Origin of the sequence: Bifidobacterium olomucense (assembly GCF_012932375.1) — a bacterium.
Lineage (GTDB): Bacteria > Actinomycetota > Actinomycetes > Actinomycetales > Bifidobacteriaceae > Bifidobacterium > Bifidobacterium olomucense.
Genome location: NZ_JAAIIG010000006.1, coordinates 1 through 57,671, shown reverse-complemented (window position 1 = coordinate 57,671; position 57,671 = coordinate 1). Strand labels below are relative to the sequence as shown.

44 protein-coding genes and 5 tRNA genes (1 of these 49 running past the window's edge) are annotated in these 57,671 nt (G+C 60.4%); 29 read left to right on the top strand and 20 right to left on the bottom strand.

The genetic code is table 11. The features are described from left to right. The 3 genes from topA to G1C97_RS07575 all read left to right on the top strand — a co-directional run. A protein-coding gene (gene topA / locus G1C97_RS07585) for a type I DNA topoisomerase (RefSeq protein WP_169241250.1) crosses the window boundary here: on the top strand, window positions 1–857 show its 3' end. Its footprint begins 2,179 nt before the window's first position; the window shows 857 of its 3,036 coding nt (coding positions 2,180–3,036); its start codon lies beyond the left edge, outside the window; the stop codon is at window positions 855–857. 405 nt (window positions 858–1,262) lie between these two features. Then, the gene (gene tmk, locus G1C97_RS07580) at window positions 1,263–1,895 is read left to right on the top strand and encodes a dTMP kinase (RefSeq protein WP_169241249.1); all 633 of its coding nucleotides are present in this window, start codon (window positions 1,263–1,265) and stop codon (window positions 1,893–1,895) included. Then, the gene (locus G1C97_RS07575) at window positions 1,892–3,043 is read left to right on the top strand and encodes a DNA polymerase III subunit delta' (protein WP_169241248.1); all 1,152 of its coding nucleotides are present in this window, start codon (window positions 1,892–1,894) and stop codon (window positions 3,041–3,043) included. The genes tmk and G1C97_RS07575 overlap by 4 nt, the downstream gene beginning before the upstream one ends. A gap of 133 nt (window positions 3,044–3,176) precedes the next feature. On the opposite strand, the gene G1C97_RS07570 is transcribed toward G1C97_RS07575, so the two are convergent. Then, the gene (locus G1C97_RS07570; RefSeq protein WP_100496613.1) at window positions 3,177–3,443 is read right to left on the bottom strand and encodes an HPr family phosphocarrier protein; all 267 of its coding nucleotides are present in this window, start codon (window positions 3,441–3,443) and stop codon (window positions 3,177–3,179) included. Between the two features lie 200 nt (window positions 3,444–3,643). Between G1C97_RS07570 and G1C97_RS07565 the strand changes: the two genes are divergently transcribed. The 3 genes from G1C97_RS07565 (at window position 3,644) to G1C97_RS07555 (ending at window position 7,488) form a co-directional block, all read left to right on the top strand. Continuing rightward, a complete protein-coding gene (locus tag G1C97_RS07565) occupies window positions 3,644–4,198 on the top strand; it encodes a YbhB/YbcL family Raf kinase inhibitor-like protein (protein ID WP_100496582.1) in 555 nt (184 codons plus the stop codon). Between the two features lie 140 nt (window positions 4,199–4,338). Continuing rightward, window positions 4,339–5,940: a C69 family dipeptidase gene (locus G1C97_RS07560; RefSeq protein ID WP_100496581.1), complete on the top strand. Its 1,602-nt coding sequence runs from the start codon at window positions 4,339–4,341 to the stop codon at window positions 5,938–5,940. Between the two features lie 30 nt (window positions 5,941–5,970). Next, complete coding sequence (locus G1C97_RS07555; RefSeq protein ID WP_100496580.1) at window positions 5,971–7,488, top strand: formate--tetrahydrofolate ligase; 1,518 nt, start codon at window positions 5,971–5,973, stop codon at window positions 7,486–7,488. Between the two features lie 474 nt (window positions 7,489–7,962). On the opposite strand, the gene G1C97_RS07550 is transcribed toward G1C97_RS07555, so the two are convergent. Next, window positions 7,963–8,310, bottom strand: coding sequence for a tautomerase family protein (locus G1C97_RS07550; protein WP_100496579.1), 348 nt, complete (start codon window positions 8,308–8,310; stop codon window positions 7,963–7,965). A gap of 388 nt (window positions 8,311–8,698) precedes the next feature. On the opposite strand from G1C97_RS07550, the gene G1C97_RS07545 reads away from it, so the two are divergent. Both G1C97_RS07545 and G1C97_RS07540 read left to right on the top strand, forming a co-directional pair. Next, complete coding sequence (locus G1C97_RS07545) at window positions 8,699–9,235, top strand: GtrA family protein (RefSeq protein WP_169241313.1); 537 nt, start codon at window positions 8,699–8,701, stop codon at window positions 9,233–9,235. Window positions 9,236–9,269: 34 nt separating this feature from the next. Then, window positions 9,270–11,450: an acyltransferase family protein gene (locus G1C97_RS07540; protein WP_169241247.1), complete on the top strand. Its 2,181-nt coding sequence runs from the start codon at window positions 9,270–9,272 to the stop codon at window positions 11,448–11,450. 362 nt (window positions 11,451–11,812) lie between these two features. Here G1C97_RS07540 and G1C97_RS07535 read toward each other — a convergent pair whose 3' ends face one another. Next, window positions 11,813–13,264: an MFS transporter gene (locus G1C97_RS07535; protein WP_169241246.1), complete on the bottom strand. Its 1,452-nt coding sequence runs from the start codon at window positions 13,262–13,264 to the stop codon at window positions 11,813–11,815. A gap of 400 nt (window positions 13,265–13,664) precedes the next feature. On the opposite strand from G1C97_RS07535, the gene G1C97_RS07530 reads away from it, so the two are divergent. Both G1C97_RS07530 and G1C97_RS07525 read left to right on the top strand, forming a co-directional pair. Continuing rightward, window positions 13,665–14,324: a histidine phosphatase family protein gene (locus G1C97_RS07530; protein ID WP_100496575.1), complete on the top strand. Its 660-nt coding sequence runs from the start codon at window positions 13,665–13,667 to the stop codon at window positions 14,322–14,324. A 201-nt stretch (window positions 14,325–14,525) separates the two neighbouring features. Further along, window positions 14,526–15,554, top strand: coding sequence for a hypothetical protein (locus G1C97_RS07525; RefSeq protein ID WP_100496574.1), 1,029 nt, complete (start codon window positions 14,526–14,528; stop codon window positions 15,552–15,554). A 239-nt stretch (window positions 15,555–15,793) separates the two neighbouring features. Here the strand turns inward: G1C97_RS07525 and G1C97_RS12405 are convergent, their stop codons facing one another. Then, complete coding sequence (locus tag G1C97_RS12405) at window positions 15,794–17,065, bottom strand: DUF805 domain-containing protein (protein ID WP_169241245.1); 1,272 nt, start codon at window positions 17,063–17,065, stop codon at window positions 15,794–15,796. Window positions 17,066–17,316: 251 nt separating this feature from the next. Between G1C97_RS12405 and G1C97_RS07515 the strand changes: the two genes are divergently transcribed. From G1C97_RS07515 to G1C97_RS07490, 6 genes are all read left to right on the top strand, one after another. After that, entirely contained in the window at window positions 17,317–17,526 is a 210-nt protein-coding gene (locus G1C97_RS07515) for a hypothetical protein (protein ID WP_169241226.1), read from the top strand. 233 nt (window positions 17,527–17,759) lie between these two features. Then, window positions 17,760–19,280 (top strand): glutamate--tRNA ligase, encoded by a 1,521-nt coding sequence (gene gltX / locus G1C97_RS07510; protein ID WP_169241244.1) that lies wholly within the window; start codon window positions 17,760–17,762, stop codon window positions 19,278–19,280. Between the two features lie 377 nt (window positions 19,281–19,657). Continuing rightward, window positions 19,658–19,730 (top strand) — tRNA-Glu (locus G1C97_RS07505). A gap of 874 nt (window positions 19,731–20,604) precedes the next feature. Beyond that, a tRNA-Glu gene (locus G1C97_RS07500) sits at window positions 20,605–20,677 on the top strand. 38 nt (window positions 20,678–20,715) lie between these two features. Continuing rightward, a tRNA-Gln gene (locus G1C97_RS07495) sits at window positions 20,716–20,790 on the top strand. 171 nt (window positions 20,791–20,961) lie between these two features. Next, the gene (locus G1C97_RS07490; protein WP_169241243.1) at window positions 20,962–21,447 is read left to right on the top strand and encodes a hypothetical protein; all 486 of its coding nucleotides are present in this window, start codon (window positions 20,962–20,964) and stop codon (window positions 21,445–21,447) included. 91 nt (window positions 21,448–21,538) lie between these two features. Here the strand turns inward: G1C97_RS07490 and G1C97_RS07485 are convergent, their stop codons facing one another. After that, window positions 21,539–22,360: a YoaK family protein gene (locus G1C97_RS07485; protein ID WP_100496568.1), complete on the bottom strand. Its 822-nt coding sequence runs from the start codon at window positions 22,358–22,360 to the stop codon at window positions 21,539–21,541. Window positions 22,361–22,602: 242 nt separating this feature from the next. Here G1C97_RS07485 and G1C97_RS07480 point away from each other — a divergent pair, with 242 nt between their 5' ends. Beyond that, window positions 22,603–23,871 carry an OFA family MFS transporter gene (locus G1C97_RS07480; RefSeq protein ID WP_100496567.1) on the top strand — a complete coding sequence of 423 codons (1,269 nt, stop codon included), beginning with the start codon at window positions 22,603–22,605 and terminating at the stop codon, window positions 23,869–23,871. 486 nt (window positions 23,872–24,357) lie between these two features. On the opposite strand, the gene G1C97_RS07475 is transcribed toward G1C97_RS07480, so the two are convergent. From G1C97_RS07475 to G1C97_RS07465, 3 genes are all read right to left on the bottom strand, one after another. Beyond that, window positions 24,358–24,432: transfer RNA gene (locus G1C97_RS07475), tRNA-Thr, on the bottom strand. A 698-nt stretch (window positions 24,433–25,130) separates the two neighbouring features. Next, window positions 25,131–25,706: an NAD(P)H-dependent oxidoreductase gene (locus tag G1C97_RS07470; RefSeq protein ID WP_169241242.1), complete on the bottom strand. Its 576-nt coding sequence runs from the start codon at window positions 25,704–25,706 to the stop codon at window positions 25,131–25,133. Continuing rightward, window positions 25,703–26,374, bottom strand: coding sequence for a transmembrane-type terpene cyclase (locus G1C97_RS07465; protein ID WP_205832565.1), 672 nt, complete (start codon window positions 26,372–26,374; stop codon window positions 25,703–25,705). Before G1C97_RS07465 ends, G1C97_RS07470 begins: the two co-directional genes overlap by 4 nt. Before the next feature lie 155 nt (window positions 26,375–26,529). Between G1C97_RS07465 and G1C97_RS07460 the strand changes: the two genes are divergently transcribed. Continuing rightward, window positions 26,530–27,195: a TetR/AcrR family transcriptional regulator gene (locus tag G1C97_RS07460; RefSeq protein WP_169241241.1), complete on the top strand. Its 666-nt coding sequence runs from the start codon at window positions 26,530–26,532 to the stop codon at window positions 27,193–27,195. A gap of 247 nt (window positions 27,196–27,442) precedes the next feature. Then, window positions 27,443–27,676 (top strand): hypothetical protein, encoded by a 234-nt coding sequence (locus tag G1C97_RS12275; RefSeq protein WP_240951061.1) that lies wholly within the window; start codon window positions 27,443–27,445, stop codon window positions 27,674–27,676. Here the strand turns inward: G1C97_RS12275 and G1C97_RS07455 are convergent. From G1C97_RS07455 to G1C97_RS07445, 3 genes are all read right to left on the bottom strand, one after another. Beyond that, window positions 27,645–28,106, bottom strand: a complete 462-nt coding sequence (locus G1C97_RS07455; RefSeq protein ID WP_240951060.1) for a hypothetical protein — start codon at window positions 28,104–28,106, stop codon at window positions 27,645–27,647. The two genes, G1C97_RS12275 and G1C97_RS07455, sit on opposite strands and share 32 nt — an antisense overlap. A gap of 280 nt (window positions 28,107–28,386) precedes the next feature. Then, window positions 28,387–29,112: a DeoR family transcriptional regulator gene (locus tag G1C97_RS07450; protein WP_169241240.1), complete on the bottom strand. Its 726-nt coding sequence runs from the start codon at window positions 29,110–29,112 to the stop codon at window positions 28,387–28,389. A gap of 272 nt (window positions 29,113–29,384) precedes the next feature. Beyond that, window positions 29,385–29,472: transfer RNA gene (locus G1C97_RS07445), tRNA-Ser, on the bottom strand. A 217-nt stretch (window positions 29,473–29,689) separates the two neighbouring features. Between G1C97_RS07445 and G1C97_RS07440 the strand changes: the two genes are divergently transcribed. The 8 genes from G1C97_RS07440 to G1C97_RS07405 all read left to right on the top strand — a co-directional run bounded on the left by G1C97_RS07440 (window position 29,690) and on the right by G1C97_RS07405 (window position 40,082). After that, window positions 29,690–31,786: a DUF6020 family protein gene (locus G1C97_RS07440; RefSeq protein ID WP_169241239.1), complete on the top strand. Its 2,097-nt coding sequence runs from the start codon at window positions 29,690–29,692 to the stop codon at window positions 31,784–31,786. Window positions 31,787–32,012: 226 nt separating this feature from the next. Continuing rightward, a complete protein-coding gene (locus G1C97_RS07435; protein ID WP_169241238.1) occupies window positions 32,013–33,842 on the top strand; it encodes an FTR1 family iron permease in 1,830 nt (609 codons plus the stop codon). Between the two features lie 72 nt (window positions 33,843–33,914). Further along, the gene (locus G1C97_RS07430) at window positions 33,915–34,574 is read left to right on the top strand and encodes an iron transporter (RefSeq protein ID WP_100496553.1); all 660 of its coding nucleotides are present in this window, start codon (window positions 33,915–33,917) and stop codon (window positions 34,572–34,574) included. Between the two features lie 138 nt (window positions 34,575–34,712). Next, entirely contained in the window at window positions 34,713–35,984 is a 1,272-nt protein-coding gene (locus G1C97_RS07425) for a Fe-S-containing protein (RefSeq protein ID WP_100496552.1), read from the top strand. A gap of 12 nt (window positions 35,985–35,996) precedes the next feature. Then, window positions 35,997–37,370, top strand: coding sequence for an ABC transporter permease (locus tag G1C97_RS07420; RefSeq protein ID WP_169241237.1), 1,374 nt, complete (start codon window positions 35,997–35,999; stop codon window positions 37,368–37,370). Between the two features lies 1 nt (window position 37,371). Further along, window positions 37,372–38,676, top strand: a complete 1,305-nt coding sequence (locus G1C97_RS07415) for an ABC transporter permease (protein ID WP_100496612.1) — start codon at window positions 37,372–37,374, stop codon at window positions 38,674–38,676. Between the two features lie 3 nt (window positions 38,677–38,679). After that, on the top strand, window positions 38,680–39,477 hold the full coding sequence (locus G1C97_RS07410) for an ABC transporter ATP-binding protein (RefSeq protein WP_169241236.1): 798 nt from the start codon (window positions 38,680–38,682) through the stop codon (window positions 39,475–39,477). Window positions 39,478–39,530: 53 nt separating this feature from the next. Beyond that, complete coding sequence (locus G1C97_RS07405) at window positions 39,531–40,082, top strand: FMN-binding protein (protein WP_100496549.1); 552 nt, start codon at window positions 39,531–39,533, stop codon at window positions 40,080–40,082. Between the two features lie 253 nt (window positions 40,083–40,335). On the opposite strand, the gene G1C97_RS07400 is transcribed toward G1C97_RS07405, so the two are convergent. From G1C97_RS07400 to G1C97_RS07380, 5 genes are all read right to left on the bottom strand, one after another. Then, window positions 40,336–40,863: a TetR/AcrR family transcriptional regulator gene (locus G1C97_RS07400; RefSeq protein ID WP_169241311.1), complete on the bottom strand. Its 528-nt coding sequence runs from the start codon at window positions 40,861–40,863 to the stop codon at window positions 40,336–40,338. Window positions 40,864–41,025: 162 nt separating this feature from the next. Beyond that, window positions 41,026–43,188, bottom strand: a complete 2,163-nt coding sequence (locus G1C97_RS07395; protein ID WP_169241235.1) for a YhgE/Pip domain-containing protein — start codon at window positions 43,186–43,188, stop codon at window positions 41,026–41,028. Beyond that, a complete protein-coding gene (locus tag G1C97_RS07390; RefSeq protein ID WP_169241234.1) occupies window positions 43,185–45,899 on the bottom strand; it encodes a YhgE/Pip domain-containing protein in 2,715 nt (904 codons plus the stop codon). The genes G1C97_RS07395 and G1C97_RS07390 overlap by 4 nt, the downstream gene beginning before the upstream one ends. A 159-nt stretch (window positions 45,900–46,058) precedes the next feature. Continuing rightward, entirely contained in the window at window positions 46,059–46,649 is a 591-nt protein-coding gene (locus tag G1C97_RS07385; RefSeq protein ID WP_169241233.1) for a hypothetical protein, read from the bottom strand. Between the two features lie 91 nt (window positions 46,650–46,740). Next, on the bottom strand, window positions 46,741–48,417 hold the full coding sequence (locus G1C97_RS07380; protein ID WP_240951058.1) for a beta strand repeat-containing protein: 1,677 nt from the start codon (window positions 48,415–48,417) through the stop codon (window positions 46,741–46,743). A 254-nt stretch (window positions 48,418–48,671) separates the two neighbouring features. On the opposite strand from G1C97_RS07380, the gene G1C97_RS07375 reads away from it, so the two are divergent. Continuing rightward, the gene (locus G1C97_RS07375) at window positions 48,672–49,913 is read left to right on the top strand and encodes a putative ABC transporter permease (RefSeq protein WP_169241232.1); all 1,242 of its coding nucleotides are present in this window, start codon (window positions 48,672–48,674) and stop codon (window positions 49,911–49,913) included. 241 nt (window positions 49,914–50,154) lie between these two features. On the opposite strand, the gene G1C97_RS07370 is transcribed toward G1C97_RS07375, so the two are convergent. Then, window positions 50,155–51,345, bottom strand: a complete 1,191-nt coding sequence (locus tag G1C97_RS07370) for a pyridoxal phosphate-dependent aminotransferase (RefSeq protein ID WP_169241231.1) — start codon at window positions 51,343–51,345, stop codon at window positions 50,155–50,157. Window positions 51,346–51,554: 209 nt separating this feature from the next. Here G1C97_RS07370 and gndA point away from each other — a divergent pair, with 209 nt between their 5' ends. Further along, window positions 51,555–53,009 carry an NADP-dependent phosphogluconate dehydrogenase gene (gene gndA / locus G1C97_RS07365; protein ID WP_169241230.1) on the top strand — a complete coding sequence of 485 codons (1,455 nt, stop codon included), beginning with the start codon at window positions 51,555–51,557 and terminating at the stop codon, window positions 53,007–53,009. Between the two features lie 579 nt (window positions 53,010–53,588). Here the strand turns inward: gndA and G1C97_RS07360 are convergent. The 3 genes from G1C97_RS07360 to zwf all read right to left on the bottom strand — a co-directional run bounded on the left by G1C97_RS07360 (window position 53,589) and on the right by zwf (window position 57,325). Continuing rightward, on the bottom strand, window positions 53,589–54,461 hold the full coding sequence (locus G1C97_RS07360; protein WP_169241229.1) for a 6-phosphogluconolactonase: 873 nt from the start codon (window positions 54,459–54,461) through the stop codon (window positions 53,589–53,591). 288 nt (window positions 54,462–54,749) lie between these two features. Then, entirely contained in the window at window positions 54,750–55,790 is a 1,041-nt protein-coding gene (locus G1C97_RS07355; RefSeq protein WP_169241228.1) for a glucose-6-phosphate dehydrogenase assembly protein OpcA, read from the bottom strand. Further along, window positions 55,787–57,325, bottom strand: a complete 1,539-nt coding sequence (gene zwf / locus G1C97_RS07350; protein WP_169241227.1) for a glucose-6-phosphate dehydrogenase — start codon at window positions 57,323–57,325, stop codon at window positions 55,787–55,789. Before zwf ends, G1C97_RS07355 begins: the two co-directional genes overlap by 4 nt. Window positions 57,326–57,671: the final 346 nt, after the last annotated feature.

Sequence of the window (57,671 nt, the reverse complement as noted above, 5' to 3'; positions counted from 1 at the left end):
GTCGGTTCGGGCCGTATGTGGCGTTGGTGTTGCCCACGCCGGAAGGCGCCAAAGGCACCAAGGGTGCCAAGGAGGCGCCTCGTCCCAAGATGGCTTCGCTGTTCAAGACCATGAATCCGGAGTCGCTGTCGCTGCAGGACGCATTGCGGTTGCTGGGCTTGCCGCGCGAGGTGGGCCGTTACGAGGAGACCAACACCGAAACGGGTGAAGTCGCCGAGTACACGGTTGCCGCCAATAACGGTCGTTATGGCCCGTATCTGACCCGAACTGGAGCGGATGGCAAGTCCGAAACCCGTTCTCTGGGCTCGGAAGACGAGATTTTCACTGTGGATCTCGCTAAGGCGCAGGAGCTGTTCGCTCAGCCCAAGTACGGTCGTGGCCGTGGGCGAGGTGCCGCCAAGCCGCCGCTGCGTGAACTGGGTGCTGATCCGGCCACCGGCAAGAACGTGACCATCAAGGATGGACGCTTTGGTGCATATATTACTGACGGCGAGACGAATCGCACTGTGCCCCGTCAGTACACGCCGGAGACCATTACGCCGGATGACGCATTCCGGCTGTTGGCCGAAAAGCGTGCCGCCGGTCCTTCTACGCGTGGGCGCGGCCGCGGGGCGAAAAGCGGCGCTAAGGCGTCGGCTGCGGCGAAAGCGGCGCCCAAGGTGAGTGCCGTGGAAGCCAAGCGCGCCGAACGCCGTGCCGAGGTCAAGAAGTTGGCCGGCAAGGGATGGGCGAATACGCGTATCGCCGAGAAGCTCGGTTCCACCGCCGCCACCGTGAAGGCCGATATCGATTGGCTCACCGCCAATGAAGGCTTCACCCGTCCGCCGGTTGTGGCCGCCAAACCCAAGAAGAAGTAGCTTTTTTGGAGGGGGCGGAGCGGCACGTCGTGGTGCATTCGCCCCCCGTCGAGTCCTTTTTGCCCCCGTCGAGTCCTTTTCGCGCGAATCGGGTGCGCGCGTGGCGGGTACGCTTCTTTTCGCACGAATCGAGTGTTTGAGGCGGTTGATTCGGCTCCTTCGCGTATTGTTCGCGCGAATTGGGTGTTTGGGCTGGTTAATTCGTTCCCCTTGCAGTCTTTTCGCGCGAATCGGGTGCGCGCGTGGTGGGTGTGCCTCTTTTCGTGCGAATCGGGTGTTTGGAGTGGCTGTTTTGCCTCCGTTGCGTCCTTTTCGTGCGAAATGGGTGTTTGATGGGGGCAAAGGGGAGACAAGGGCAGGAAAGGGAATCCGTTTAGCTCGGTGCCTCACGCTAAGGTCGAAGGCATGACCGGTCTGTTTATTTCCTTCGAAGGCGTTGACGGCGTGGGCAAAACCACGCAGGTCGAGCGGTTGCGCGCATATCTGGAAGCTCAGGGACGCACGGTTGTGGTGACCCGCGAGCCCGGCGGCACTGCGCTCGGCCGAGCGATTCGCCAGATGCTGCTGCACGGCGTTGACGGTGGCGCAGCGGATATCGCCCCGCGCACGGAGGCACTGCTGTTTGCCGCGGACCGCGCGCAGCATGTGGCCGAAACGATTCGGCCGGCACTGGAGCGCGGCGAGGTGGTTATTACAGACCGCTACCTCGATTCCTCGTTGGCCTATCAGGCCGGTGGCCGTGAGCTTACGCTAAGGGAAATCAAGGATTTAAGCCTCTGGGCCACGAATAACCTGTTGCCCGCCCGAACCTATCTGCTGGATATGGATCCGGCGCTTTCACATAGCCGTCTCCAGCATGCGGAGGATCGTATGGAATCGGCCGGCGACGACTTCCAAAGCCGCACCCGTCAGGCGTTCCTCGATCTGGCAGCCGCTGAACCGACCCGATTCCGCGTGATCGACGCCAGTCAGAGGATTGAACAGGTCTGGGCCGCCATCGAAGCGGATGTCGAGACACTGCTGAAGGAGCTCGCATGAGCGTGTGGGATTCGCTGGTGGGGCAGAAGCCCATCGTGGATATGCTGAGCCGCATCGCGCAAGGCGACCCCAGCCAGCTTACGCAATCATGGCTGATCTGCGGCCCTCCCGGCTCCGGCCGTTCCAATATGGCCCGCGCTTTCGCGGCCGCCCTCGAAAGCCCGGACCATGGCATGAGCGACGAGCCTACGCGCATCACGCAGCAGGTGCTCGCCGGCACGCATCCGGATGTCACAGTCCTGGCCACCAATAAGGTGACCATCGGCATCGACCAGGTGCGTGACATCATCACGACTTCCGAGCAAATGCCGTCCACCGCTCCGTGGCGCATCATCATTATTGAAGATGTGGACCGCATGCTGGAGCGCACCACCAATGTGCTGCTGAAAGAGATCGAGGAGCCGGCCGAACGCTGCATCTGGCTGCTATGCGCTCCCAGCGCGCAGGACGTGCTCCCCACCATTCGCTCGCGATGCCGCGTGGTGAACCTCGCTGTGCCATCTCCGACCGCTGTGGCCGAATTCCTTACAGCGAACACTGGCGTCGAGTTGAAGATCGCCCAGCGCGCGGCCCGTCTCTCGGAGGGGCATATCGGTATCGCGCGTCTGTACGCCACGAACGAGCGCGTGATGTCCGACCGCGACGAGCTCGTGGTTGGCGTGCTCAATCTTGCCCGTGCCTCGGACGCGGTGCTTTTGGCCGGCAACCTGATCGATAATGCCAAGGGACAGGCCGAGACGGATGCCAACGAGTGGTCCTCCAGGCAGGAAGCGGAGTTCCGCCGAATCAACGGTCTTCAAGAAGGGGAGCGGATTCCGCCGAAACTGCGCGGCGCGTTCAATCAGGTGGCCAAGAAGGACGACGTCAAGCGATTCGCCACCCGCCGCACCCGTGACGTACTCGACCGTGCGTTGAACTCGGTGGCCTCCATCTACCGTGATGTTGCCGTGCTTCAGAACAATGCCGAAGACTCGGTCGGACTCATCAACCTTGAGAACCGTACGGCCATCACTGAGCTGTCCGTACGGCTGGACCGTGCCGGTGCGGTGGCACGCTTGGATGAAGTGGCGCGCGCTCGCAAGCGTCTGGCGGGCAACGGCAATCCGCTGCTTACGTTCGAGGCTTTGTTCTGCGCGCTGATTCCGTGAATCGAACTAGCCGATGGACTGCAGATGCAAGCCGTTCACACTCAAGCCGTTCGCATAGGACGTTTCGCATAAGACGTTTCACATAGGGCGCATAGGGCACAGCCATACGTTTCCTGGGCGGAAGGTGTTGAGTTTATGCATCGGCGTGCAGTATTGCCGCCAGAGACTCGGCCGCTGATTCGGCATCGTCGCCTGTTGCGGTGATCGTCACGACATCGCCTTGAGCAAGGCCTAAGCCCATGATTGACAGTATGGATTCGGCGGATACCGGTGCGGCTCCCGGTAAGGCAATCGTGACGGTGCAGCCAGAGGCTTGTGCCGCTTGCACAAGCCGGGCTGCCGGACGAGCATGGATGCCAAGGGGATTGCGGATCGTGACCGTACGGGTGATTGTCGTCATGAGAACGCTCCCTTGAGTGCCGGCGTATGGCTGCTCATTGCCGCTGATAGGTTCGTCAGCGGCAATACGCGCCTGTTTGGCGACGAGTATAGTGCCCAAGCCGGTGCTCTTGCCAATTCCTGCCAATGGAAGGTCGTTGACGCGGAAATCATGGATTCGGCGACCTCGGCGGTAACAGGGGCCGCGATACACTGGAGCGTATGAAGATTTCCGCTGATTTCACGGTGGTGCCTGACGATTTCGCCAAGGCGGCCGCGCCCGAATATCGGGCGGGCGGCGTTCCGGTCATCTCCTTCCCGTTCTATGTGGACGAGGTGAATCCGGAAGCCCGCTATCTGCACTGGACGTTCACTGATCCCGATTCCATTCCGGTGTGCGGTTTCGAATGGATTCACTGGACCGTGGCGAACCTGCCCATCGACGCACTGATGTTCGATTTCAATGACTCGCATGCGCTCGCCATTCCGCCGGACTTCTCCCGTCAGATGCCGGCCATGATTCCTGAAGCTGTGCAGGGCCGCAACTCTTCAGCCTCCAAGTTCGTAGGGCGCGACAACGACCCGGCTGTGATCATGCGATACAACGGCCCGCAGCCGCCGGACAAGGATCATGACTATTACCTGCATGTCTGGGCCACTCGCGAGCCGTTGCCTGGGCTGAATCAGGGATTCTGGATGAACGAACTGCTGCACAAGCTGCGTGAATGCGGCGAAAACCCGGATCAGGGTGGCATGTTCGTCACCGGCAAGGCGTGAGCCCCGGCGTTTACGGATATCCCGGGCATTCCGCCGTACGGACATCCCGGGCATTCCCCGTGTGGGCATCCCACCGGATGCTGAATAGATTTTTGAGTGCCACGAGCGCTTAACAGACAAGAAAGGACATGCACCTAACTATGGCCTGCACCACCATTCTGGTAGGCAAGGATGCGAGCTATGACGGCTCCACCATCATCGCCCGCAACGAGGATTCCGCGAACGGCGAGTTCAACCCAAAGCGTTTCATCGTCGTGAAGCCTGAGGAGCAGCCGCGCGAATACAAGTCGGTAATCTCCCACGTCACCATTCAATTGCCGGACAATCCGCTGCAGTACACCGCAGTGCCGAACGCCGATCTCAAGGAAGGCATTTGGGGCGAAGCCGGCGTGAACGAGGCGAACGTGGCCATGAGTGCCACCGAAACCCTGACCACCAACGAGCGTGTGCTCGGTGCCGATCCGTTCGTGGAATACACCCCGGCCAAGGGCGACGAGCCCGAAGTGGCCGGCGGCATCGGTGAGGAAGACTTCCTGACCATCGTGCTGCCTTACGTGAAGACCGCGCGCGAAGGCGTGCAGCGTCTCGGCGCGCTGCTGGAGGAATACGGCACCTACGAGATGAACGGCGTCGCCTTCTCCGACGCGGATGAGATCTGGTGGCTGGAAACCGTGGGCGGTCACCACTGGATCGCCAAGCGTGTGCCGGACGAGGCGTACGTGACCATGCCGAACCAGCTTGGCATCGACGAGTTCGACCTGACCGACGCGCTGGGCGATCAGGAAGATCACATGTGCTCCGCCGATCTGGCCGAGTTCATCGAAGCCAACCATCTCGATCTTTCTGTGGAATCGACCACGCCGTTCAACCCGCGCGACGCCTTCGGCTCCCACTCCGATTCCGACCACGTGTACAACACCCCGCGCGCATGGTCCATGCAGCGTTTCCTCAACCCGTACGACGAAGTCTGGGATGGTCCGGACGCCGATCACAAGCCGGAATCCAACGACATTCCGTGGGCTCGTCAGCCTGAGCGCAAGGTGACCATCGAAGACATCAAGTATGTACTGAGCTCCCACTATCAGGGCACGCCGTACGATCCGTACGGGCAGCTCGGCGACGAGCGCACCCGTCACATGTACCGTCCGATCGGCATCAACCGTCAGAGCCAGCTCGCCGTGATGCAGATTCGCCCGTACCGCCCGCAGGCCTCTCGCGCGATTCAGTGGATGGCATACGGTTCCAACCCGTTCAACACGCTGGTGCCGTTCTTCCCGAACGTGAACACCACGCCCGCCTACCTTGAAGACACCACCACGCGCGTGACCTCCGAGAACTTCTACTGGGCCAACCGCATCATCGCCGCTCTGTGCGACGGCGCGTTCCGCTCCACCTCCAATGCCGTGGAACGTTACCAGGAGAAGACCGGTGCGATGGGCCATCGTCTGGTGGCCGCCACCGACGAGCAGGTGGCCCGTCTGGGACTGACCTCAGCCGAGGCCGCAGCCGAATCGGCCGCCGAAGCCGAATTCGAGGCAGACAACGCCGATGGCGACGTGCAGCCGATGACTCCGGACGAGATCATCGCCGCTGTGCGCAATGACGAAGTCCGCTCGATTCTCGCTGCCGCCAACCAGACCATGGCCGACCAGCTCAAGGAAGAAACTGAGAAGCTGCTTGACTCCGTGCTCTACACTCGCAGCATGGAGATGAAGAACGGCTTCCATATGTCCGATTTTTAATCCGAACGGATCCGAATAGAAAGGCCTGAAATGACCACTATCGAAGACTTCACCAGCCAGTACGGTCTGGTCAAGAAGATCGACGCCTTCGGCTATATGAAGTATCTGGCCGAAAACCCGGACGCCCCGCGCAAGCATGGCAAGGTTGTGCTGGTCACCGCCGATACGCCGCTCAAGGCGTCCCGCGGTGAAGGCAAGACCACCACCACCATTGCGCTGATCGATGCGCTGAACAAGCGTGGCATCGATGCCACCGCCGTGCTGCGTCAGCCGAGCATGGGCATCACCGCAGCCGGTTCCAAGGGCGGTGCCTCCGGTGGCGGCAAGGCGTCCCTGACCCACCCGGAGCTCATCGACTGGGGTCTGTGTGGCGAGATGGGCTCCATTGAAGCCGCTCAGAACCTGCTCGTTTCCTTCGCGGAGAAGGCTGTGGACGAAGGCAAGCTGGACGAGATCCTCGTGCCGCGCGTCTCCGAGGTGCCGAGCCGTTCCCTGCGTTCCATCGCCGTGGATTACGGCAAGGGCAATGTGGCGGAGAAAATGGTGCTCACCCCGACCTGCGAGCTCATGCAGATCGTGGTGCTCTCCCGCTCCATGGATGAGATCGCCGAGCGCGTCTCCAAGATGATCGCCGGCACCAAGGACGGCAAGGCCGTGACCTTCGGCGAGTTCGTGGACCTGTGGCGCATCACCGGCATTCTGGCCGACGCCGTCAAGCCGGCCCTGACTGAAACCGTGAACGGCTCCCCGGTGTACGTGCATGGCGGTCCGTTCGCCAATGTGTCCATCGGCATCCCGACCCTGATCGCCGTGGAAATGGCGTGCGCCCTGCACGATGTGGTGATCGTCGAGGCCGGTTACGGCACCGACGCCGGTGCCCAGAAGTGGCTGGATATCGCCTGCCGCGAGTACGGTGCACAGTGGCCGTCCGCCGCCATCGTGGTGACCCGCGCCTCCACGTGGCGCGATGACGCGGATCTGGCTTGGCGCTACCCGTTCCATGTGGACCGTTTGGAGAAGCTGGACATCCCGGCCTTCCCGCTCATCAACCTGTGGGACGGCGAGGACGATCAGATTCCTGAGCTGCGCGAAACCGCAGCCAAGCTGGAGTTCCGTGACCCGATCATCGGCAACCTGTACCGCGATGGCGGCGACGGCCTTGCCGACCAGATCGATGCTTTCGTGGACGTGCTGGTCAACGGCTCCATGCCTCCGGCGCAGCACAGCCACAAGGGCATGCCGCTGATCGAGAACGTGAAGTGGGTTGCCGAGCATGCCTACGGCGTGCCGGCCGAGCGCGTGCTGCTCAAGGACGGCTTCTTGGATTCATTGGCTGAGGCCAACAAGCTGTGCCAGTCCGCCGGCATCTCGCTGGATGATCTGGCGCTGGTGGCGGTCAAGTCCCCGGCTACGATGACCGACAACGATCGTGCCCCTGAAGAGGAGCGCACCGTGACCTTGAAGAAGGTCGAAGTGCATGCCGGCGCTGGCCTGGCTCATGTCAACTTGACCACCAGCCTGACCACCCCGATGCCGAAGATCGTCTGATTCTGTCGAAAAGTGGGGTAACTCGGTTACAAGGGGTTGATTTCGGCATTCTGAAACATCTATCTCGCTTACGAGGGGTGCTTCAATGAGAAAACCCGGAGTACAAACGCTGCAATTTCAGCGGTTGTACTCCGGGGTACCCCATTAAGGAGCCCCTTGTAACGCAGATAGATGTTTCGAAAAGTTGCGATCAGCCCCTTGTAACGCAGAAAGCCTGCCAGCATGACGCTGACAGGCTTTTCTTGCACTTGCAGGCGAACTAACGGGGCCGCCAGCCGTTCAGGCTGTTCAGGCCGTTCGAGCGGAAACCCGAACGGGCTTTCCGCGGGGCAAATCCGAGCGGCTACGGCTGCCGCAAAACCGCGGGGCCCCAAGCGACGACTCGAAGCTCCCACCCTGAGCCGTTAAACGGAAAGCCTAGTGGGCTTTCCGTAGGCGATGCGAGCAACCGTGCTGCGAAGGGAATGGTGGCAATCAGAAATTGCCGCCATTCCAACCCCAATCGGTGGTAGCGGTGTAGCGGATGTATGTGCGATCCTCGGGGATGCCAAGCGTGGTGCTCAGCGCAGACATGATGGATTCGGTGAGTTGCTCCCATGCGGAGCTCGGCACGGAACGGCCGAACACATTCACCTCCACGTAGGCGGCGGGACGGGAGTCGTCGCCGCCGAAATAAATCGGCATATTGTCTTCAAACGGGCACATCAGCCAGCCCTCGGACTTGCCGGGCACGGCGGAGATGGCCTTGCCATAGGCGGACTTGAGGGCTTCGCGCTGCTCGTAGGTGGTGGCGATGGATACATGGGTGTGAATAACGGGCATGATGCCTCCTTGGCATTACAGAAAATACGACAATTACCGTATTCCAGTCTATCGTCTCTCGCCGCGGCTTTCGGTGGCTTCCCCGAAAAGCAACGGAGAGTTAAGGCATATGTAGGTCTGTACAGCAATACACGACAGGCGTGCAGGATGCCGAAGAGCAGTGGCACGTAGCAGTGGCACGTGCGCGCACGGGTGCAAAGCGGCGCACATGCGGAACATACTATGCATGACGCGGCATGACGCGTCATGCCGCGGCAACAGCATGACAAGATGCAACAGGGGGCGCATGAGAGGCCGGCCCGACCGGCAATGCATCAACGGCAGCGCAGGGCGTCGGTCAGGCCGATAGTGTTGAATACCCTGTGTGAGAAAACTGATTGAACAGCTGATGAAATTCGGCATCGTAGGCGTTATCGCTTTTATCATCGACTGGGGCATTCTGAACCTCTTGGTCGGCGTATTCCACATGCACAATGTGCTGGCCGCCACCATCTCCTTCATCATTTCGCTGATTTTCAACTATCTGGCGAGTATGAAGTTCGTTTTCAAGCATCGACCCGATATGGCCCGTTGGATGGAGATGCTGATTTTCGTGGCGGGTGCCATCGTCGGTCTGTTCATGAATGACGCGATCATCTGGATCTCCACCTATGGCATGAACCGCGATGCATTCGTCTCGCAGCATGCCGAGTATCTGCTGCGCACGAATATCGGCAAGCTGGTGGCCACCGCAGTGGTGATGGTGTGGAACTTCCTGATCCGCAAATGGTTGCTGGACGATACGCATACCAATGCGATGAACCGTCTGAAGTCCGCAGAGAACCGTCTGACCGCCGAGGAGCTGGAAGCCAAGTGGCAGCGCAGCTTCTCCCACAAGCTCGGCGTCTGGTCCTTGGAGCACACGCCTAAGGGCTGGCCGAAGTAGGAGCTTGTTAACACTGGGAAATACCATACGAGCTATGGCATTTCCCAGCAGTGAACAGCATGCCGGACGCATTGCGTCATCCAGCCCCTATCGGCAGAGCCGGGTCAACGTCGCCCCAGCAGCCGATGCCCCCGGCATCCCTCAAACACCCAGTACCCCCAATACACCCAGTACACCCAGTACCCGAAATACCTCCAAGACACCCACGAAGAAGCCCAACGGCCGTCGCCATATCGCGGCCATCGACGGCCTGCGCGCCCTCGCCATCATCGGCGTCGTCGCCTACCATACCCGTCCTTCACTGTTGCAGGGCGGTTTCTTGGGCGTCACCGTGTTCTTCGTCATCAGCGGTTTTCTGATGACCCGAAGCCTTATCGCACAATTCGCGCGTACCGGCACCATCTCGTACGGCGCATACCTGCTCAAGCGCGTGCGACGGCTCCTGCCGCCAGTCGTAGTGATTATCGCGTTTACCGCAGTGGGCTGTCTTCTGGTCGCGCCGAGCCTGCTGCCCAAAGCTCAGTCCGACGTGTTGCCATCGCTGTTCTTCGTAAGCAACTGGGCCTATATCTTCAGGCATGTCTCCTATTTCGCCGCCGCCGGTCTGCCTTCGCCGCTCACCCATCTGTGGTTCCTCGGCCTGCTGATGCAGTTCTCCGTACTGTGGCCAATTCTGCTGCTCGCGCTATGCCGCAGTTGCGCGTCGCGGAAACTTCGTGCTGCGGTTATCGCCGTACTGATCGTGGCCTCCACCGTGCTGATGGCGGTGCTGTTTGATCCGAACGCCACCGGCAGCCGCGTTTACTATGGTTTGGATACGCGCGCCGCGGAACTGTTGACCGGCGCCCTGCTGGCGGTGGTGTTGCCCAATGGTCTCGCGTATCGCTACCGTGACGCCGATCGTGGCGATGGCACTGATGCACAGGGTAGGAACGATTGGCACCGTCTGCTGAACAGCAATGTATTCGGCGGCGTGGCTTTGGCGTTGCTGATTATAGGATTCCTCGCCGTACGTTCGAATATGGTGTTCCTGTACCGTGGCGGCTATCTGGTTACCGCGCTGCTGACCGCTGTGTTGCTTGCGGTGGCGATTGCGCCCGGCAGCGTCATCGGCCGTGTACTCGCGGTGCGTCCGTTGCGATATCTCGGTTCGCGATCGTTTTCGTTGTATCTGGTGCACTACCCGTTGCTGGAGATGATGAATCCGGCGACAAGAACCACGCGTCTGGCTTGGTGGGAGTGGATCGTGCAGGCGTTGGTGTTGTGGCTCGCCGCTGAAGCGTTGTATCGGTTGGTCGAGCATGCGCCGCGCGCGATCGCCAGAGCAAGCAAGCCGGCGACGGGTGAGACGGCTGCGGCATCCGCGAAGTCTGTGCTGGAATGGCGTCGCTTGGCCGACATATTGCAATTCAGGACGGGACGGTCCGCCGGCATCGAGAAGGCTCGCGTCATTTGCCGTCGCGTTATCGTGGTGATTGTACTGCTGTGTCTGCTGCCGCTTGACTGGAACGGAATCGCTCAGGCGCGCTCCGCTCAGTTGCGTCCGGCAGTGGCGCGGTCCAGCGCGGTCAAGTCAAAGTCCAAGTCAAAGTCCGGCGACCAATCGAAACAGTCGAGCGATTCGGCCGATCACAAGCAGCACAAGAATGCGGCCAAGCTGGTTCCGGTGGCGGAGAAAGTCCCGGATAATCTCGATACGTCCGACTGGACGTACGATGCCTCCACCGGCGTGTGCAGCGCCGATCCGTTGCTGATCACTGATTCGGTGGCGATGGGTGCCACGGGTGTGCTGAACGTCACTTTGCCCAACGCCGTTGAGGACAATAAGATCGGCCGCCCGCTCACTGATTTCCCGGCCCTCTACCAACAGCATGTGGCGGACGGCGACGATAAAAGCGTGGTGATCGCGGCGCTGGGGGCGAACAACGCGAGTATCAGTACCCCCGAAGCGTTCGAGGACGCGGTAAAGGCGGTTGACGGCAAGCCCATATACTTCGTCACGGTTCGAGATCCGGCGATCAGTCAGGACTGGGTGAATCAGAACCTGCGTTCAGTGGCAGCTGAACACAAGAACGTCGGTGTCATCGACTGGTACGGGACCAGCGAAGGCCATAGCGAGTATTTCTATGACGACGGCACGCACTTGACCCGCGGCAGTGGGATGGGTGACGAAGCCTACGCCACAATGGTGGTCAGCGCCCTGTGCGGGCAGTGACGTGCGGGGTCGCGCGGGCAGTGGCGAAAAGCGCCCAAGGTAATTGGACCGGAGCTGTGGTACGTAACTGCAAAATAACGATTCTCGGGATTACGTACCGGGCCTAGTTGGTACGCAGCCGCATAGACCCCGGATTCTCCACTTACGTACCAAACCGCGACATGGAGAAACCTTGGAATTCCGCCAATATGAATATTCGGCAGATGAAGCCGTTCGTTGTGGCTGTGGTACGTAACTGTAAAAAACGATTCTTGCGGTTTCGTACCAGACCTAATCGGTACGCAACCGCAAGGAGCCCGTACTTCTCACGCGGGCAGGCCGACCCAGAGGCTCAGCGCCCAAGCGGCCCAGCCCCCTCTCTCTCACACCGCGACTTCGGTAAGCGTCGGCTGCTCGGTGGAGCTTTTGATCTGCTTGAAGCCCACCAGCGCGATTACCAGCGAGGTGATGGCCAGGGTGGTCACCACCATAAAGCCGCCATGCGAGCCCATGCGGTCGATGAACTGACCGGCGACCGCAGAACCGGCCGAGGCGCCGATCGAGTTCATCGCACCCATCCACGCCATACCTTCCGTCAGACGCGAGGGCGGCACCAGATGCAGCATCAGCTGGTTGCCGTTGATCCACGTAGGGGCCTGGCACACGCCGATCAGCAGATAGATGATCATGATGACCCACAGGTGCTTGGCGAACATGAACGTGCCGATGCCGATGTTCACCACCGCCAAGCAGAAGTAGAAGCGCTTCCACAGCGGAATGGCCCAGTTTTTCGCACCGTACACCAGCGCGCCCATCAGCGAGCTGAACGAGAAGCACGCGAACACGAAGCCCGTGTACTGCTTCATATTCGATTCGGTGGCGAATGCGATGATCGAAATGCCGGCGGCCGACTGGAACGCGCCCAGTCCGAACCAGGTCACGCACACGGCGACCAGACCCGGCCCCCAGATCGATGCCTTCTTGCCGGAGCGGACATCGGCCACGGCGGCTTCAATGGCGGCCTGGATGGCGGCCTGATCGGTCACTCCCTCGCGCTCCATGCGGTGCCGGGCCTCCTCGGCCGCGGTCTCCACCTTCAGTGCCTCGGCCCGTGCGGCCTCGCGCTCGCGGTATTCCTTGCGCGAAATGCCCTCGGCGCGGGCCAGCGCGGTCTGCGACGGCGGCTCGGTGGTCAGTTCCGTGAGGAACATCAGCGCGCCGACGATCACGCATACGCCGGTGAACGAGAACGCCAGCAAGCCGGAAATCACCGCCAAGGTGGAGGCCAGCGGATTGCCGATCACCCACATGCATTCATCCAGCACGCCGCACAGCGAAAGCGCACGATTCGTACCTTCGCGGTCGCCCTTCAGAATCTTGGTCCAACGGGCGCGGCTCATCGCGCCCCACGGCGGAATCGCGGCCAGGAATGGGGTCAGGCAGTACAGCACCCATTCAGGCGCGCGGTTGGTGATCGACGTCGTCAACGCGATCGCAGCCGCGATCCACACGATAATCGTCGGAATCGAAACCTGACGCTGGCCGAACTTATCGGTGAGTTTGCCCAGCAGCGGGGTGGCCACGGCAAGTGCAATAGCTTGAATCGCAGTCAGCATGCCGGCCAGCGAGTAGTTGCCGTAGTAATGCTGCACGGAAATGGTGATGGTCATGCCCACCATCGGGAATGGCATGCACGCGATCACCGAACCGATCGAATAGCGTGCGGTGTGCGGAATACGCAGCAGCTCGGCGTATCCGCCAAAAACCTTATGTCCGACTTCCCTGATGGCGGCCGTGACGGTGGTCTTGTTGTCAGTGGACGAGTTATTGGACATAACAGCACTACGCTCCTTTCCGCTCCCGATTGGATGTCCCTCGCCGCCCGTGGCGTTGGTTGGCGAAGCCCTCATCGAATGATGTGTCTGTCCATGGTCGCGCAAAGTTTGCGTGGATTGAACTGGCTTGCACGAGTGATAGTCGCGGTTGCGTGCCCTGATCCGCAGTTTGACCTGCAGCCTGCCGCGCAACCGATCGTGGACCGAACCCCAGCCCGCATATTTGCGTCACGGCTACTCTATGCGGTGGCTCATGGTGACACGCGGTAATTACGCTATTCGAGGACCTCGTTTTTCGGAGGATTGTGTTCCGGTTTGAGGCGATGCAATGTGTTTCGGAGCCTGACCGTCCGCGTATAGTGGCCGTAGCCGTTCCGTTCGCATGTAAGGAGAGCCAACGATGACCGCCACCACCATTCATTTCGTCCGCCACGGCAAGGTCTACAACCCCGACCATCTGCTCTACGAGCGGCTTCCCGACTTCCATCTTTCGGACGTCGGCCGCCGCATGGCTCAGGCCACCGCCGCCTACTTGGCCAAGAACCCCCAGACCAACACCATCGCCGCCGTGTATTCATCGCCGCTTGACCGCACGCGCGAGACGGCCGGCGCGATCCTCGACGCGCTCAATGCGGTACGCAAGTCCCGTGGCGAGGCTCCGCTCACCCTCACCACCGACGAGCGGGTGATCGAAGCCGGCAACGAATTCCGTGGGCTTCGCATCGGCCACGGCGAAGGCGCACTGTGGAAGAACGGCAACTGGAAGCTGGTGCTGAACCTTTACAAGCCCAGCTGGGGCGAATCGTACCAGCATATCGCCGCCCGTATGGATGCCTTCGCGCGTGAGAAGGTCGCGCAGCACCCCGGCCAGCAGATCGTGGTGGTCAGTCACGAGTCGCCGATCTTCAGCTACCGTCATTATCTGGAGACCGGCCACCCGGAACACTGGATGTTCCTGCGCCAGACCGCGCTCGCGTCCGTCACGTCGGTGACGTACGACAACGAGACCGGCCGTGTGATGTCCATCACGTACGTCGATCCCGCGGCAAACGTCAAGTAACGACAAAACGCTGTGATTGCGGGCTTCTTGCGTTGCTGGTCCGCTGGGCCGTTGATTGAAGGCTGCTTGGCCGACGGTCGATTGTTGGCTGAGAGGCGCGTGAGCGAAGCCGGCCGCGCCGCATCACACTAAAATCATGTGGTGGATATGGCCGGCCGACCCGGTGAAGGGTGCGAGGGGCTCGAAGCAAAGGAGCATGTGATGACCATTGAACTCAATCGTGAAGCGATCGCTCGCGTGGCGGCATCGCCGGCGGTACATGAGGCCGCCGAAGCTGGGGCGCGGCTGATCGCCCTGTGGCCGTTGACCCAGGCCATGCAGATGGACAATGACGCCAAGTACGCCGAGAATCTGCAGGTGCGCGTCACTCGCGCGTTCGCCCGCATCCTTACCGGCGAGGACGTGACCGTGCCGGACGCCGAGTTCGTCTACGAGGGTGCCGACGAGATTCCCGGCCGTCCGCAGCCGATCGTTGACGCGCTGCTCGCCGCCAACGACGCCTACGATACGATGCTCGACTATGCCGAAACCGGTAACGCCGCGCTCGTGTTCGCGGCGGCCGAATCGTTGGGTATTGATTGGGACGCACGTACCGAGGCCGAGATACGTGGGGCGATCGATGCCGTTGAGGCGCATCTGAAGGCTGATGTTGAGGCTGATGTTGATGTTGAGGCTGAGGCTGATGGTGCTGGTGCTGGTGCTGATGCCGCTGATAGTGTCGAGTCCGATGCCGAGGAGCGTTTGGCTTCCTCTGCCGACGTTGCTCAGGTGGCCGGTCGATTCGCCACGGCGCTCGCCGTATGCGATGCGCTGTTGAGGGTGGTGGCCGGTGCCGAGGCCGTTGGCGCAGCAACGTCGGGTTCCGGTGAGTTGGATGATGCCGACGCCCGCGCCCTCGCTACCAAATCCTTGCCGATTCTGCTGTATGTCAACGAGTTGCGCGAGCAGTGCTCGGTTCCGCGCATCTGCCTGACCGATGATCGCATGCTTGCGCTGGTCAAGGCCCGTGCCGCCGCAGCTGCCTCGGGCGCGAGCACGCTGGAGGCCACTGTGGAACTCATCGCCCCACTTGCCGCCGCCGAGTGGACCAAGCATCGTGAAGACGTGCTGTGGGATCCCGCCGAAGCCAAGAAGAAGGCCAAGGAAGAGGACGAAAAGCGCAACAAGGAAGCCCTCGCCGCCAAGTTCGCCCACGTCAAGAACGACAACAAGGAGACTGTGGAGCTCTAGCAGCAGAACCCCCTCCTCCTCTCGCGAAAATGTACCGTTGAGCGCCGATCAGCGGTACATTTTCGCGAGATGAAACCATGTCCCGTGAAACGATGCTGATGAGTGTGCGAGGTGCAATAACACTATAAAAATTGGCCTCCGTTCGTGGATGAACGGAGACCAATTTGTTGTATCGGATCGGTTTGCGTCGAGCAGATCAGCTGATTGCGTTGGGTTTGCCGGCGCAGCGTTTTATTGCTTTACTGACCCTGCCAAGGTTGCTGTGCGGCGTTGTTGCCGGCGGGCGTGGCGTGAGGCGAGAGCACGGTGGCGCCGTCTTCCAGATCATCGTCATGAGTTGCGGCCGGGGCCGGGACAGTACTGGCCGGAGCGGCGGGTGTCGAAGCGGTTGGTGCCGGGGCTGCATATGCCGAGGAGAGCACGGTGGCGTCGTTGAGATCGTCGGACGGTGCCGCGGCGTTATTGGCAGTGGGGGCGGGTGCGGCCGGCGCGGGTGCGGCGAACTGGTTGAAATCAGGTGCCGGTGCGCTGGGAGCCGGGGCTGCTGCGCCGGGAACCGGTGCCGGTGCGCCGGGAGCGAATCCCGGAGCGGCCGGGCTTGCCGGAGCCGGACCCGAAGGGGTGCCAAACGGGAACTGCTGCGCACCGGGCTGGGCATCGAACCGTGCGCCTTCCGGCTTGCTGGGCAACGCCATGAACACGATATATACGATGCCGCCGGCGAGCATCAGCAGCCAGCCGAAGAACATCGCACCGACGCCGCCGGCCGCCATCGCGCCGTATCCGGACGAACCGGTCAGGCTGCCGATGCCGCCATATACAGCGGCACCGCCTCCGGCGAGCATAATGATGATGCCGAGCGCGGACGCACCATAGAAGATGGCCACCAGCCAGCCGGGCCGGTTCGTGTCGTGCAGACGGCGAACAGCCAGAGCGATGCCGGGGATAATTGTGGCCAGCAGCCACAGGTTGCTGATGAAAGCGAGATCTCCATCAGTGGCTGAGCTCAGTCCGCTGAGCACAAGGCTGATGCCGGCATTGGCCAAAGTCCACCACCAGAACTCGCTACGAGAGGCGCGTCCGGAGAACACCACGAACTTCTTCCAGAAACGAAGGAACGCCTCCGGGAAGGGGCAGTCATAATACGGCTGGTCGAGCGGCACTCCGGCACCCGGTGCGGGAGACGGAGAGGCGTTCGGCGCGGCGTACTGGTTGTAGGCCGGCGGCGTCTGATTGAACGCGGCGTTCGGAGCCGGCTGTGTGTACCCGGGCGCGGGTGCCGAGACGAACGGCTGCTGATTGGCGGGCTGTGCGTACGGATTGGCCGGCGTCTGCTGGTACGCCGGTTGTCCGGCGGGTGCAACGGGCTGCTGCTGTCCGTAGGCCGGCGGAACGGATTGCGCTGGAGCGGGCGTGCCATACTGTGGCACGGGTGGTACTGCGGTGTTCTGCGGGTTTGCGCCGTTTGGCGTGGGCACCTGAGGGATAGGTGCGTGGTTGGGATCGGTCATCGATTCCCCTTTCATAACAGACAGGTATCGTCCATGCCTATTCTTCCAGTCTTTGGGGCAAAGACCAACAATCATGGTGAATAATGTCTGAATTGCGGCGGGCCGTGTTGCGCGATCAATCATGAATCGCAATTGTTATCGAATCGATATCAAACATTATTGTTCGCTTTTGATCGTTTTTGGTATTCTTGCTTGCAGAATAGCGCATGCGGTCGCGGTGACGGGACTGAGGAAGCCAACGAAGCTTTCTGATGCGCGAACCGACAACAGAACATGCCAACGCAACCGACAATCTAAGCCGCATGCTCGCACTGCACAGTGTGCAATACCGGCGATTTGGGGGAATCATGAACTACGACTACAACTGCGATGCGGCGGTCGCCGACGGTCGAGACACCCGCGAGCCCCGCGAGGGCGAGATTCAGGACTGGGCCCTGCTGTTCGCCGGACTCGCCTGCTGAGCTTCTGCTCTCACAGAGTTTTCGCGCGAATCGAGCGCAAATCCAGCTTTTTGAGGCTGTTCTGCACACTTTTCGCGCGAAAGCGATACGCATATACGCGTGCACTCGTCATCTGGATTATTTTCGTGCGAATCGAGCGCAAAGGCGGTCTGGAATAGCCTGCTTTGCGCCCGATTCGCGCGAAAAGTGCAGTTGGAAATGGGCGTCCGGCGCGCGCGGCAGAATAGGGGATTATGACTGAAGCTGCAAACACCAAACCCGAACTTCCTGAGAACATTCGTGTTCGTTTCTGCCCGTCGCCGACCGGCACCCCGCATGTGGGCATGGTCCGCACCGCCCTGTTCAACTGGGCTGAGGCCCGCGCCACCGGCGGCAAACTGATCTTCCGCATCGAAGACACCGACGCCGCCCGTGACTCCGAGGAAAGCTACAACCAGATTCTCGACGCCCTGCGCTGGCTCGGCATCGACTGGGACGAAGGCATCGATGTGGGCGGTCCCCACGGCCCGTACCGTCAGTCCGAGCGCACCGCCATCTACAAGGACGTCGCCGCCAAACTGCTTGAGGCGGGTTACGCCTACGAATCCTTCTCCACTCCGGAGGAAATCGAGGCCCGCAACGTGGCAGCCGGCCGTCCGAAGGCTTTCGGCTATGACGGATACGACCGCAACCTCACCGAGGAGCAGAAGGCCGCTTTCCGTGCTGAAGGTCGCAAGCCCGCCCTGCGTATCCGCATGCCCGACGAAGACATCGCTTTCGACGATCTGATTCGCGGCACCATCGAATTCAAGGCCGGTTCGGTGCCGGACTACGTGATCGTGCGCCCGAACGGCGATCCGCTGTACACGCTCACCAACCCGGTGGACGACGCCATGATGGAGATCAACGTGGTGCTGCGCGGCGAGGATCTCTTGAGCTCCACCCCGCGTCAGATCGTGCTCTACCGTTACCTCGAAGAGCTCGGCATCGCCAAGACCACTCCGCTGTTCGGTCACATGCCATACGTGATGGGCCAAGGCAATAAGAAGCTTTCCAAGCGCGATCCGGAGTCCAACCTGTTCAACCATCGTGATGCCGGCTTCATCCGCGAGGGTCTGCTCAACTATCTGGCGCTGCTCGGCTGGTCCATCGCCCCGGACCGCGACGTGTTCTCGATGGACGAGATGATCGCCAAGTTCGACGTGCGTGACGTCAAGGCCAACCCGGCCCGCTTCGATCTGGACAAGGCCATCTCCATCAACGCCGAGCACATCCGTATGCTTTCCGCTGATGATTTCCTGCGTCGTTCCGTGCCGTACCTGCACCGTGACGGTGTGGTCTCCGCCGACTCTTGGGATGCGCTGACCTCCCGTGAGCAGGAGATTCTGACTGCCGCCGCTCCGCTGGTCCAGCCGCGCGTGCGTCTGCTGGGCGAGGTGGCCGGCATGGTAGGCTCCCTGCTTTCGACCGAAGGCTACATCGAGCCCGATGATGACGCCCGCAAGACGCTGAAGGATTCCGCTGGCGCTGTGCTCGATCTCGCGATCGCCGCGCTGGAGGGCGCTTCCGAGGACGGTTGGAAGGCTGAGCCGCTGCACGAGCTGCTCAACAAGGTGCTGATCGAGGAGGGTGGTTACAAGCCTCGTCTGGCCTTCGGCCCGGTGCGCGTGGCCGTTTCCGGCCGTCGCGTCTCCCCGCCGCTGTTCGAGTCCATGGAGATTCTCGGCAAGGATGTAACCGTGGCCCGTCTCAAGGGTTTGCGCGAGCACCTGTGAGTTTGACTGTAAGAGGCTTGTCGCTGGTGGTTTTTAGACAGGCCAGTCGATGAGTTATTCGTGAGAAGGTGGGTGTCCGTCATGCGACGGATGCCCACCTTCTTGTATATGCGGTCCTGTGCCGACGGGGGGTGGAATGCCGGGAGCTGCGTTGGAGGGCCATGTCTGATGACTTTGGCAGGGAAGGCGGGCTTGGAGATGTCTGTTCCGGGCGACACGGGAAGCTTGCCTAGGGCATTCCTTTCATAGTGCAGAAAGACGAGCTGTCAACTCAAGAGTCACAATGTGACACGCCGTAGTTGACGTTGGTGAGACGTTCCCGTATATTAATCATTCGTTGCGGTTCGCCGCAGCGGGCGGAAACGCCGATAACTTAAGCCCCCATCGTCTAGCGGTCTAGGACTACGCCCTCTCACGGCGCCAACACCGGTTCAAATCCGGTTGGGGGTACTTCTTCAAAAGCCTCGGCAGTATGCCGGGGCTTTTTGCTTTCTCGCCGAAACCGGGCAAGCGCACCGCCCGCGTTAATCGCATCCCGACACGCAAGGCAGGAGAACACCCCACCCCGGATTTAAGACCCACGTTTTGTCTATTAACCCATGGCTTGCGCGGGATATAAGACCCACGTTTCTTTACATAACCCGGATTTAAGACCAACGTTTTGACCCTTAATCTGACCCTTGATTCGACAAGAGAATTTTTCATCCAGAATGTAAGGCCCATCTTTTACCTATTCGACTCGGTTTACCCTGCTTCGTCCCGCTTCGCCTAGTTCTGGGCATGTACGTATCCCCTTCGATAACCGTTGCGCCGATTCTGGGCATATTCCGCCAGTTATTCTGGGCATACACGTGTCATACAGGGGATTCTGGGCATATCCATACCGTGAAAGTGGGCAAAGCGGGACTTTTGTGGTACGCGGATGCCCCGAACCAGTTGGGGCGGCTGCTTTGTGGTAGGTGAATGCCCAGAATAGAGGGCTGATTGATGGGACTGATGGAAGGGGACGATGAAGAGGGTCGATTGATAGGGTCGATGGAAGGGGATGATGGAAGGGGATGATGGAAGGGGATGATGGAAGGGGATGATGGAAGAGGTTGATTGATGGGGTTGACGGAGAGGGGGACGAGGGGAGGATGGGGAACCGGGAAGGACAGTGGGAGGACAGTGGAAGGACAGTGGAAGGACAGTGGAAGGGAAGGGTGCGTTGGTGGCTGAATCCATGAACAACCTTGCGACACGCCGAGGTTTGCGATCTCTGACTCGGTGTGTAATATATACACCTGTTGCGCGGTTCGCCGAGCAGCCAGTGAAAACTGAATATGCCCCCATCGTCTAGCGGTCTAGGACTACGCCCTCTCACGGCGCCAACACCGGTTCAAATCCGGTTGGGGGTACGACGAACAACTCTTCGGAGTTGCTACGCCAGCCAAATTGGGGTGTGGTGTAATTGGCAACACAGCTGATTCTGGTTCAGCCATTCTTGGTTCGAGTCCAGGCACCCCAGCCAATGAGCCCTCGCGAAATGCGAGGGTTTTTTGTTGCCTGAGAGGCTCTGCGAACGCCTCCATGCCGGAACGACATCGGGACTATAAACCCGGGAGGCGGTGTTACCGCGATGCCGCAACAGCATCAGCCTGATGTCTGAACGAGACCAAAACGAGAACAAAGGAGATCGAGTATGTCCGAGAATCAGCAGTCTGCTGTCCAGTCCAACGCACAGGACACTGCACAGGACACTGCGAAGAAGCACATGCCGAAGTGGGCTATCGCCCTCATCGTGGTGGTTGTCGTCGCCGTGATTGCCGTGGCTGGTGTATTCGGTTTCCGCGCCTATTCGGACGCTCAGTACAACAATGCCGTGGCTGCCTGTGCCACCGCCTCTGAAGAAGTGCGCAACGCTACCAACGACTACAACAATCTCGTTAACGGCGACGCCTCCGAAGCTGCTTCCCTCACCGAGAAGGACGTGAAGGACTCTTCCACGCTTGACGCGCTCAACAAGGAGCTGAGCGCCGAACTGCCTGAGTATGAAGGCTGCCTTGCCGACGACACCAAGGGCTACCAGGCCGCTACCGATAAGCTCAATGAGCAGACCGATTGGTATAAGTCGCACACTGCCTCTCTCCAGAAGGCCGTGGATGCAGTCAACGCTTCCAAGAAGTGAGCGATACTGACTGAGCAAGCGCTTCAACAATCGCGAAAGGCCGTCTCCCGATATTGCGGAGGCGGCCTTTCGCGATTATCAACAAAGTCGTTTACCGTTTCCCGGTCACCCAGCGGGCATCAGAATGCACATGCGGAATCATCATTACGATTACTGCAATCAAGCAGCCGATCATCACCATCAAAATAACGTCTTCATGACCGTGCGTCTGCAGCGTGGCCCCGGTCAAAGCGCCGAGTGCCAAAGCCAGCATCACGATGGCTCGACGGCCAAGTTTGGACTGTTCATGACCATGAGCGGACGTATCGGCAATGATGCCGGTCAGCGTCATCGTGAGTACTGTGGTGGGCAAATCCGGTACCGAGAGTTTGCGGGCGGTGGAATTCTGGATGCCCATAGCCGGGGCGAGCAGCACGATCAACAGAATAATATGCAGATCAATGTGCCGGGCGGTGGGGAAGTTCAGGCTGGGTTGCGAGGCGCGTACGATAGCCGAAGCGTCGGTGCCGCCCATCGATGGTTCTGGCGCGAAACGGTTGAGCAAGTAGATGCCAATCAGCGCGGCAACCACGAACGCCAGCTGAATTGAAGTCGAAACCAGCAGATGACGTGCGCGGTTGTCTCCAAAGTAATGAATAATGCGTCCGCCGATGAACGCGCCGATCATGAACGTGGCTAACGTGAGTGCGGAAGTCCACCAGACGAAGCCTTGCGCGTGCGCGAACGCGAAACCGAGAAATACGATGTTGCCGGTCACGTTGGCCACAAACACGTGCCCGAGCGCCAGATAACTTAAGGCGTCCACCAGTCCGGCGACGAACGTGAGAATCACCAGCGCCGGGGAAAGCAAGCCGTAGCGATCATTCTTGCGGGGAACCAGCGTACGTCCTGCTTCGGCAAGGTGTGAGGTCATGATGTTGGGGGCTTTCTTTCTATGTTGCGATTCTTCTCGACAATCCGAATGTGAACAATATCATGCCGTGTTCTCTAGTGACACGTGCGTGCTGCCGGTGAAGTGGCGGTACAGTGCTGTTTGTCGGCGTCGACGGAAACAGCGACGCCGAAGAAACGCACATGAATAATGTGGTGTTTGTGGGTGTTGGCGATTCCGTACGGCTGACGAGAACTGTACGAGAGTCGAAAGGATTCACCTGCATGGCCACCGTCAAGCAGTCTTCCGGAAACCGCTGGACCAGCGCAATCATTCCCGCACTGTTGATTCATATTCCGATCGGCACCGTCTACTGCTGGAGTGTGTTCAAACAGCTCATCGCCGATCAGTTGCATGTCAACGCCTCGGCGGTGGAGTGGGGCTTCTCGCTCGCGATTTTCTTCCTCGGTATGTCTGCGGCGTTCGCCGGACCGATGGTGGAGAAGGATATTAAGAAATCCGCATTGGTTTCGATGATCTGCTTTGTGGTTGGCTTTGCAGGTACCGGTGTGAGCATCGCCTTGGGATTCCTGCCGGGCGTGTTCATCTGTTATGGCGCGATTATGGGCGTGGGCCTCGGCGTCGGCTACTTGACTCCGGTCAAGAATCTGATGCTGTGGTTCGCGGACAATAAAGGACTGGCCACAGGCGTTGCCGTCGCGGGATTCGGCCTGTCCAAAGCCCTGGCGAGCCCGGTGATGGAATGGCTGATCGGTGCCGTGGGTCTTGTGAACATGTTCTATGTGCTCGCCGCGGTGTATGTGGTGATGATGTTCGTTGGATTCCTGCTGATTCAACGTCCAGCTGGTTGGACATACGATCCGGTCGCCTCGCATGTCAGCCGCGCATCGATTCTGAAGAAGCCGGTGTTCTGGGGTATTTGGATCGCGTTCTATATCAATATCACCTGCGGTTTGGCGCTGATCAGTCAGGAGAAGGACATTCTCCACGATGTGCTGCAGTCCTTGCCGCAGTATGCGTCGTTGGATGCTGCGGATTTTGCTGCTGCGATTGCCGGCGTGATTGGACTGGTGCTTGCGGTGGATTCGGTATTCAACACTGCTGGTCGCGTGGGATTCTCCGCGCTGTCTGACCATTTGAAGCGTCGCGAAAGTGTGTATCAGGTGATTTTCGTGATGTCGATCGCCGTGTGTGTGCTGCAGACGGTGACGGGCAGCATCGACAACGCACTGCTGTGGGCCGTGCTCGCCATGCTGTTCCTCGTTAACGCCGGCTATGGCGGTGGTTTCTCTACGCTTCCCGTACTGCTGGATCAGCATTTCGGCACCAAAACCGTGTCCACCACACATGGTTTGACGTTGAGTGCATGGGCGTTTGCGGGATTGTCCGGAAACCAGCTGGCGTCGTTTGTAGTGACGCATGCGCCGGATCAGTCGCATCGATATGCGGCACTGATTCCTGTACTGACCGTGTTGTTCGTCGTGGCGCTGGCCAGCATTACTGCAGTCAAGGTTGCGGGCAAGCGATCGTGAATCGCGCGGACAATATGCGGATGGCGCGCGGCTGATCCCGAGCGTGGCTTCGCGCATGATGAAGTGTGTGCCGGACGGCAAGCAGTTCTCGGCTCGGCGTCCGGCGGGAAGGGCGTCAAGGCTCACGCAATGGTGCTGCAATAATTCGCCGCGAATTCACTTGCGATTTGCTGGATGAGCATAGCTCGGTAACACGCTGCCGTTATACCTGTGCGTAATGCCGATGAGGCTAGTGTCGATGAGGCTAGTGTCGATGAGGCTAGTGTCGATGAGGCTAGGAAAAGGAATGATGATGCAGTCAGATAACAACCAGCATGAGTCGCATCAGAGTGATCCGCATTACGGTAGCGAATATCAGTACGACGTTTACATGTATGCCGAATATGGAATTGAGTGGTGACTAGCTTTTGATCGAAGCCCTGAAGAGGATGTGATGGGGGCTCAGTAACGGGGTTCTGATTGAGGGGCTTACAAGCGAGGAGTCTCTGGAGCCCCGAGTGAGAATTGGACTCACGACCTCTTCCTTACCAAGGAAGTGCTCTACCACTGAGCTATCGGGGCGATGATGCGCGGACAGGCTGACGTCCGTTAAGCAACTTGGAATACATTACACGGAATCGTGTATTACGCAAATCGGCGTTTGCGCGTGGCCGTTTTGCGGCTTTATTGCGCTCGGCATTGGCGCGGGCGTTTGCGGGGCGGCACGCGGGATGGCTCGCGGGATTCATAGGTGCGCAAGTTCATAGATTAGGTGCGCACATGAGCGTGATATTGGCCGATTTGCGTTTTCGTACCACTCGGGCGTGCCACGAAAGTGTGTTTCGGGCTGTTGTGTGTTTTTGTACCACGCAAATCCTTGGAATTCCGTGAGGTGCGGAAGCGCTCGTAGATGCTACCGCGGTACGTCCCCGCAAAAACGACAAAAATACGCGATTGTGTACACGCCTATGCAGCTCGTTGTGCTGCTTTGCAGGCTATTCGCAAGCTATGGGGGCTATGTATGTTGCGTCGCGGGTTATAGGGTTGTGATGAGCATGGAAAGAAGGTTTTCGGAAAACTCTGAAAACCCTGACGAGGATACGAGATTCGCAACTTCAGGCCGTAAGGCTGGCGGAATCGCAACGAAAATCGGCATACCGCCCAACCGTCTTACTTCTTAACTTGCCGCTCTTCTTCGGCGTGTTGCGGAAATCTTGCGGGTTGGAGTCCAACAGGTGCCAACCTCGGTACTGCTTAAACCACTGTACCCAGTGCAATCGTCAGATTGTGGAGGCGTGGTTGCGCACTTTGTCCAGAAATGCTTTGCAGCGGGCCTCATCGTCGTTGGAGGTACCTATGCCGGAGAGCACCAGTCGTTTGCGTAGCTTGATGCCGGTGAGCGCAAACAGGTTGTCGGTCAGCAGCTTGGTACCTCCGATTCCGGCGAAGCCCCACAGGAATCGGGGAGCGCGGCTGGTGACGATGATGTCGGCGGTACGTGGAGCCAGTCGCTTGTCCGTGGTGAACTTGGATGTGTACGAGAACGCGACTTTCGGTGTGAACACGCGTGCCTGCCAGCCGGACAGTAATGAAGGCATCTGTCCCCACCAGATGGGGTATGCGAATACGATGTGATCGGCCCAAAGCACCTCCTGCTGCGATCGGGTGATGAACGGGTCCTCCTCCATGCGCTTGCGGTAGCCGTATCGCAATACGGGATCGAAAGTCTCTTCGCCAAGATTCAGGATGTGCAGGGTGTTCCGGCCGGTGTCGACGCCACTTGCATAGGCGTCGCGGATTGCGGCGTGGAAGTTTTTGGGATCCGGGTGCCCGTTGATATACAGGATATTGGTCATCGTGTTCCTTGCTGAGCGAGCCGGGCGAGGTCATCGGTCGTTTGACGTTGTAGCGCATGCAGCTGGCCGATGTACAGCAGATCAAAGATCAGGCAGATTGCTCCCATGAGCAGGATATAGACGTTGAGGCTTTCGATTAGTCCGCCTAGTATCGTGGGGGCGAGCGTGCCCAGGCATTTGGCGATGGCCATCGTCATGGTTTGTCCGCGTCCGTCCCCGCGGTTCCACAGATGGGTGAGGAACAGCACGGACATCACGGCGTTCTGCGCGAATGCCGAGTACTGCGATGCCTCCACGGTGTTGTCGAATCGCAGATAGAACGCGAGTTGTGCCATCGCGCAGGTGATGAGCGCAAGCGTGGTGAACGCGGCGAAATGACGTCGAGCCGGCGCCGGCAGCAGCGCGCGCCCGTATCGCACCCATGCGACGATGATGGCGATATCGAGGCACGCCCATATCGCGTTGATCCATGTCTGTATGTCCGATGGGTTGGAGACGAAGCCGTCGAAGGTATACAGCGCCTCCCAGCAGATGTTGAGTCCCAGTGCGAACAGAGGCATGCCGCAGGTGCGCTCCCTGAAACCGTTACGAATCAAGCTGATGTAGGTCACCGACCAGCAGACGCCTGACACGGCCATCAGCGCTGGCTTGATCATCGCGATGCCCATGATGCGTTCACCTCCGTTCGTAGCGTTTCCTGCGTAGGTTTTTCGACATATACGCTAGTGGCGGGCGAATGATGCGGAGCGTACGTTTCTGGACGATCCGGCAGATAATTGACATGTGAAGACGAGATGTCCGCCAACACGGGGAATCTTTACATATGGCAGATCGGCAGGGCAGTCGCGGCAATCGGGATTTACGGGTCATACGCACCTACGAGTCGCTATTCGGAGCTTTTGAGCGGCTGATGGGTACCCAACGTCTGGATGACATCACCATAAGCGCGTTGTGCGACGAGGCTATGGTGCGCCGGGCCACGTTTTACTCTCATTTCTCGGATAAGAATGATTTCGTCGCGGCGATGATGCGCTGGATACAGCATCTGGCGATGGCGTCCTTCCGTGGTGAGTGGAAGAAACTGCGTGCAGATGGCGTGATGCCCGACCGTGCGATGCTGGCCGAGATGTATGTCCGTTGCAGTGTTGCACAGCTTGAGCGGCATCGGGTCATGCTGCTGGGCATGAAGCGCAGTGGTATGGTTTCGTACCTGCTGGGTTTCGCCACTAGTGCCGACGGATACGCGGCGCAGTTGCCGGGGCGGGCCGATTCCGGGTCATTGGGAGATATTCTCGCCCAATTGGGCGGTGGGGATACGCGCGAAGGCGCCGGCGGCGGTACTTCCGGAGGCGGTGTCTCTCCCGAGTTGCGGGAGCAGTTCGTCGCCGGCGCGCTGGCCCAAAGCGTGATGTGGTGGCTGGAAGACGGACACGGCATCGATCGGGAATCGTTCATCAAGCAGATGTCGCGGTTGATGCTGCGCGTCTGATGGTCTAACAGGTACGGAAGCGCGAGAGCCGGCCCCCAAGATACTCGGGGCGTCCGGCTCTTACTTCCATTTCCCCAGCGGGGGTGGCTTTGCTCGTAACCGTAATCAATAGTGTGGAAGAACAGAAGGAGGCTGACGCATCAGCTCCTCTTAGGCGTCACTCGAAGGCTCCCCTCGAAATTGCCGGTCCACTCTGGTACCTGCCAGTGCGCTATGAGAGTCGCTTGGGCTACTGAGATGGGAGGAGATGCTTGCGCACTTTTTTCAGGTAGTTCTTTTTGAAGGCACCTACCGGTCCGAAGAAGCGTTCGTCGGTGGCGGTCTGCTCGTGGTTCTCGTATTTGCGGGCGGTCAGTTCGATGGTGCAGATGAGATCGGCTACCTGCGCCAGCCGATAATCGGTCGGAGAACCTTTCCTGTATACGATGGCCTGCTTCGAGAGCGCGTATTCAACCGCGCCGCGGATAGCCTGGGTGATTAGACTCTGGCCTCCGTCGTAGTAAACCTTGACGGCATCGAAGCGTTGAAACAGAATCGAGATGGTCGAACACGGTATTGACGATGTCTCGTTTGATACGCATCCCGAGTTGTTCCAAGGTTGTGTATTCGGCTTTCCGGTAAATAAGCGTCACGTATTGCACCGGTAGCTTGTGGAGCATGGACATGAAGTAGGCGAGGAGTCGCTTGCGCTGGCTGATGGCAAGGCGCTGGTAGTCATCGTGTCCATTCAGTAAAGGGGAGGCGTGCATGGGGATGTCCGGCAATCCGGCGTTGCGGAGCAACTGCTCGTAATCCTCGAAAACGGGGATGACCGGATTGAACTGGTCGTGAAATACCAGCGTCAGCGCGTAATACTCGGACTGGAAGCCTTGTTCGCCGGATTCATCCGCGAAGATTGAGCCGTCCGCCATTGCACCTCTCCTGAAACGAAAAATGCCGGGGGATTCCCCCGGCTCATGGAAGTCTCACATTGCTGCGGACCTGTGTACTGGATACAGTACCAAATTCTGGTACGCACCGCAAAACGTGATTTAGTTGTGGAAAAAATCGGGGGAGAGGGTGGTGCTATGCCTCGGTGCGTGCCCAAGGAGACGAATCATGCACGTGGTTTCAAGGCGTGCGGTCGCCGCACCGCCTTCGTTGCTACGTCCACAGCGTGTCGCACTGCCAGCGCATCGACGGGGCTTCCGATTATTTGTGGGATGGTTGTGGTGGGGTGAGGATGCGCCATGTGCCGCGTCTGCCCGAGCCGATGCGCTCGATGATTCCGAATTCGCGTAGCGTTTGGAAAGCTCTTCGGGCTGTGGAGTATGACACATTCAAGGCGTCTGCTGCTTCGTGGTAGGTGATTGACGGATTCGTGCGAATCAGGTTGAGTAGCAGCTGTCCCCGAGAAGGTGCCTTTTCCTGCTCATCTTCCTGTTCATTGGAGTCGTTTACCTGTTCATTTTCATGCTCATGGGGGTCATGCTTGGTCTCATCGTGAGCAGGTAGATCGTCTTCGGCGGTGGTGTCCTCCACCCAGCGCACGGGGACGAACGCCTCGAACACGTCGGCGTCGTTGAGCCATTTCTCTGCCTCGGTCTCGAAACCCTCGGCGAAGCGCTTCGTGTAGTACTCGGGTAGCATGCCCGGCCACTTGTAGTATGCCTCCACGGGTGGTTTGTACTTCGCCTCGATGTACTTCCGGCTGGATCTGGGGCTTGTCTTCACTGAGATCGTGCCGAACCGTCTTCTCGCTCTCGCCATGTCCGCCGCCTTCGTGTGGAACGTATCGTGGATCGTCTGTGGGAGGGCCGTGGCCCGTCGGCGAACGACGTGAGGCTCGCGGTCCATCTCCCCAAGACCTCGACCGCCGGCTCCCGCGGAGCCGGTTCTCCATGCGGGGTGTTCGACGGGATGGCAGCGAACGCTCATATCCCTTCTGGAAATACGGCTTGTCGGGGAAAATGGCGTGAAGCGCGTCAACGCGTGAGAATGTGATGGAATTGTGATGGAGTAAGTGCGCCGGGAGGTCGGGGAAAACGCTTACTTAAACGCTTATCTACGACGTGAGAAACACGGTTCTACACGGCGGTTGACGGAACGGCGACGATATCCGCCCAACAGCACGAAAACGCTGCAATTCCGCCGTTTCCTTGGCATTTCGGCAACAAAAAAGGGCTTCCAGAAATCTCTGAAAACCCTGATGGCGGAGGATACGAGATTCGAACTCGTGAGGCTGTTACACCAACACGCTTTCCAAGCGTGCGCCATAGACCACTAGGCGAATCCTCCATGCTTGCGGTGTTTGCTTGAGGCAAGCTCCGTAGGCAACTTGAATAAAGTACCACAGGTTTTGGAAAAGCGCACGGTTGAGATGACTTCGGCGTGTCGCACTTGAATTGCGCATCCAAACATCCGAACATCCGAACATGAACGGACCATCCCGCAGCAGTGAATTTTCGGTGCCCCGTCGTCTGGCGCATCATCACGCGCCTTACGCTGTGAAATCATGTGGAATGTAGTGGTGTTTGCGGCGAACGTAGCGGAGGATACGAGATTCGAACTCGTAAGACGCTCGCGCCAAAACACCCGCCGCATCGTTCATCTTGCCGCCCGTCTTGCCGATTGCCGCTCCGATCGTTACGGTCTTACCTCTCGTCACACCCTCAGTGCTCAAAGCACCCGCCACACCCTCGCCACCCGCCACACCCTCGTCGCCTACCTTGCCGCCCGCCACCCCTCCGCATTGTCCGAAACCGTCAAATCCCGCTTCCTCCCATACCTCCTGGCGCTCCTCGTCTGCTGGCTGCCTTGGATCGCGCTCACCTGGCCCGGCTCCATGCGTGACGACACCGTGGCCCAATACCTCCAAGCCTCGGGAATCCACCGCTACTACACCCAGCATCCGCTGTTCGACACCTTGACATTCGGCCTGTTCTGGCGGCTCGGCGAAACGATCGGCGGTGGCTCGCCGCTCGTAGGCCAGGCCGTTTACACTGCGTTCCAATCCGTCGCGCTCGCCTCTGGTGCGGCCCTGCTGCTCTGCTATATCCGCAAACTTGGTGCCCCGCGCTGGCTCATCGGCCTCTCTTTGATCTATCTCGCCACCAGCTATGTGGTGGTCGGCTCGGTGACCACGATGGGCAAAGACTCCCTGCACACCGTCTTTTTCCTGCCGCTCGCCGTAGTGTTCGCTGAAATCTGCCTCACTCGCGGTCGGATTCTGGAACGTCGCCCAGTCGCAGCGGCATTCGTGGCTCTGCTGTTCGCTGCCGTCGTCTCCAAACGTACGGCTTTGGTGATCGTACTGTGCGCCGGCTGCGGTCTGTTGGCTGTGTGCCGAAAAGGAAAACCGCGATTCCGCACGTTCGCATGCCTCGCCGTCGCGTTGCTGCTCGCTCAGGGTGTCTGGTCGCCGCTTGCCGCCGCCGCGACGCACGCGAATCCGTCGCCCGGCCGTGAGGTTTGGGGCCTTATCACCCAGCCGGTCGCCCAGGTGGCGCACGAGCATCCCAATGATCCCAACGCCATCACTGAGCCGCAGCGCGCCCGATTGAACGCCGTCATGGACCTCGACCGAGCCGCGGCGGACATCAATCCGCACCGCACCAACGAGACGTTCGCCACCCTGCGGGAGCACCCGGCACCGACCGTCGGGCAGAAACTTGCGGCCCTCCGCACGTGGACGGAACTGGGACTGTCCCACCCGGCCGAATACGTCAAGGCTTATGCCGGGCCGATTCGCGCGTGGTGGGATCCGTCGCTCAACTTTGCATACCCCACTGATTCCGACTACTTGTTCACGCCCGGCTACCTAAAACAGTGGTCCACATTCCTGCCGCAAGGTGCAGGGGAAGCAACGCCGTCGGGAAGAGCGGAACGGGAGGCGATCGGGAAGTCAGAGGCCGAAGCAAAGGGCGCGCAAAAGGAAAGCAAAACCAACGAAGAACAAGCCGGGGTCCCAAACGATGGGAAAGCCGCCGCCCAAAGCAGCGCCGCCCAAGACAGCGCCGATCAAGACGCCGACGTGGCCGCCGCCGAACGCACACTTTCGCCCTTGATGGGCACGTCGCATCGGCCGCAGTGGCAGCGCAGCGTCTTGCAATCGGTGCGTCAGTGGGTGCGCGGCGGCAATCCGTTGACGGCGATGGCCCTGTACGTCACATGGATTCCGCTGATCGTCGGCCTTACGTTGCTGACGCAGGCCGTGGCGCGGCGTACGAGACGAAACAGTACGGGCGACGGATACGTCGCAGACGACGAGCGAAACGTAAGTATTCCTCATAACGCCAACGTCGATCGTCCGCACGCCATCTGCCGGTCCGGCGGCACCTCCCGTACCGTTGGTGACCGTAACCGTTGCGATCGTCATCCCGCCAATCCCGTCGCCCCGGCGCTCGCCGCATACGGACTGCTGTTCTTCACCGTGCTTTCGCTGTACGCCTCGCCGGAAGCGCTGTTCTGGTATCCGATTCCGATGTACTTCACGCTGCCTCTGTTCGTGGCGTTGCCGTTTGTGGCCGGTCGGGCGGACGGCTCGGCTCACGTGGGGATGCCGGAGTCCGCCGCGTCATCTCCGAACCCTGCCGCGCCACTGTCCGAATGATGACCAAAGGCCCCGCAGGTCTCGCTCAGGTTCGCTTGCAGTCCGTATGGTGAGACATTTTCGCCCTTAATTCAGGCCGTTTGCCGCTCTCAATACCTCGCAGAGCCAAAAAAATCAAGACTGTTGTTCCAACTTTTTTCTTCCTATCTTTAGGAAAGGTTTTTCGTCCGCGCGCGTTAGCGTGCCCTGAACGGTAAGAAACCTTACGAGAGGAAAGAAGAAGAGGATGGTTTCACGCGCGTCATCTGTGATCCGCCGCGTCCTGATGTCGGTTGCCGCACTGGTTCTGGCGTTGATTACCGTGATTGCGCTGGCCTGTGCGCCGGCTGCCTCCGGCACGACTGTTGCGCAGTCCGGTACGTTCGCGGCTCTCGGCCCGTCCGCAGCCTTTGCCGACGATGCGGCCTCCGGCACGTCCAGCGCCACCGATTACGACACCTGGACCGCCATCGCCGATGCCATTAACGGCCAGCTCACGGATGCCCAGAAGCAGTACGCCGACGGCAACCGCTCCGGTGCCGCGTCTGGCTTCTCCAAGGCCCAGAATTCGACCTGGAACGCCTCGAACTTCTCCAAAGTCGTCTCCGATACGCTCGGCCAGGATAAGTACACCGCGCAACTCCAGCAGTTCCAGCAGCTCACGCGCCTTGCCTACCAGCCGGACCATCAGGCCGACATCGACTCGACCGTAACCGCGCTCACCGCGGACATCACCGCATCCGGCACCACGCTCGACTCCACCGCCAACCTCGCCAAGCCGCGCGATTACGCCAAGGCCCGCACCGAGAAGACCGAAAGCGAACGCAAGACGCTTGACGCCAACAAGGTCAACAAGAACACCGGTAAGGGAGACAAGACCTGGACCGACGTGGCGAACGAGATGACGCCCATCCTCGATCAGGCGCTTAAGGATTCCCAGGCCGGTAACGGCCGCAAGGGTGCCGACGGTGTGAACAACGCCTACTACCAGTACTATGAGAAGCTCGGCTTCGAGAAGAACGTGATGAACGCCATCGGCGGCGACCGCGTCTCCAAGGTGGAATCCACCTTCAAGAAGGCCCGCTACGCCATGGTGGACGGCGACAACAAAACCGCAGCCCAGGAAATCGACACCCTCAAATCCATGCTCGTCGAAGACGCGGGCAAGCTCGACGGCGGCGCGGCGGACAACGTCAACGGCTTCATCAAGTTCGTGACCAGCTCCATCGGTCAGGCCTTCCTGGTCCTCATTCGCGAGGGTCTTGAGGCACTGCTCGTGGTGGCCGCCATCATCGCCTACCTCATCAAGTCTGGCAACAAGCGCTTCGTCAAGTGGATCTACATCGGTGTGCTGGCGGGCATCGCCGGTGCCGGCGTGGTGGCCGCGATCTTCATGGTGGCCTTCGGCGGCTCCGGCCCGCTGCAGGAGATCATGGAAGGCGTCTGCGCGCTGGTGGCCATGGCCATGCTGCTGTGGACCAGCAACTGGATGCTCAACAAGAGTTCCGTAGAAGCCTGGAACCGTTACATTCGCACGAAGACCGAAGCTGCCGTGGCCGCAGCCTCCACGCATGCCGAAGACGCTACGAAGACGACCTCCGGCACCGTGATTTCGCTGGCCCTGCTGAGCTTCCTCGCCGTCTTCCGCGAGGGTGCCGAAACCGTGATTTTCTACGAGTCCATCTATTCGATGACCCGCGATTCGCAGGGCATGTGGATCGGCGGCATCGCCGCGGCCGTGTTCCTGGTGATCATCTTCCTGATCATCCGATTCACGTCCGTCAAGATTCCGATCGGCCCGTTCTTCCTGGTCACCTCGATCCTCATGTCCGTGCTGGTCGTGATCTTCGCGGGCGGCGGCGTGCATTCGCTGATCGAAGGCGACGCGCTCTCCGGCATGTATCTGGAAGGCGTGCCCACCAACGATTGGCTCGGCATCTATCCGTACGTCGAAACGCTGGTGGCTCAGGCCCTGGCCGCCGTGGCCATGATCGGCCTGTTCGTGGTCGGCTTCGTCAAGCAGCGCAAGGCCAAGGCCGCGCTCGCCGCCGGCAGCGCCGCCAAGTCCGGCGAATAAGCCGACCGAGCGCACAAAACACAAGATTTGTTGACTACTCAACAACCCAACAATAGAGATAAAGGAACAGTTATGAAGAAGAACAAGCTGGCTACCCTGCTGGCCCTCATCGCCTCCGGTGCCATGGCCTTCACCCTCTCCGCTTGCGGCAACACCAACTCCGCCTCCAGCGACACCAAGTCCACCGACTCCTCCAAGACCGCTGACTCCAGCAAGTCCGATTCCTCGGACTCCGGTGACTCCGCCGGCTTCGAGGAAATCCCGATCCCGGGTGCCGACGGCAAGGAAGATCAGAAGGTCGGCCCGCTGAACGTGGCCGCCGTCTACTTCCAGCCGGTCGATATGGAGCCGGCCGGCATGGGCCTGTCCGCCGCCGAGTCCAACCTGCACCTTGAGGCCGATATCCACGCTCTCAAGGACAACCAGCTGGGCTACGCCGAGGGCGACTTCATCCCGAAGCTGACCGTTGACTACGTCATTCAGGACAAGAACGACGCCAACAACAAGCAGGAGGGTACGTTCATGGAGATGAACGCCTCCGACGGCCCGCACTACGGTGCCAACCTGAAGCTCGACAAGGACGGCGAGTACACGCTGACCTTCAAGATCCACTCCCCGGAGGAGAACGGCTGGATGCTGCACGTGGACAAGGAGACCGGCGTGACCGGTCGCTTCTGGACCGAGCCGCTTGAGGCCACCTTCGACTGGGATTACACCGTCCACCAGTGGTGATGCCATCGCCTGCCGCACAGCAGACGAATCGGATTAAATAACAACGGGCATTCCGCCGCCGTGAAGGCGCGGAATGCCCTCATCGCGTTTTGCGGCCGGCATGCATATCCGGCTTGCCGGCGCACGTAAGGAGAACGAATGCTGGGCCAATACATACAGGCACTGCCCGGAATGCTCGGACCCTGCCTTCTGGTGATGAGCATGAGCGTGCTGCTCACCGTGGGAGAAGGACGCGACAAACCCATCAGCGCCAACTGGCGGCTCTACGGCTTGCTCGCCGGCCTCGCCGGAGCGTTCGTCTTCGCCGGCCTTCGCGCCACCGCCATCGTGGACCGTCGCTCCACGGTGAACCTCCCGGCCCTGATCGCCTGCGTGATCTTCGACGTGCTCGCCATCGTGGTGGTGCTAGCCGCCCGCAGACTCACGCGCGACTGGCATCACCATCGCGCGGCCTTGCACATCGGCAACGCCGTCGCCGCGCTGGCCATCGCGACCACCACGTTCTATGCCACGCCGGACGTGATTCTGCAGCTCACCAACTTCGTGGAACCCGGCGATTCCCCCTTCACCTCCGACATGCTCCTGCGTGCGCTCGGCTTCCTGCTGGGCATCGGCACGGCAGTCGTCGTGGCGGCCATCTTCCGCACCCTGCGCTCCACCGCCGTACGCTGGTCGTTTACGCTGGCCGCACTGCTGGTTGTGATCATCGGCCTGATTCGTCACGCCACCGAGCTGTTCTCCCTGATGATGAACATGCTGATTCTGGTGCTGCACGGCCCGGCGTTCCGCACACTGATCCTGTTCCACAACCACATGCTGGAGATGGCGATCGCCCAGGCTGCCGTGTTCGTGATTCCGGCCGTCGCCTCCGTCGTCGCCGGCTTCCGTATGCCGCGCACCGGCGCGAACGAAGCCATCGCACGCAGCCATATCGCCTTCAAACGTCGTTCCAAATTCACAGCGTTCTGGAGCGTACTGGTCATTGCCGCGGTAGGCGTCTCCCTGATCTGGGGCACCGCCGAAGCCAACAAAACCCCCGAACTGACGCCTCCGGAAGCCTACTCGCTGAAGGACGGCGTAGCCACGATCACCTTTGCCCAGGTCGCGGACGGCCACCTGCATCGCTTCGAATACAAGGCCAAAGACGGCACCGTCATGCGTTTCATCGTGATCAAGAAGAACGGCGGCGCGTACGGCATCGGCCTGGACGCATGCGAAACCTGCGGTGACGCCGGCTACTACGAAAAGGACGGCAAGATCATCTGCAAGCGCTGCGATGTGGCCATCAACCTGGCCACTATCGGTTTCAAGGGCGGCTGCAACCCGATCCCGTTCCCGTACAAGGTCTCCCAAGGCAAGATCACCATTCAGACCTCGGACCTTGATCCGCTCAGTCAGAACTTCAAGTAAGGAGGTGAGCCGATGTTCTTCCTGCGCATGATTTTCCGCTCGTTCAGCCGTCAGCTGCGCCGCCGTCTGCTCATCGCGCTCACAGTATGCCTGTCGGCCACCGTATCCGTGGCCATGCTCGGCGTCGTGTTCGACGTGGGTGACAAGCTCAACGCCGAGCTGTCCACATACGGCTCGAACATCACCGTCCAGCCCAAGTCGGACGCCGTGGTGAACGATCTGTACTCCACCGCCGGCAACTCCACCGCCGATCCGACCGCATTCCTCAACGAATCGGACGCGGCCAAAATCAAGACCATCTTCTGGGCGTTCAACATCACCAACTTCGCGCCGCAGCTCAACCTGCACGCCGAAGCCACCAACGTGGACCCGGTTACGGAAGGCAACGGCTGGTCCGTGAGCCTGACCGACTACCCGACCCAAAAGAACGTGCCGGTGGTGGGTACATGGTTCAGCAAAACCCTGCATTTGGAAACCGGGGAGTCCACAGTCGCCGGCGTCAACGGCATGCGTTCGTGGTGGAAAGTCACCGGAAAATGGGCCAAGGACGATACGAACGAGGCCATGATCGGCACGGACCTCGCCAAATCGCTGGGTGTCAGGAACACCGGACACGACGATGAAGCCGCCGTACAGATCGGCGGCACGGTCACCTTGACCCGTGGAGACAAGTCCATGGACTTCAAGATCGTGGGCATCTACGACTCCGGTGACGACGAAAATTCGTCGATGTATGTGTCCTCCTCCAAACTGCAGGAACTGTCCGGACTGACGGACAAGATCGACAAGATCGAAGTCAAGGCCCTGACCACGCCGGAAAACGATCTGGCCCGTCGCGCGGCCAAGAATCCGGCCGCCCTGAGCCAGGAGGATTGGGAGACCTGGTACTGCACGGCGTACGCCTCGTCCATCGCCTACCAGATCGAAGAAGTGATTCCGGGTGCCGTGGCCAAGCAGGTGCGTCAGGTCTCCGCCCTGCAGGGTGACGTGATGAACAAAACCCGTGCGGTGATGATTGTGATGACGGTTCTTTCGCTGGTCGCCGCCGCGATCGCCGTGGCCAATCTGATGGCCGCTTCGATCGGCGAACGATCCGCCGAACTGGCGCTGCTCAAGGCCATCGGTGCCACGGATGGTGCGGTGAGCCGACTGATGCTCGCCGAAACCGCCGTGATTTCGCTTGCCGGTGCGATCGTGGGCGCGGGCCTCGGCTCGGGTGTGGCGCAGATCGTGGGGCAAGTGGTGTTCGGTTCGGGCATCACGATGCGTCCGATGGTGTTCGTGTTCGTGTTCGTGCTGCTCACGCTGACCGTGCTGCTGGCATCGGTTTCTTCGATTCGTTCGATTCTTAAGCTTCGCCCTGCGGAGGTGCTTCATGGCCGCTGATATGACCAATCGCAAGATGTTCTGGGCGATGATTGTGGGCGCGGTGTTCCGCCGCCGTTCGCGCGCGATCATGGCCGTTATCGCCTCGATGGTCGGCGCGATGACGCTGTTCTGCCTGGCCGCCATTTCGATTGCCGTGCCGCAGCAGATGAACGAGGAACTGCGTTCGTACGGTGCCAATCTCATCGTCACCGCCACCGGTGGCATGTCGGACGAGACCGTGTCGACCATCGAATCGACCGTGACCGGCGTGGCCGACGCGAAGGCCGCCGCCTACCGGTACGAGTCGGTGCGCATCAACTCGGCCCCCTACGTTATGGCTGGCATTGACGTGAACGAGGTGCGCAACCTGAATCGCCACTGGAATGTGGACGGCTCCTGGCCGAGCGAAGGCCGTGTGCTGGTCGGCCGTGACGTGGCCGACGCGCTCGGCGTGAGCATCGGCTCGACCGTTACGATCGGCTATCGTGGCGAGGATTCCGGGCAGCCCAACGGCGACGTTGCCGGGGGAGCTGGGGCTTCGAGTGGTTCGGCGGCGAGCGGCTCTTCCGAAGATAAAGCCGCCGGCGAAACCGGGCAGCAGACCCGAGACGGCCGCGTCTCCACCGATATTCTCGACACCTCCGGCACCAAGTTCCAGGTCGCCGGCATTGTGGACACCGGTGGCTCCGAAGACGAAATCGTGTATGCGGTCGGTTCGGATCTGACCACGCTGGCCGGCAAGCGCGGGCCGGACGTCATCGAGTTCTCGTCCGAGGCCAGCGAGGACCAGCTGAGCGGTCTGGTGAGCAAGCTGAATAAGCAGGGCGCTGCGGCTTCGGCTGGCTCGACCGGCTCGACCGGCGCGGCGGATGCTGTCACCTATCAGGCGCAGCAGGTCACCAAAATGACCGCATCGAACCAGCGCATCATCACCATGCTCAAAACCCTGTTCTGGATCGTCTCGCTGGTGGTCCTCGTGCTGACGCTGGTGGGCGTTTCCACCACGATGGCCTCGATCGTCTCCCAGCGTCGCAACGAGATCGGCCTGAGGAAGGCGCTCGGTGCCTCGTCGCTGTCCGTGGCGGCGGAATTCTTCGTGGAATCCGCGCTCTACGGCCTGTTGGGCGGTCTGATCGGCATGGGGCTCGGCTATGCGCTGGCCCGTGTGCTGTGCGCCCAAGTGTTTGAACGCACGCTTGACTTTAGTTGGGCGCTCGGCGTGGCCTCGGTGCTGCTGTCCGTCGTGCTTGCCATCATCGCGTCGATTCCGCCGGTTCGACGCGCCACCCGTATCGATCCCGCCATCGTGCTGAGGGAGGAGTAACCCATGCAGCTTGAACTCGACCATATTTCCAAGATCTACGGCGATCTGCATGCCGTGGACGATCTGAGCCTCACCGTGCCGGAAGGACAGTGGCTCGCCATCGTGGGTTCCTCCGGCTCCGGCAAAACCACGCTGATGAACATGATCGGCTGCATGGATACGCCGTCCAAAGGTTCGGTGACCCTTGAAGGCCGTCGCCTGGAGGACCTGAATGCAGCCCAGCTCGCCGACGTGCGTAAGAACATGATCGGTCTGGTGTTCCAGAAGTTCTATCTCGTACCGCATCTGACGGCTGTGGAGAACGTGATGGTCGCGCAGTACTACCATTCCGTCGTGGACGAGAAGGAAGCGCTGGCTGCACTCGACCGCGTGGGATTGAAGGAGCGCGCGCATCATCTGCCCGGACAGCTTTCGGGCGGCGAACAGCAGCGCGTGTGCATCGCTCGAGCGCTGATCAACTGTCCGAAGCTGATTCTGGCCGATGAGCCCACCGGCAACTTGGATGAGAAAAACGAGAAGATCGTGCTCGATCTGTTCCGCCAGCTGCACGAGCAGGGCACCACGATTATCGTGGTCACGCATGACGCGCTGGTGGCCAGCTGCGCCCAGCGCGAGATCATGCTCAACCATGGCGTGCTCGTGGGGGAGAAGTGGAACGACGAGAAGGCGCGCAAGGCGTATGAGGCCGCCGGCGGACGCCCCGCATCCACCGGTTCCACCGCCGAGGGCGCACAGTCCGGAGACGTGCCGATCGGCTTCGACGATCCCACCAAGGCCGCCAAAACGGGTGGCGAGGAGTAAAACGGATCTCGGCCTATCGTTGTGACGTGGGATTCGGGATCCAAGGAGAAGACATGACTGACACACAGGCATTGAAAAAATCCGCTACGCTTGCCGCCGCCGGTCTGGTGGTCGCCGGCGCGCTGCTGTCCGGCTGCGGAGAGCCGACCGCTACGCCGATGAACGACGAATACGCCGGCAATTCCGGCGAAACCGCCCAATCCCAGGAACAGCAATCGGAGTCGGGCGGCTCATCCGGTTCCTCCTCTGACTCTTCGGACAAGGCGGATACGTCCAGCACGACGAGCGACAAGAAAGACACTGGCAACTATGCCGATGGCACCTACTCGGTCAACGGCCAGTACGGGCCGGTGGGCGAGGACACCATCGACGTCCATGTGACCGTCAAGGACCAGAACGTCGAAAACGTGGAGATCGTCGGCCACCCGTTCACCACCATCTCCAAGAACCATCAGGACGCCTTCGCCAAGGCCATCAACGGCGTAGTGGACGGCAAGCCTCTGAAAGACCTCAAGGTAGACAAGGTGGCCGGTGCCAGCTGGACCTCCGAAGCGTTCAACAAGGCCCTTGAAGTTGCTCGGCAGGAAGCTTCCATTCAGGAATAGCGGTATCCCCGTGATGCGTGCGGTTCGTTAAGCGCCTTTTCTTGCCTACAAGGGGCTGATTCCCGACTTGTGGAAGGTCTATCTGCGTTACAAGGGGCGGCCGTTCCCTGCATTTCGCGCTCAAGACGTCCATTTGACCCCTTTTGAGGGAGTGGGTGGCCCCTTGTAGCGCAGATAGATGTTCCTGACGGCGGGAATCAGCCCCTCGTAAACAAGAAAGCCGGTTGTCGGCAGGATGCGACGATGCTTTCCCCTATGCCAATAGGGCCGGCCAGAGCAGTTCGGTCAGACGCTCCGGCCAGGAGCTGTCGGCAGTGGCCGACCGATTCTCAATGGCTTCGACAGCCACCAGCGAACCGAGAATGGTGGACAGCAGGAGCCGCTCGTCAAGACCGCGCCGGAACAAACCCTGAGCCATGCCGGACTCCAGAAAATCGTGCAGCCGACTGAGCCATGGCGTAATGACCTGATCCACGATATGCCGGAAGAATTCCGCATCGCTGGACAGCACGATGCCCACACTGTCCACATCGATATCGTTGTCGGCCACCCAATCGACGATGCAGCGCAGCATCTGTGTGAAATGCTCTTTGGTGGGGCTTAACGGCTCGATCATATCCCCGTCGGCCACGTACATGGCACGAATTCCGCGTATCAGCTCGTTGGCGTTGCGGTAACGGCGGTAGATGGTGGTTTTGGCCACGCCGGAGCGGCGGGCCACCTCTTCGATGGTCACGCCGCTGATGCCACGCTCCACCGCCACCTGCAGCGTAGCCTTCATCAGCTTGCGATCGGTCGCCACCCGTCGGCGCTCACCGCGGGGCGATGCGGTCGGCTTGTCGGTTGCGCTGACTGCGCTGACAGCCGGGCTCTCTGCAATTGTCGATGTCATCATACTTCTTCTCTCATTGCCGTTCTCATTGCCATGGGCTGCGACAGCAGCTCAGCTCAACACCTTCGTGCTTTCCACCTTGGCCACATACCACTGGTTGAAACGCACCAGCGGCTTCCTCAGCAGCAATCCCAGCAACAGCAGCGGCGGCATGAACGCCACCAGCCAGCCGGCGGCCTTCCAATAATCCAGGTCGTAGATGCCGGCGATGGCGGCACGCATCATCGTCACCGAATGGGTCAACGGCAGTGCGGGCGAAATCTTCGCGATGAAATCGGGCAACATCTGCACCGGGTAGGCGGCGTTCGCGCCCGTGATCTGCACGATCAGCATCAGCACGCCAATCGCCTTGCCCACATTGCCGAAGCTCACCACCATCGTGTACATGAACAGCGAGAACAACAGCGCTGAAAGCCAGCCGGAAAGCATGAACAGCATCGGATGTACGGCCTGCACATCGAGGAACAGCAGATCGCCGCCCAACGACACCGTGGCCTGTATCAGCGCGATCAATGCGAACACCCCGTAGTGGCCCAGATACAGCTGGTGGGGTCTTGGGTCTCCCAGTTCGCGTCGAATCCTGCGCGAGACCGTGGTCTTCAGGGTGACCACCATGAGCAGCGAGCCCACCCACAACGGAATCAACGTATAGAACGGTGCCATCGAGGAGCCGAAGTTCTCCACCGGGAACACGGCCTTGCGCTTGAGCTTGACCGGTGCGGCCAGTGTGGAGGCCAGCTCTTCCGGATCCGCGCTCAGCACATCCTTGACGGTGCTCATGTCGCCGCTGTCCAGGGCGCTGCTGAGTTTGCTGTTGAACTGTGAGAGTTCGCTGGAAGCATCGCGCAGCTTCTTCGAGACCTTATCCAAGGTTTTGCGCGCGTCGGAGAGCATGGTGCTGGCGTCGGTCGAGGAATCCTTGAGATCGCTCAGCGTGCTTTTCAACTGGGTTGCATTGGAATCCAGCAATCCTGCGGCGTCGGATACCGTGGCCGTCAGCGATTCGATTTGCGGGGTCACATTGTTGGCGAAATCGGTTTTGACCCCTTCAACGCTCGTTTTGGCCTGATCGGCCAGATTCTTCACTTCAGCGTGCTGGTTCTGGGCCTTCTGATCGCTTGCACGCACGTCATTCGCCGCCGAGCTCAGCGCGTTTTGCAATGCCTGCTGACGTGCGATGGACCGGTCCAGCATGCGTACGCTGACTGCGTCATCGCCCAGAATCGAAGCCAGCGTATCGCGAATCGACTGGTAATGCGTGATCTGCTCGCCCACGGCCGTGGCCTGACTGTCCAACTCACTTGCCACCGCTCCCGCGCCGGTGGAGACGTCGGCATACAGCGAATCGATGGAGTCGGATACCGCGCCGAAACTGTTGGCGCTGGTGGTCAGCGCGTCCTGCATGGCTGTGGTGGTGGTCTCCAACGCGCCCTTCACGTCACTGACACCTGTTTTGGCGGTGGAGATGTCCGTTTTGGCTCGTTCGGCGGAGCTGGAAGCCTGCTCGATCAGGTCGTTCGAGGTGTCGAGCAGCAACTGCGCCGATTCAGTAAGGGAACCGTAGGTGCCGAGCATGTCGGCCGTGTCGTCCAAGCGCGAGGCGAAATCGGCGATATTCGCATTGAAATTGGTCAGCTGATTCTGCGCCTGCGGGTCGTCGAGCTGATCAGCCAGCGATGAGGCGATTTCCAGCGCGGCAGAGGTGATGGTTTCGGCGAACGTGGTGTTGATCTCAGCAGCCACTTCATCCGCGCCCTCGTTGAGCAGGTTCGGTGCCAACGCGTTCTTCTTCTCGTTGCGATAGTAGGTGAGCTTGGCATGCTCCGCATCGGAGGAGAAGAAGGTCATCATGTCTTGGCTGAACGACTTCGGGATGACGATGGCCGCATAATATTTGCCGGATTTTGCACCTTCGATGGCGTCCGTCTTGGTCGTGATCGTCCAATCGAGCTGACTGTTGGCCCTCAGGGCGTTGACCACCTGATCGCCCACGGTCATTTTGATCGGAATCAGGTCGGATTTATAGCCTTCATCCACATTGGCCACGGCGAATTTGAGGTTCTTCATGTTCGAGAACGGGTCCCAGCAGGCGGCCACGTTGAACCAGGTGAACAGGCCGGGAATCATCACCAGACCGATCACGATGATGATGGACACCACGTTGCTGGTCAGGCGACGGACGTCGCCGACGAATAGTTTCCAGATCGTTCTCATCGTGCGTGCTTCCCTTCCTTCGTCTCCAGCAGTCCCATCAATCTCAGGGTCGGTGCCTCGTCGCCGATGCCGTGAGAGGGTGAGGCGCCGGCGGTGCCGTTGTCTGTGCTTGCGTCGTCAGCGTCGTCGTCAGCGACATTGGTATTGCCGTTGTCGTCGCCAGCAGCCGCAGCACCCGCTCCGTGACGGCCGGGGCGACGGCGGTACAGCATCGAACGGATCGATTCGTCCGGCAGGTTGCCGAGCTCGGTCTGCCGGCGGATCGAATCACGCATGAATTCCACGATCATCAGGAATCCGATGATGATCACCACCCAAGCCAGCCAGGTGCCCATGACCACGATCTTTTCGCTCGTGGTCAGCGAGAACACGATGATCAGTATGGCGGGCACTACGAATCCGGCGATGAGTGCGCCGGTCAGCAACTGCGGATAGCGACGCTGGAAGCTGGCGGCGCGACGTTCGATGCCACGGCGGTAGTCCTCATGGTTGGCCAGCGCGGCGATCGCCTGCGTGATGCGGTACTCGCTGCCGGACAGATGCACATCCTCGCCGATGATCATGTCGCTTTCCTTGATTTCGCGCGCGAACAGACGGTTGAGGTTCGCCAGACGCGGTCTGGCCACCAGTCCCAGCAGGAACGCGAGTACCGCGAAAATCAGCAACCTGCCGATGTAGTGGAACCAGTTGCCGCCGTAGAATCCGGCGATGGCTTCGCGCATCGCGTCAATCGAATAGGTGAACGGCAGCAGCGGGTAGATCGTGCGGAAGAATCCGGGCATCATCTCGATCGGATACAGGCCTGAAGCGCCCGGCACCTGCAGAATCACCAGCGCCACGCACAGGCCCTTGCCTACATGCATGAACGTGGTGGCCATCGCGAAGATGAACGACATGTACACCAGCGAGGTGATGACGCATGTCAGCAGAAATACCGGAATGTTCACGCACTGCATGCCGATGATGAGATTGCCGGTTCCGGTGACCAGCCCCTGTGTGGCGGCCAGTGTGGAAAGCAGCGCGAGACGGCCCAGATATCCCTGCGTCGGGGTGAGGTTTTCGATGCCTTCGTCGTCGGTCTCGATTTTCGGAATCACCACGAGCACGAACGCACCCACCCACAGGGCCAATGCGGTGAACAGCGGTGCCATGCCGGAACCGTACGAGCTCACCGGGTACAGCGTTTTCTCGCTGATGACGGTGGGGGAGAGCATGAAATCGGCGATTTTCGAGGCGTCGAGCTTGCCGTCTGTGTCAAGCAGCGAGCCGAGCGTGCTGGAGACGGAGAGCGCCCGGATGTCGGTGGCGATGGTGGCGAGCTTGTCCTGTACGTCTTGGAGCGCATTGTCCGTGTCGTTCAGCGCGGTGGTAGTGGAGTCGGCTGCTTTGTCCAACTGATCCAGCACCTGCTTCGACTGGTCGATAAGCGAGGACTGTGAGGTGATGCCGTTGGACAGTGTGGAGGCGGTGTTGCTCAAGGCGCCTAGGCCGCTGGTGAGCTGCGGCAGGGAGCCGGAGATCAGCGTATTGCGAGCGTCGCCTACCGCGGTGACCGTGGTTTGCGTAGTGGTGTTGAGATTGTCGGACAGGCCTTGCGTATCCGTGGCCGCACTGCCGATGCTGGTATTGAGCGTGTTCAGATTGCCGAGCGTGCCCGCCAGTTTCGTATTGCGGTCCTGCAGTTTGGTGATCACCGACTTGAGCGGCTCCTGATCGGCGTTCGGCAGGTCGTTCAGCTTGTCGATCAGATCGGCGTTGGCGGCGTTGATGTCTTCTGCGGTGTGGATGAGTCCGCCTACCTGCTGGTTGGCCGAGCTGATGGCGCCGGTGACGGTGCCTACGCTCTGGTTGGCCTTGCTGACCGCTTGGCTGAGCAGGCTGGAGCCTTGGTCTATGGTGCCGGAGGTGGAGGTGACGAAATCCGTGACGCTGGTTTGCGTGGTGCCGATGAGCTGCGATGCTCCTGCCAGACCTCCGGCGGCGTCGATGCCGAGCTTGCGTGCGTCTTCCAGCGCCTCACGCGCGGTACGTGTCTGCGCGGGCGTTTTGGCCAGTTCGTCATTGATTTTGGCGATGGCGCTGCGCGTGGAGGTGACGTCGTCCGAGGCCTCGTCCAGTGCGTCGAGCACCTTGGCTTTGGTCTGGTCGGTGCGGTTGATGGCTTTGTCGCCGGTTTCGTTGATGACGTTCGTCAGTACTTTGGAAACGGTGGAGACGAACGTGGAGTTGACTGTGCGGTCCAGTGTTGAGGCGCCGACGTCGGTGACTTTCGGGGCTACGGCGTTGGCTTTTTCGTTGACGTAGTACTCCAGTGTGGGACGGTCCTCGCCACCGGTCACGACGCCGGCGAGGTCGTCGGAAAAGTCTTTCGGGATGATGATGGCGGCGTATGCCTCGCCGGATTTCACCATATCCATCGCTTCGTCTTGATCGACGAAAGTCCAGCCGAGCTGGGTGTTCTGCTTCATCTGATCAACGATCTGATTGCCGAGGTTCTGCTTGCCGATCAGCTCGTTGTCGGTGCCGGTGTCGTTGTTGGCGATGGCCACGGTGATGCCGCCGGTATTGCCGTACGGGTTCCAGAAGCCCACGATGTTGTACCACGAGTACAGCGGTGGGATGAACACCATGCCGAAGAGAATCACCCAGGCGGTCGGCACCCTGAACAGGCGCAGGAAGTCGCGCTTGAGGACCTTTGCGATGTTGCGCACTCAATACCCCCGATTGGCCGGTTTACAAAAAGCTACGTTCTCCGTAGCGCTACGTTTAGCGTAGCGCTACGGAGAACGTAGCGTAATACCTTGTTGGGAGATGGGTGGTGCAATGGTGCGCCGCTGGACGTGTTGTCTAGTTTTGACGCTTCCTTATGCTCAACTGGCGATGGTACCGGTGCCGGAAATGCTTTCGGAGCCGCTCAGCTGACTGGAGGAGTCAGCGGAGCCGGAGGCGTTGCCGGAGTTGGAGCCGGAGTTGCTGGAGTCGCCAGAGTTGTCTGAGGAATCGCCACCGGATTCCTGATTGTCGGAACCGGGCAGGCTTGGCGCTCCGCCGTTCTGGCTGTTGCCGCCCTGGCCGCCGCCCATGCCGCCTTGGCCGGAGCCGCCGGGCATCTGCATCTGCTGCTGGCTGGATGAACCGCCGTTGCCGGCGATGGCTCCGTACAGCACGCCGCCGCCGAGGCCTCCCACCAGACCGCAGGCCAAGCTGATGCCTACCAGCAGTGCAATCGCCTTGCCGGAGAAGGTGCGTGCCGTCGCTTCGGAACCGTGCGGAGCTCCCGGAGCGGCGAATGGTGCACCTTGTGCAGGTGGCACAGGGGTGGCCGGCCCCGCCGGCGCGGTCCATGCCGGGTTGCCTGTGACTGCATTCTGACCGGCATAGCCATTGCTGGCCGCCTCGCTGGCCTTCTGCTGATCGGTGGTTTGCTGCGGGAAGACATTGGTGGTGTCGTTGTTGCTCATGATCGGTCCTTTCGAAAAGTCGTGAATAATCCGTGGAATGGAATCGAAGTGTTGTGGTTGTGAATAGGGGGGGCAGGGGGTCGTCGCGGCCTTACATGCTCCACGTGGTGGAGGTGCCGAACTGCGTATCGAAATCGGAGCGATCGATGAGATCGTCGCTGAGCGTGGTGTCGTCGCCGGTGGCCGAATCGGGCAGTGACGTACCGTAATCACCGGTAACGGTCACGGTGACGGACCCGGTGCCCTTGACGACGGTTGTGCCGCCGGCCACGATGGTCACGGTGTTGCCGTCGGCATCAACCACCTTGCCGCCGGACGCGACGTTCAGCGCGGACACCGTCGTGTCTTCGCTGACCACCCACGTTGAAGTACCGTCGACGTTCACTGTGATCGGCGCATCGGTGGTGGACGAATCAGTGGCGTTCGCGTTCTTGGCAATCGACGCGTTGCCGGTCCAAGTCGAGCCTTCCAGCAGGTTCAGCGTGACCGACGAGATCGTATCAGCGCTTACCGTGCCGTTGAGCGTCTGGTTGCGGCCGGTGAACACGACGGTCGCGCCGTTGGAGCCGGCCGAACCCCAGTTGTTCGAGTCGTTGCCGGCGACCGTGATCAGCGCCGCCTTGGACGAGTCGAAATCAAGCGTGGTGTTCGACAGGACCACATCCGCGGTGGTGTTCGTGAAGTAGAACATCGAACCGGACTGGATCGAGGACTTCAGTGTGGAGTCGGCGGCCTGGAAGGTCGCGTGTTCGCCGGTTGTGGATTCGGCGTCGCCTGACGTGGACTGGTAGATGATCACGCCGTTGGCGATCGGGTCGCTGGCCGTTTTGCCGGTGATGGTGCTGGTCAGCTCCGAATCCTTGATCAGGATGGTGTTCAGGCCCTCCATGCCGGCGATCTGCGAGCCGGTGGCGGTGCCGGTGACGCCGGAAACCTGCACGTTGCCGGTCGAATACAACAGCGGTGAGCCGGAACCGGCGGTGACGAGCTGGGAATCGGTGGCGGAGATCGAGCCGCCGCCGCGGTCGGTGGCGATGGTGGCCGAATGGTCGCCCTTGGTGGAGGCGTTGACGGCGTTCGCCAGAATCGTGCCGCTATAGGTGGCGTCAAGACCGCGTGAATTGTCGGCCGTGGTGTTGATGGTCACGTTGTTGGCCAGCACGGTGCCTGAGTCGGTGGCGAAGATCGCGTTCGAGCCGGAGCTGGAGGCGTTCAGCGAGGAGTCGGAGATGATGGTTTTCGAGCCTTCGCCGACCGTAAGCGCCACGGAATTGGTGCCGTAGAAGTTGTTGTTGTCGGCGTTGTCCGAGTCGCCGGATTTGGTCAGCGTGCCGTTGGTGATGGTCAGCGTGCCGCCGTTCTGCGTCAATGCCGCATTCTGGTCGGATTTGCTGGCTTCGGTGGTTTCGCCGTCGGAAGTGACCTCTTTGCCGTCGGCGGTGAGTGCGCCGGAGTAAGTGCCGGTGTAGTCGTAGCTCATGGTGTCGGCGCCGCCGCCTCCCGGCTGGCCCTGCACGGTGGCGTTGTTGGCGCTGGAGCTGGAGCCCCAGCCGAGCGTGCCGGCGAGCGCCGCTCCGGCCATGCCGTAGCCGAATCCGGTGATCAGGGAGATCGCCGCCGCTGCCGCCGCGGCCTTGCCCAGCGGCAGTTGCGCGAACCGACGGGCTTTGGTCGAGCTGCTGCCGCGGCTTGTGGCGTGATCGTGCGGTCCATGCGCGGATTCGCGTGCGGACGTCCGCCGCTTGCCGGACGAAATCGCGTTGGTCATGATGGTTTCCTTTCGTTATTGCGTCAACAGCCTTCCGCGCTTGCGGTGGAATCGTGCTGCGCTGTGATGATTCAAGTACACCGTTGCTTGCGCAACGTTGCCTTTGGCCGGGCGAAAGGACGGCTGTAATCTGCGGCAAGGATTTCTGGGTGATTCTTGGACGTTTCCTGAAAGCGCTACGGCGCTTGGGGTGGTGGCGATAATGCTATAAAGAAAGACATGCCGGACCGGCTGCGACGTGAGGAAGGTGAGCCATGAGGAAAGCGCAATCGATGGAATCGGCTGCCGCGGCAGACCTGGTTGCTGCGGAACTGGACGATACCCAATCGGACGTGGATGCGCGTCGTCTTCCGATTCTGGCGCGCGTCTACGGCGTGCTGGTCGTACTCGACGGCATATCCACGCTGCCCATTCTGGTGATCTCCTGCATCTATGCGGTCCGCGAGATCGCCGCCGGCCGCGTGCATGTGGATGCGCTGAGCCTGACATTCATGCTCACGGCACTTCATGCGGTGGTGCTGATCGTCAACGCTGCCTGCTTGACGATTTTCGGCGTTCTGCTGCTGCGCAACCGACGCCGATACGCCGCGCGTTGGGCGTACGTGCTCATGCCGCTCACCCTGGCCGACGGTATGCTGTCGTTGGCGTTGGAAGGACTGGGATGGAACATCCTTCTGCCCGGCATCCAGATGATCATCCTCATCGTGATTTCGGTAACCGCGGATCCGGCGCTGCGTGAGGAACGCCGGCTGCAGTGGGCGTTGCGCAGAATGGACGAACGCGACGATTATGAATCCGCGCTGGCCGCCGGCATGCTCGGGCGCGACCAGAGTGGCAAAGGTTATATCGCGTTGGACTTCTTCAATATTTTCTGGCTGTTCACCATCGCATCAGTGGGCGGTCTCATCATCGAGACCATCTACCATTTCGCGCTGTACCACGGTGAACTGCAGGACCGTGCGGGATTGTTGTGGGGACCGTTCTCGCCGATCTACGGTTGCGGTGCCGTGCTGGTGACCGTATGCCTGAACCGGTTGTGGAAATCGAATCCGTTCCTGATCTTCTGCGCCTCAGCGGTGATCGGCGGCGCATTCGAATACGTCACGAGCTGGTTCATGGAAGTGGCGTTCGGCATCACCGCATGGGATTACACCGGCCAGTGGCTATCCATCGACGGGCGCACGTCCGGCAAGTACATGTTCTTCTGGGGGCTTATCGGCGTGGTATGGGTGAGGTTCCTGCTGCCACGCATGCTCGCGCTCATCAACCGGATTCCGTGGAAAGTACGGTATTCGCTGACCGCGGCATGCGCCGTGCTCATGGTGATTGACATTGTCTTCACGCTGATGGCGCTGGATTGCTGGTACGGGCGCATGGCCGGACAGGTGCCGGATTCGCCGGTGGCCATGTGGTTCGCCGAACATTTCAGCGACTCAACCATGGCCGACCGGTTCCAGACCATGACCATCGACCCGTCCAAGGCCGGCCGCATGTAGTTTTTTTGTGGGCTCTGTCGTAGCCCAATTCCGATAACTCCAGCACGGGAACGGAACGTCGGGGTGCGGCATATGCGATGCCCGACCGTAAGCAGCTTTGGTGCATGCTACGCTTCGCGAGCATGCACCAAAGCGAGGCCGAGCGGCCTTGAGCGTGTCGGGCATCGCATACGCCGCACCTCGACGGCAACAGCGAATCGGCCGGCGATCACAGTCCACTGCACAGATCGTCATCCGGCGATCACAGTCCGTACTGTTCGTGTGCGAACTTTTCGAGCGCCGGAATCGAGCGCTTGACCTTCTCCGTGTCGATGCAGTACGCCATACGGAAGTATCCGGGAACGCCGAAGCTTTCGGACGGCACCAGAATCAGGTCGTATTCCTTCGCCTTGAGGCAGAACTCGGTCGCATCCTCCTCCAAGGCCTTCGGGAAGATGTAGAACGTGCCGCCGGGGCGAACCACGTCGAATCCGATGGATGTGAGGGCGTCATAAAGCAGGTTCATGTTCGTCTCGTAAACGGAGAGATCGCTGGTCTCATCAAGTACCTTCGCCACGCCCAGCTGGATCGAGCTCGGCGGGCAGTTGTGCCCGGTGCCGCGAGAGATCTGCCCCATAATCGGCACCAGCAGATCGGCATCGGCGGCCGCTGGATTCACCGCCACGTAGCCGATGCGCTCGCCGGGCAGGGACAACGACTTCGACCACGAATAGCAGGTGAGCGTGTTCGCGTAGAAGTTCGCCGGATACGGCTGGGTGTTGCCGTCAAAGACGATCTCACGGTATGGTTCGTCGCTGATCAGGAAGATGTCGTGGCCGTATTCGGTCTGCTTGGCGGTGAGCAGGGCGGCGAGTTTGGTGAGCGTCTCGGCCGAGTAGACGGCACCGGAGGGGTTGTTCGGCGTATTGATCAGCACGGCCTGCACGTTCGGGTTGAGCGCCGCTTCAAATGCCTCGAAGTTGATCTGGAAGTTCGCCGTGTCCGCGGGAATCACGGTCAGATGTGCGCCTGTGCCGTTCACGTACGGCATGTACTCGGGGAAGAAGGGGGCAAAGGTGATGATCTCGTCGCCCGGCTTGGTCACTGCGCGCATCGCATGGGCCAACGCGCCGGCTGCGCCCGTGGTCGGGAAAATGTGATTGCCGGTGTAGGCGGTGCCGAATCGGCGATTGAGTGAATCGGCGATGGCCTCCTTGACGGACGGGATGCCAAGCGAGGGGGAGTATCCGTGAATGGCGACCGGATCGCCGTTCGTATACAGGTCGACCATGGTTCTGGCGAAGTCGGGCGGGGCCGGAACGCTCGGGTTGCCGAGGGAATAGTCGAACACATTGTCGTAGCCGATTTCCTTGCCTCGGGCGGTGGCGTATTCGCTCAATTCGCGGATGACGGACTTGCCGCCCAGCATCGCCTTATATGCCTCATTGATCATGAAAGACTCCTTGCCGTTCGTTCGACACCGATATCTCCCTATTCAACCACCTCAGCGTTGGGTTGCGGCAGCGGATATCCGAGGGGCGATTCATCGGCAGACGCTGAGCGGTCGGTCAGCTGTTGGCGTAAGACGGGTCTCGCATGCCGTCAACGTGGACGATAGACTGACAGTGTTTGAACGATGAGCTTCACAGAAAGGCAAGGCAAATGGCCGAAGCTACTGCAAATATCGGCGTAATCGGACTGGCGGCAATGGGTTCCAACCTGGCGCGCAATCTGGCGCACCATGGCAACACGGTAGCCCTGTTCAACCGTCACTACTCCCGTACCGAGAAGCTGATTGCCGAGCATGGCACTGAAGGCAACTTCGTGCCGGCCCAGACGTTGGAAGAGTTCGCGGCTTCCCTGAAGCGCCCTCGCACTGCCATCATCATGGTCAAGGCCGGTGCTCCGACCGATGCTGTGATCGAGCAGCTCGAAGAGGTGTTCGAGCCGGGCGACATCATTGTGGACGGCGGCAACTCCTTCTTCAAGGACACCATCAAGCGTGAGAAGGAAGTGCGAGCCAAGGGCTTCCACTTTGTGGGCTGCGGCGTGTCCGGCGGCGAGGAAGGCGCGCTGAACGGTCCGTCCCTGATGCCTGGCGGCACTGCGGAATCCTGGAAGACCCTCGGTCCGATCCTTGAATCCATCGCCGCCAAGGTGAACGGCGAGCCGTGCGTGACCCACATTGGCACCGATGGTGCCGGCCACTTCGTCAAGATGGTGCACAACGGCATTGAGTATGCCGATATGCAGGTGATCGGTGAGGCGTACGACATTCTGCGCCGTGGCTTGGGCATGGATGCCGAGGAGATCGGCGACGTGTTCGAGGAGTGGAACAAGGGCGACCTTGATTCTTACCTCATTGAGATCACCGCCGAGATCCTGCACCACAAGGATGCCGAGACCGGCAAGCCGTTCGTGGACGTGGTGGTCGATCATGCCGGCATGAAGGGCACCGGCACGTGGACCGTGCAGACCGGTCTGGAGTTCGGCTCCCCGGTGGCTTCCATTGGCGAGGCTGTGTTCGCCCGTGCCCTGTCTTCCCACGGCGAGCTGCGTGAGGCCGCTCAGCAGGAAGGTCTGGCCGGTCCGAACAAGACCATCGATCTGGACGGTGAGGATCGTGCGGCGTTCGTCGAGGACGTGCGCAAGGCGCTGTTCGCCTCCAAGGTGGTTGCCTACGCTCAGGGCCTGAACGAGATTCAGGATGGTGCCAAGGAATACGGCTGGGATATCAACCTGTCCGAAGTGGCCCGCATTTGGCGTGGCGGCTGCATCATCCGTGCCCAGTTCCTGCTCGACCGCATCACCGAGGCCTTCAAGGGCGATAACCCGCCGGCCTCCCTGCTGTTCGACCCGTACTTCGAGAAGATCATCGGCGAATCCCAGGATGCATGGCGTCGCGTGATCGTTCGCGCCGTGGAAGCCGGAATCCCGACCCCGGTGTTCTCCAGCTCCCTGGCCTACTACGACGGCCTGCGCTCCAAGCGCCTGCCCACCGCCCTGACCCAGTCCCAGCGCGACCTCTTCGGTGCCCACACCTACGGCCGCGTAGACAAGCCCGGCGTATTCCACACGTTGTGGGCTGAGCCGGGTAAGCCTGAAATCGAAGCGTAGCTTCGTGATTTCAGGCTTAAGGACAGCCCTGTGGGCTGTCCGGCCGGCTCAGTGCTCGGTGGCTATGCCACCGAGCCAACATTGAGTCTCGCTCGTAGAGCGAGTCCGTAATTGCAGGGGCCGGAGGCGAAGAGGGTAAGCCTGAAATCGAAGCGTAGCTTCGTGATTTCAGGCTTAAGGACAGCCCTGTGGGCTGTCCGGCCGGCTCAGGCTCGGCGTCTATGCCGGCTTGGCGTCTATCGTCGTCCCGGTGTGCGTATCAACCGATTGATGCGCACACCGGGACATATTTGTATGTCCCGGTAGAGGGTTTTGGCTGATTATCGCGAACCGTGGCAAGGAATCCCTGGAATCCGAATACCAGAGTGAATAGAAATGGCGATATTCTGCCATTTATAATGCCGGGCACAACATGCGTTGCCGTCATTTTTGTCTCGGTTGTCTCAAAAAAGCCAAAATAGAAAACCGGGACACGTAAATCTGTCCCGGTTCCTCATAAACCTGGTTTTCACTGTACGGGGACGGATCCTGGCGATTGGAGATTGCAGGAATCGGCTCTCTGTGCCACTTCCGTGAGCCCTATAGCTTAACTATCGTCTCCTCGGTGGTGAACCAGACGAATTCCTCGGTGCCGCCGGTGTAGGAGGACGGATACTCCGGGTCGCCGGTCAATCCGGTGCCATCAGAGTGCGCGGCGAACATGTGTGCCAGCGAATCGGCCTTGCCCGCCCCTGCAGCGAAGAACCAGGTACGGCGAGATCGAGCGATCAGCGGCGCGGTCAGCGAGATGCGCAGCGGCGGCATCTTGGGGGAGTGGCTCACGCCCACAGTCAGGCGATCGGTCACTGACACTTCATGGTGACCGGAGGAGGCTGGGAACAGCGAGGCGTAATGGCCATCCGGTCCCATACCCAGAATCATCAGGTCGAATACTGGCTCCGGCCCCATCTCGCGGGTCAGCTCATCGGCATAGCGGCGGGCGGCGGCGTCCAGCAACGCGGCGTTGTCAGCGTCGGCGGCAGCTCGTACGTCGGCGTCTGTGCTCTCCGTATTCGCCATCACTGTAGCGATTTCCTCGGCGGAACGGAGGTCGGCGGGCATCTCATGGATGTTCGATTCCGGCAACTTGCCATCGGCCACCAGCTGGTCGAGCAGCAGATGACGCGCTTCCAGCGCATTGCGATCGGTGTCGTATGACGGCACAAAACGTTCGTCGCTGAACCAGAAATGCACGCGACTCCAATCAATGCTTGCGCTCAGCGGATTGGCAAGCACCAAACCCAGCGGCTGCGCGGCCGAACCGCCAGACAAAGCCACATCCACGCGCGTGCGACGGCTGCCATCCGCCAGTCGCTCATCCAGCGCATCAAGCAGCCCCAATACCAGACGCTGTGCGCCGGCATGAATCATCAAATCTTTATCAGGGTAAACAATCAGTGTGCGATTTGCCATAACAATATCCTTGGTCTGTTGCGCGGATTTCTCCGATTGCAGGTGTCAGTGGAGACGTTCTGCGCACAACGGCAAAAAATCAATTATTTTTCGATATTGTGCGAACACAAATCAACGATTATTGAGATTCTGCGCTGTTGTGCGGTCTGCTGCATCAAGCAAAACGTTGGGAATAAGCCATTTTTGTTGTGCGGTGTTTTGACTGTGGATTCAAATGTGCCGCACTATTCGCTGCCACAAGGGAAATCGACGAATAGTGCGGCACATTTGAATGCATGGCGAAATGACCTAGTGGCGAATCAAATCCCAGCCTTCATTGATGACTTCGGCATAGATCTCATCTGGGTCGATACGGCGCAATTCCTCAGTCAGGCAGTCTTCGATGGTGCGCATCGGCACGGAAATCGTTTGCGGTGCCTGCCCGGGCATGGAAATCAGCGCCTGATCTTCATACGGGCGCTCCAGCGATACCACACCGTCCGCGCGCGTCAGGTACACGCCGGTTACCGCTTCGGCGTCCGGTTCGAATTCGGTTTCAACGGGCACGTTGAGCTTCAGTCGCAGCCACGCGCACAGCATCTCCATCGGCAGGAATTCCGCCTTACCAGTTACCTTGACCGCAGTGATCGGCAAATGCGGCGGCTGGTCGAGCATCGCGGCGAGCATGGCGCGCCAGACGGTCAGTCGCGTCCAAGACAGATCGATGTCTTCCGGAGTCCAGTTGCGGCGCAGTCGTTCGATCGTAGCCTCGGGATTCGTGGAATGCAGGGCATCGGTGATACGGCTGCGGGCCATAGCGCCCATCAGATCCTTGGCCGGGTTCGACGGCGGGGTCGTCGGCCACCAGGCCACAACCGGTGCATCCGGCACCAGCAGCGGGATGACAAGCGTATCAGGATGGTTGATGAGTCCACCGCGCGGGCGCAGGATGATGATCTCACCGGCACCGGCATCCGCGCCGAATCGGACCTGTGCATCCAGATTGGAATCGTTCGGATCGGTGGGGCCGTCGGTCAGATCTACTGCCGGGTTGTCGCGATTCGCGGCGACTTCGGCGGCGACTTCAGCTGCGTTCGGTTCGCTGCCGGCGGTGCCGTTCGCGCCGGCAACCGGACGATACTCACGATTCGGCACGATGGCGATCACACGGCATGGATGCTCGCGGCTCGCCGAATTGGCGACTTCCAGCGCATGCTCAAGATTGTCGTCATCCGTGGCGATGAGTAGCGTCAGCACTCGTCCGGTGGCTGATTCGCCGCGTTCCTCGTGCAGTTGCTCAATCTTGTGCGCGATCTCACGGGTGCGGGTATTGGGCATATCGATGATCATGGCATCCTCCAGTGGCGTCCTTCGCGCGCCAGCATCTCATCGGCTTCGGCCGGTCCCCAAGTGCCGGCGCGGTAAGGCTGTGGCTGGCCGAGTGTGGACCAGAACTCTTCGATCGGGTCGAGAATCTCCCAGCTGAGGTTCACTTCCTCGGTGGTTGGGAACAGCGGCGGATCGCCCAACAGCACGTCCAGAATCAGTCGCTCGTATGCTTCCGGCGAGTTTTCAGTGAATGAACGGCCGTAGCTGAAGTCCATGTTGACGTCACGGACCTCCATTGTCGAGCCGCCCGGCACCTTGGCGCCGAATCGCATGGTTACGCCCTCGTCCGGCTGCACGCGAATCACGATGGCGTTCTTGCCGAGCTCACGTACGGCGGTCTGTTCGAACGGCAGGTGAGGGGCGCGCTTGAAGACCACGGCGATTTCGGTCACGCGCTTGCCCAGACGTTTGCCGCAGCGCAGGTAGAACGGCACACCGGCCCAACGGCGGGTGTCGATATCAAGGCGAATTGCGGCGTACGTCTCGGTGGTGGACTTGGGATCGATGCCCTTCTCCTCCAGATAGCCGACGACCTCATGCGAGCCTTGCCAACCTTTGGCATACTGGCCTCGCGCGGTATTGGAGGCTAGGTCCTTCGGCAGGCGGACGGCGGAGAGCACCTTGGTTTTTTCGGCCGTCAGATCCTTGGCGGTGAAGCTTACCGGCTCTTCCATGGCTGTAAGCGCCATCAGCTGCAACAAGTGGTTCTGGATGACATCGCGCGCGGCGCCGATGCCGTCGTAGTACCCGGCGCGGCCACCGATGCCGATGTCCTCGGCCATGGTGATCTGCACGTGGTCCACGTAGTTGGCATTCCAGATCGGCTCGTACATCGCGTTCGCGAATCGCAGAGCCAGCAGATTCTGCACGGTCTCCTTGCCGAGGTAATGGTCGATGCGGAACACCGAGTTCGGGTCGAACACCTCGGAAACCACGCTGTCGAGCTCCTTGGCGCTGGCCAGATCGTGACCGAACGGCTTTTCGATGATCACGCGACGCCATGCGCCTTCGCTCGAACGGGACAGGCCGGAGGCCGCCAACTGCTTGGAAACGACCGGGAAGGCGCGCGGCGGTACCGACATGTAGAAGGCGTGGTTGCCGCGCGTGCCGCGGTCGCGATCGAGCTCCTGCACGGTGGCGCTCAGTCGCTCGAAGGCTTCGGGATCGTCAAAGGTGCCCTGCACGAAGCGAATGCCCTTCGCGAGGTTCTCCCATGTCGATTCCTTGAACGGCGTACGGCAACGGGCCTTGACGGCGGTTTTCACGAAGTCGATGAAATGTTCCTGCGTCCAGTCGCGGCGGGCGAAGCCGGTCAGGCCGAAACTCGGTGGCAACAGACCACGGTTGGCGAGGTCGTAGACGGCCGGAAGCAGCTTTTTCTGCGCCAGATCACCCGTGACGCCAAAGATGACGAGGCTGCACGGGCCGGCGATGCGGGGCAATCGCAGATCGCGCGAGTCGCGTAGTGGATTGCTCCATGCGTTGGATTCACTCATGGTGCTCAGCCTAGTCTGTAGGGCCCATGATTCGCTAGAGGCGATATACGATATGGGCCGTCCGAGACCGCTGGATGGTGCGAGATGCGTCACAGTTTGGGGGAGATGGGCTGGGCGATTGGTGAAGCGGTAGACGTGTGATGACTGCGGTGGTCGCGCGGTGGCGGGTATCGGCGCTTATGTTGTCTCGTGTTGTCCTTCACCGACTCACGGTGTTCGGGGTTAAGTAAAGAAACGTGGGTCTTAAATCCGGGGTTGGGCGTTCTCCTGTCTTGCGTGTCGGGGCGTGATTAACGGTCCGGGCGTTAATCCGGTCGGGTGCTTGACTTTTCGTGTTGGCTTGTTC

What these genes read in the sequence shown, in the direction of transcription:
- tmk (WP_169241249.1), top strand. Translation starts at nt 1,263, where the DNA reads ATGACCGGTCTGTTTATTTCCTTCGAAGGCGTTGACGGCGTGGGCAAA.
- G1C97_RS07575 (WP_169241248.1), top strand. Translation starts at nt 1,892, where the DNA reads ATGAGCGTGTGGGATTCGCTGGTGGGGCAGAAGCCCATCGTGGATATG.
- G1C97_RS07570 (WP_100496613.1), bottom strand. Translation starts at nt 3,443, where the DNA reads ATGACGACAATCACCCGTACGGTCACGATCCGCAATCCCCTTGGCATC.
- G1C97_RS07565 (WP_100496582.1), top strand. Translation starts at nt 3,644, where the DNA reads ATGAAGATTTCCGCTGATTTCACGGTGGTGCCTGACGATTTCGCCAAG.
- G1C97_RS07560 (WP_100496581.1), top strand. Translation starts at nt 4,339, where the DNA reads ATGGCCTGCACCACCATTCTGGTAGGCAAGGATGCGAGCTATGACGGC.
- G1C97_RS07555 (WP_100496580.1), top strand. Translation starts at nt 5,971, where the DNA reads ATGACCACTATCGAAGACTTCACCAGCCAGTACGGTCTGGTCAAGAAG.
- G1C97_RS07550 (WP_100496579.1), bottom strand. Translation starts at nt 8,310, where the DNA reads ATGCCCGTTATTCACACCCATGTATCCATCGCCACCACCTACGAGCAG.
- G1C97_RS07545 (WP_169241313.1), top strand. Translation starts at nt 8,699, where the DNA reads ATGAAATTCGGCATCGTAGGCGTTATCGCTTTTATCATCGACTGGGGC.
- G1C97_RS07540 (WP_169241247.1), top strand. Translation starts at nt 9,270, where the DNA reads ATGGCATTTCCCAGCAGTGAACAGCATGCCGGACGCATTGCGTCATCC.
- G1C97_RS07535 (WP_169241246.1), bottom strand. Translation starts at nt 13,264, where the DNA reads ATGTCCAATAACTCGTCCACTGACAACAAGACCACCGTCACGGCCGCC.
- G1C97_RS07530 (WP_100496575.1), top strand. Translation starts at nt 13,665, where the DNA reads ATGACCGCCACCACCATTCATTTCGTCCGCCACGGCAAGGTCTACAAC.
- G1C97_RS07525 (WP_100496574.1), top strand. Translation starts at nt 14,526, where the DNA reads ATGACCATTGAACTCAATCGTGAAGCGATCGCTCGCGTGGCGGCATCG.
- G1C97_RS12405 (WP_169241245.1), bottom strand. Translation starts at nt 17,065, where the DNA reads ATGACCGATCCCAACCACGCACCTATCCCTCAGGTGCCCACGCCAAAC.
- G1C97_RS07515 (WP_169241226.1), top strand. Translation starts at nt 17,317, where the DNA reads ATGCGCGAACCGACAACAGAACATGCCAACGCAACCGACAATCTAAGC.
- gltX (WP_169241244.1), top strand. Translation starts at nt 17,760, where the DNA reads ATGACTGAAGCTGCAAACACCAAACCCGAACTTCCTGAGAACATTCGT.
- G1C97_RS07490 (WP_169241243.1), top strand. Translation starts at nt 20,962, where the DNA reads ATGTCCGAGAATCAGCAGTCTGCTGTCCAGTCCAACGCACAGGACACT.
- G1C97_RS07485 (WP_100496568.1), bottom strand. Translation starts at nt 22,360, where the DNA reads ATGACCTCACACCTTGCCGAAGCAGGACGTACGCTGGTTCCCCGCAAG.
- G1C97_RS07480 (WP_100496567.1), top strand. Translation starts at nt 22,603, where the DNA reads ATGGCCACCGTCAAGCAGTCTTCCGGAAACCGCTGGACCAGCGCAATC.
- G1C97_RS07470 (WP_169241242.1), bottom strand. Translation starts at nt 25,706, where the DNA reads ATGACCAATATCCTGTATATCAACGGGCACCCGGATCCCAAAAACTTC.
- G1C97_RS07465 (WP_205832565.1), bottom strand. Translation starts at nt 26,374, where the DNA reads ATGGGCATCGCGATGATCAAGCCAGCGCTGATGGCCGTGTCAGGCGTC.
- G1C97_RS07460 (WP_169241241.1), top strand. Translation starts at nt 26,530, where the DNA reads ATGGCAGATCGGCAGGGCAGTCGCGGCAATCGGGATTTACGGGTCATA.
- G1C97_RS12275 (WP_240951061.1), top strand. Translation starts at nt 27,443, where the DNA reads ATGCTTGCGCACTTTTTTCAGGTAGTTCTTTTTGAAGGCACCTACCGG.
- G1C97_RS07455 (WP_240951060.1), bottom strand. Translation starts at nt 28,106, where the DNA reads ATGGCGGACGGCTCAATCTTCGCGGATGAATCCGGCGAACAAGGCTTC.
- G1C97_RS07450 (WP_169241240.1), bottom strand. Translation starts at nt 29,112, where the DNA reads ATGAGCGTTCGCTGCCATCCCGTCGAACACCCCGCATGGAGAACCGGC.
- G1C97_RS07440 (WP_169241239.1), top strand. Translation starts at nt 29,690, where the DNA reads ATGTGGAATGTAGTGGTGTTTGCGGCGAACGTAGCGGAGGATACGAGA.
- G1C97_RS07435 (WP_169241238.1), top strand. Translation starts at nt 32,013, where the DNA reads ATGGTTTCACGCGCGTCATCTGTGATCCGCCGCGTCCTGATGTCGGTT.
- G1C97_RS07430 (WP_100496553.1), top strand. Translation starts at nt 33,915, where the DNA reads ATGAAGAAGAACAAGCTGGCTACCCTGCTGGCCCTCATCGCCTCCGGT.
- G1C97_RS07425 (WP_100496552.1), top strand. Translation starts at nt 34,713, where the DNA reads ATGCTGGGCCAATACATACAGGCACTGCCCGGAATGCTCGGACCCTGC.
- G1C97_RS07420 (WP_169241237.1), top strand. Translation starts at nt 35,997, where the DNA reads ATGTTCTTCCTGCGCATGATTTTCCGCTCGTTCAGCCGTCAGCTGCGC.
- G1C97_RS07415 (WP_100496612.1), top strand. Translation starts at nt 37,372, where the DNA reads ATGACCAATCGCAAGATGTTCTGGGCGATGATTGTGGGCGCGGTGTTC.
- G1C97_RS07410 (WP_169241236.1), top strand. Translation starts at nt 38,680, where the DNA reads ATGCAGCTTGAACTCGACCATATTTCCAAGATCTACGGCGATCTGCAT.
- G1C97_RS07405 (WP_100496549.1), top strand. Translation starts at nt 39,531, where the DNA reads ATGACTGACACACAGGCATTGAAAAAATCCGCTACGCTTGCCGCCGCC.
- G1C97_RS07400 (WP_169241311.1), bottom strand. Translation starts at nt 40,863, where the DNA reads ATGAAGGCTACGCTGCAGGTGGCGGTGGAGCGTGGCATCAGCGGCGTG.
- G1C97_RS07395 (WP_169241235.1), bottom strand. Translation starts at nt 43,188, where the DNA reads ATGAGAACGATCTGGAAACTATTCGTCGGCGACGTCCGTCGCCTGACC.
- G1C97_RS07385 (WP_169241233.1), bottom strand. Translation starts at nt 46,649, where the DNA reads ATGAGCAACAACGACACCACCAATGTCTTCCCGCAGCAAACCACCGAT.
- G1C97_RS07380 (WP_240951058.1), bottom strand. Translation starts at nt 48,417, where the DNA reads ATGACCAACGCGATTTCGTCCGGCAAGCGGCGGACGTCCGCACGCGAA.
- G1C97_RS07375 (WP_169241232.1), top strand. Translation starts at nt 48,672, where the DNA reads ATGAGGAAAGCGCAATCGATGGAATCGGCTGCCGCGGCAGACCTGGTT.
- G1C97_RS07370 (WP_169241231.1), bottom strand. Translation starts at nt 51,345, where the DNA reads ATGATCAATGAGGCATATAAGGCGATGCTGGGCGGCAAGTCCGTCATC.
- gndA (WP_169241230.1), top strand. Translation starts at nt 51,555, where the DNA reads ATGGCCGAAGCTACTGCAAATATCGGCGTAATCGGACTGGCGGCAATG.
- G1C97_RS07360 (WP_169241229.1), bottom strand. Translation starts at nt 54,461, where the DNA reads ATGGCAAATCGCACACTGATTGTTTACCCTGATAAAGATTTGATGATT.
- G1C97_RS07355 (WP_169241228.1), bottom strand. Translation starts at nt 55,790, where the DNA reads ATGATCATCGATATGCCCAATACCCGCACCCGTGAGATCGCGCACAAG.
- zwf (WP_169241227.1), bottom strand. Translation starts at nt 57,325, where the DNA reads ATGAGTGAATCCAACGCATGGAGCAATCCACTACGCGACTCGCGCGAT.